The following is a 57,671-nucleotide window of genomic DNA, read 5'->3' on the forward strand; positions in this document are numbered from 1 at the left end:
CACCGCCGCGGTCACCCGATCGCCGAAGACCCGGTCGGCGACCCTGGCCAGCCGCACCAGGATCACCACGAGCCGCAGCAGCCGGAATCCGCGGAACAACGGGTTCGCCACCGGGATCATGCCGATGACCTCGTACCAGTAGACGAACGGGAACGTCCACGGCCAGCCCGCCCTGCGCCAGCGCCACAGGAACTCCACGGCGAACACCGCGCAGATCGCGTAGTCGACGATCACGATGGTCCGATAGGTGCGGTCGGACACCGTGAAGAAGGTGATCCACACGACCAGCCCCACCGAGATCACCGCGAGCGCGAGCATCACGAAATCGGTCCACAGCGCGGGCGGTTTACGCGGGTACTCGTTCGCGTACGGTGCCTGCGCGAAGTCCGATGTTGTGGTGGGGACTGTCACGGAAAGAATCCCTTCGACGCCGACGTCCCCGCCCAGCGTAATCGGCCCGCCGCCCGAAAACGGCCGACCGGACATGGTTCTCGGCGAATCCTCAGCGGCCGGAGCGGATGATCTCCTCGATGTTGCGCTCGGCCAACGCGGTGATCGTCAGCGAGGGATTCACCGCGCCCGCGCTGCCCGGCATCGCCGCGCCGTCCATCACGTACAGACCCGGATGCCCGTGCACCCGGCCGTAGCCGTCGGTGGCCGAGCCGAGCACCGCGCCGCCCAGCGGGTGCGCGGTGAACAGGGCGTTCGCGTCGTAGCCGAGCGCGCCGTATTCCACGAGCGCGTCGGCGCGTTCGGCGATGCGGCGATCGACGGCGCGCGCGGCGGCGACCACCTCGTCGCGATTGCGCGTCGACCAGGACAGCCCCACCGAGTCGCTGGCCCGGTCGTAGCCGAACCGGCTGCGCGTCGGGTCGAGCACCATGCCGAGCGAGGCGAGCGCGCCCGTCTCGAACGGGATGCCGGGGATGTACCAGTTCTCCAGCGTGACCGGCACGGTCGACTCGTCGAGGATGCGGCTCGCGCTCGGCACGCCCTGGCCGAATCCGGCCACCGAGCTGGCGCCGCGCGCGAGCACCACGTCGCCGTTGGTGCCCCAGCCCTCGCCGATGTGCTCGTTGAGATCCGGCAGCGCTCCGGTGGCCCTGGCGCGCACGAGCAGTTCGGAGGTGCCGATCGAACCCGCGCCGAGGAAAAGCCGGTCGCAGGTGAGTGTCCGGGTGCCCAGCACCTCGCCGGTCGGCGCGAGCTTGCTGATGCGCACCGCGTAGCGACCGCCGGACTCCTTGCCGATGGCGTCGACGCGGTGCCCGGGGAACACCGCCGACTTGCCGGTCTGCTGGGCGTAGCGCAGGTAGTTCTGGTTGAGGTCGAACTTCGCGCCGTTCGAGTTGCCGAGATTGCTGCGCGCCACCGTCGCCGACGGCCGCGTGGTGCCCGCCAGCTCGCCGCGCAGGATGTCCCAGGTGAAGATCGAATCGTTGGGCAGCGGGTGGTATCCGGCCTTGCGCACCTGGTCGTCCCAGGCGCGGGAGTGCGCGAACGGGGCCGAGGCGTAGATGTCGGCCGGAATCGGGTCCAGCCGCAACATCTGGCGCACCCGCGGGTAGTAGACGCGCTCGAGCTCGTCGTAGGCCACCGAACCGCGGAAGACCTCGTCGAAGAAGCGGCGCTCCGGCGCGATCATCGCGCCCGAGAAGATCACCGAGCCGCCGCCGACCGCCGCCGCCCGCCACACATCGATGCCGGCGTATTCGGTGCAGTCGAGCACGCCGCCGAACTTGGCGAAATGCATCGGAACCTTGGTGACGCCGGTGAAATCGGTGCGGTGCCAGAAGCCGCGGCCGTCGGGGAGGTCGTCGCCGGTGAAGATCTCCCGCCACGGGTCGTTGGGCCAGCGCGATCCACGCTCCAGCACGGTGTTCGCGACGCCCGCCTCGGCGAGCCGCAGCGCGGTAACGGCGGCGCCGAAACCGGAGCCGATGACGATAGCGGGCGAATGCTCGGGCGGATCGGGAAGTGGCGCAAAGATTTCCGGCACCCAGTTCTGGAACATCGTGTGCCAGACGGGGTCGGCCGCGGCGGGCCGCGACTCGAGCGTCGAACCAACAGCGCCGAAAAGCGCTGCCAAACCCGCCGCCTTGAAAAAGGCGCGTCTGTGCACCAGGCCACCTCCCTCATCACGCATGGCCGAGCGCAGAATAGCGTGCCTGAGCGGGAGTGGGCTATCTACTGTGAAACGTCACGGCCCGACCGGAGGCAGCGTGGGTCAGGACGCGAACGGCTGCCGATCGGCGGCGCAGGTGGCGCCGGGCGCGGGCAATCGCAGGTCGACGAGGTAGCGCTCGCGCAGTCGCCGCACGCAGTCGCCGTCCGGGTTGTGGCCGTAGCCGTCGGCCACCACCACCAGCCTGGCGTTGACCAGCTCCTGCTGCGCGCGCTTGGCGAAGGTCAGCGGCGTCACCGGGTCGAAGCGGTTGTTCAGCAGCAGCGCGGGTTTGTCGGAGCCGAGCGTCCACGGGCCGGTGTGGCGCTGCGGGTAGCCGTCCTCCGGTGCGGGCCACGTCGCGCACGGCTGGTGCATGGCGAGCCAGAACGGGCCGAAAAGCGGTTCGGCGGAAGCGGTCTCGCGGGCGAGAACGGGCCAGTCGGCGGCCCGCCAACCCGCGCTCTGGTCGGCGCAGGTGATCGCGGTGAAGGCGTCCAGGAAGTCGTATCCGGGCGCGCCCGCCGCCAGGATCTCGCGCACCTTCGCCGGATCGCCCGTTGGTCCGCGTTCCAGTTCGATGAGCAGTTCGGCGAGGGCGGGCCAGCCGCGCTCCGGGCTGTAGAGCAGCAGCGCGTGCGCCTGCACGACCTCGCTGTAGCGCACCGGCAACGCGTGCTCGCCCGCGCCGACCGTGATCGGGCCTTGGCGCAGCCGCTCGAGCAGGGCGTTGTCCCTGGCGCGCAACCGATCCGCCCCGGCGTCGGCGGGCTCGAGGGTGGTGGTCTCGACGCGCTCGGGCGCGGCGCTGCCCGCCTTCTCGGCCCGCTCCGGCGGTGTGGCGGGACCGGTGAGGTCGGACCGCTCGGGGCCACCGGCGAAGGCGCACTTCGTCTTTTCCGCCTCGGCGCACAGCCGCAGAAACTCCGCGTGGATCTCCGTGGTGCCGGCGGCGGTATCGATGACCGAGGCGCGGACGTCGTCGGTGTAGACCTTCGGGTCGATCATCGAGGACAGCTGAAGGGCGCGCACGCGCTTGCCGAACAACGCGCCGTACACCTGCCCGAGATAGCTGGCGTAGGACCCGCCGGTGTAGGTCAGTCGCTCCTCGCCGACCGCGCGCCGCAGCAGGTCCATGTCCCTGGCCGCGTCGACCGTGGTGAGGTGCCCGAGCAATTCGCCGCTGTGCTTCGCGCACCCCTCCGCGAGCGTGCGCGCGGCCTGCTCGGCGGCGCGCTCCTGCTCGGCGTTCGCGGGCGGCAGCAGCGTGGCGTCCCAGAACCGGCGCTGTTGCTCGTCGCTGTCGAAACAACGCACCGCGGCGCTGCGGCCGATCCCGCGCTGGTCGAAAGTGATCACGTCGAAGCGCTCGCGGAGCTCACCCTCGGCCAGCTCGCCCTGCCGCGCCCAGTCGAGGCCGGAGCCGCCGGGCCCGCCGACGGCGGTGAACAGGGTGCCGATACGGCGCTCGGGATCGGTGGCGAGCTGCCGGACCACCGCGATTTCGATGGTCTTGCCCTCGGGCTCGGCGTAGTTCAGCGGTACCGCGGCGGTCGCGCACTCGAGGCCGCTGAGATCGGCGTCGGCGCAGGGCCGCCAGTCGAGGCGCGGCGTCGGCGCCGCGTCGGCCTGCCGGACCAGCTCCGAGACGGCCGACGCCTGCTGAACCGCGGTGCACGCGGTCAGCACCGGCGCCGCCGCCGCGACCAGGATCAGCACGAACTTCCACCTACGCACGGTGACCATCCTGTGCCGTCGGCACCGCGCGCGTCGTCATCCTTTGTGACGAATTCGTCCCTGAGATCGCCGAGATCGCTTCCGGTCCTTGCCGTCTCATCGCGCGGTCCGCCGCGGCCGCGCCACCAGCTCGCCCGAACAGTTCGGGCACACGCCGCCCATGGCGCGCCCGCACGCCGCGCAGAACGTGCACTCGTAGCTACAGATCACCGCGGGACCGTCCGCGACGAGCGCCGCACCGCAGCGCTCGCACGCCGTACGCATCTCCAGCGCCATGGTTCTCCTCTCGCGGCACGGATCAGGACGTCAGCAGCCGCACGACCGCGATACTGCCCACCACCACGATGACCGCGCGCAGCATGGTGGGCGACAACCGCCTGCCGTAGTGGGCGCCGAGCTGGCCGCCGATGATCGAGCCGATCGCGATCATCGCCACCGCCTGCCAGTCCACCTCGGCGACCACGATGAAGATCACCGCCGAGACCGCGTTGACGATGAGCGCGAGCACGTTCTTCACGCCGTTGAGCCGCTGGAGCTCGTCGTGCACGAAGATGCCGAGAAGGCCGATCAGCAGCACGCCTTGGGCCGCGCCGAAGTAGCCGCCGTAGATACCGGTCCCGTACACCGCCGCGAGCAGGATAGGCCCGCCGTGCTCCGGAACGGTCCCGTTGTCGTTCTCGCGCCGCCGCTTGACCCAGGCCGCGAGCCGCGGCTGCACCACCACCAGGATCAGCGCCACGATGATCAGCGCGGGCACGATCGCCTTGAACGCCGCGGCGGGCAGCACCAGCAGCAGCACCGCGCCGGTGATGCCGCCGAGCAGCGAGGCCGTGCCGAGCTGGAGCAGCCGGGAACGTTGACCGGCGAGTTCGCGCCGGTAGCCGATGACGCCGCTGATCGAACCGGGCACCAGGCCGATGGTGTTCGACACATTCGCGGTGACCGGCGGCAGCCCGAAGGCCAGCAGCACCGGGAAGGTGATCAAGGTGCCGGAGCCGACGATCGTGTTGATTCCGCCCGCGGCGATGCCCGCCCCGAAGACGGCGAGTAGTTCGAGCCAAGTCATCCGATACGTTCCTTAGACGTCCCGTCGGACCCGCGGCCCGTACAAGCGTTCAGTTCTTCCAGGCACGCTATCGGCAGCCCCGCATACCACGCGCAATCGGACCGGGCTTCCAGCGCCGCGCCGCGACACGCTAAACTCGGGAGAATCATGCAGCGGGCACTTCTTCTCGGCCGCCGCGACGGGGTCTGATCGGACCGGCTCCCGTCGCGGGGTTTCGCCTGCCGGTCGCCCCATAATCGGGAAACCCCCACACCATGGAGAACACGCATGTCCCCTGCTGACGCCTACGTTTCCGGCTCGCGCACCATCACCGCTCCGAGCAAGGCCGCGCCAGCCGACCAGCCCAGATGGAACAAGCAGAAGAACTCCTCGATGCCGACATTCCGGTATCGGCCGTTCGCCGAGGAGGTCGAGCCGATCACCCTGCCCGACCGCACCTGGCCGGACAAGATCATCGACCGCGCCCCCGGCTGGTGCGCCGTGGATTTGCGCGACGGCAACCAAGCACTGATCGATCCGATGAGCCCCGCGCGTAAGCGCCGCATGTTCGACCTGCTGGTGCGGATGGGCTACAAGGAGATCGAGGTCGGCTTCCCGTCGGCCAGCCAGACCGACTTCGACTTCGTCCGCGAGATCATCGAGGACGGCGCCATCCCGGACGACGTCACCATCCAGGTGCTGACGCAGTGCCGCCCCGAGCTGATCGAACGCACCTTCGAGGCCTGCGCGGGCGCGGGCAGCGTCATCGTGCACTTCTACAACTCCACCTCCATCCTGCAGCGGCGCGTGGTCTTCCGCGCCGAGCGCGACGCGGTCAAGAAGATCGCCACCGACGCCGCGAAGCTGTGCCTGGAGGTCGAGCAGCGCTACCCCGACACCAACTGGCGCTACGAGTACAGCCCGGAGTCCTACACCGGCACCGAGCTGGAGTACGCGCGCGAGGTGTGCGACGCGGTCTCCGAGATCATCGCGCCGACCCCTGAGAAGCCGCTGATCATCAACCTGCCCGCCACCGTCGAGATGGCGACGCCCAACGTCTACGCCGACTCCATCGAGTGGATGAGCCGCAACCTGGCCCGCCGCGACTCGATCGTGCTGTCCCTGCACCCGCACAACGACCGCGGCACCGCGGTCGCCGCGGCCGAGCTGGGCTACCAGGCCGGCGCCGACCGCATCGAGGGCTGCCTGTTCGGCAACGGTGAGCGCACCGGCAACGTCTGCCTGGTGACGCTGGGCATGAACATGTTCTCGCGGGGCGTCGACCCGCAGATCAACTTCTCCGACATCGACGAGATCCGCCGCACCGTGGAGTACTGCAACCAGCTGCCGGTGCACGAGCGCCACCCGTACGGCGGCGACCTGGTCTACACCGCGTTCTCCGGCAGCCACCAGGACGCCATCAACAAGGGCCTGGACGCGATGAAGGCCGCGGCCGACGCGCAGGACGCCGACGTGTCCGACATCGTGTGGGAGGTGCCCTACCTGCCGATCGACCCGAAGGACGTCGGCCGCACCTACGAGGCGGTCATCCGGGTCAACTCGCAGTCCGGCAAGGGCGGCGTCGCCTACATCATGAAGACCGATCACGGCCTGGTGCTGCCGCGCCGCCTGCAGATCGAGTTCTCCCAGGCGATCCAGCGGATCACCGACGGCGAGGGCGGCGAGGTCACGCCGAAGGAGATGTGGGACGTCTTCCACGAGGAGTACCTGGCGCCGGTCCGGCCGCTGGAGCGGATCCGGCAGAAGGTCACCGCGTCCGAGACCGACGGCGGGGTGGACTCCATCACCGCCGTGGTGAAGGTGGACGGCGTCGAGCAGGAGGTCAGCGGCAACGGCAACGGACCGCTCGCCGCGTTCGTCGACGCCATCGCGACCGTAGGCTACGACGTGCGGGTGCTGGACTACTCCGAGCACGCCATGTCGGCGGGCGACGACGCGCAGGCCGCCGCCTACGTGGAGGTCGCCATCGGCGACAAGGTGGTCTGGGGCGTCGGCATCGCCACCTCGATCACCACCGCTTCGCTGCGCGCGGTCGTCTCCGCGGTCAACCGCGCAAGCTGACACGTCCGACGTGGCCGGGGCCTTCGTGCTCCGGCCACGTCATCAGCGCGTCGCCGCGTGACTGTAGGTCGCCGAATCGCCGCACGCGCCGGTTCGATCGACGCGCACCGGACTGCGTCGTCACCAGCGCCACTGGATGTAGCCGTCCAGGAAATCCAGCGAATACGTCTGGTGCTCAGTCCCGTCCGCGGTGACGATCGTCCATACCGCCGATTCGCAGTGCCGCACATCGGCATCCGACAGCCCGAGACGCGCCTGCTCGCGCGCGTATCCCGCGTCGTATTCGTCGTCCGTCAGCAACTCGGCGTGCTCGCGCGACCATCGCTCCAGCGCACCCGCGCTATCGAATCTCTCGTAGTCGTCCGGGTTGTCCGCGTGCAGCTCGCCGGTGGCCCACGGCGTCTCGTAGCCGTAGCGGACGATCGTGGCGAAAGGTTTGCCGTCACAGCGCAGTAGCATTGGCGGCTCGAAGATCATCGCGCCAGGCTATGGCCGCTGCCCAGCCGGGCACAGCCTGCGCGCGGGTTTGCTCACCTGCTAGCGTTGGTTTGCACTCAAGCGCCGAGCTCTCTGCTCGAATCCCGAGCAGATGGGGGAACTGTGACAAACAACGACCACAATCCGACCTCTCCGCCCTGGTTGCAGAGTCCTTCGGTGGATACGGCCGCGGTCACCGCCGAACCCTCCGGATCGCAAGCGGCGCAGGACGAGACGAAGGAGCCACCCGCCGAGGCGCCCGAAAAGGACGCCGTAGCAGCGGCCGAACCCGCCGAAGGCCAAGAGGCCGCACCGGGTGCTCGCGAACCGGCGCAGGCCGACGCCGCGCCGGAACCGGGACAGTTCACCGGTTATCCGCCCGCCGCGGGCCCGAGCGATCCGATCGGTTATCCGCCCGCGATGGGTCCCGGCGATCCGACCGGCGTGTATCCGCAGCCCGTCGCCCCGCCCGGCTACGGTCCCGCCGAGGGTTTCGCGCCGAACGGAGCCGCGGAGCCGTACGGTCCGTACAGCACCGGCCAGTTCATGCAGCAGCCCGGTCCCTACCAGGGCGGGCCGTATCAGCCGGGCCCCGAACAGCTTCCGCCGCCGCCCGGTCCCGAGCAGCAGGGCGCGCCCTACGGCGAGTACCGCCAGGAGATCGGACCGGACGGTCTGGTCCGTCGAGTTCCGCAGGAGAGCGGGCCGGAAGCCGGTGCGGCACAGGATCAACAGAGCGGCCCGATCTACAGCTGGGCGCCGCCGCCTCCGCCGGTCCAGCCGATGGCTCCGCCGCAGCCGATGTACCAGGAGCCGCCCGCGCCGATCGGCCAGCCGCCGCTCGGACTCACCGGTCCCGGCCAGACGCCGCCCGGGCTCACGGGTCCCGGGCAGACGCCGCCCGGGCTCACCGGTCCCGGCCAGCAGTGGCAGGGCGGACCGCCGCCGCAGCCGCAGCACCAGCCGTTCCAGCCGCAGCACGTGCCGCAGCCCGGTCAACCCGGCCACTCGGTCAACGACCTCAACCTGCTGAAGCGGGCCCGCCGGGCGCCGCGCAGCGGGTGGCGCCGCGCCGTCCACAAGGCTTCCGGCGGCATGATCAACCCGGGCGAATCCGCGGCCGACGTCGTCTACCGCGATCTCGTCGACCGGGTGAACCAGCCGGTGCGCGGTGACTACCGGATCGCGATCCTCTCGCTCAAGGGCGGCGTCGGCAAGACGACGACGACGGTCGGCCTCGGCTCCACCTTCTCCTCGCTGCGCGGCGACCGGGTCATCGCGATCGACGCCAACCCGGACCTCGGCACGCTGGCGCACCGGGTGCCGCGGCAGACCCGCTCCACCGTGCGAAACCTGCTGGAGGATCAGCAGATCTCCAGGTACTCGGATGTCCGCGCGCACACCTCGCAGGCCCCGAGCCGCCTGGAAGTGCTTGCCTCCGAACAGGATCCGGCCGTTTCCGAGGCGTTCAGCGAAGCCGATTACCGCAAGGCCATCGGCATCCTGCAGTCGTTCTACAACATCATCCTCACCGACTGCGGTACCGGCCTGATGCACTCGGCGATGTCCGGCGTGCTCGACATGGCAAGCTCGCTGGTGCTGGTCACCTCGCCCGCGATCGACGGCGCGCGCAGCGCCTCGGCCACGCTGGACTGGCTCGACCACCACGGCTACGGAAAGCTCGTCGAGCGCACCGTGGTGGTGGTCAACGCCTCGCGGCGCGGCGCCTCCACGGTCGACCTGGACCAGCTGCGCAAGCTGTTCCTGGACCGCACCCGCGCGGTGCAGGTGGTGCCCTTCGACGATCACCTCGCCGAGGGCGCCGAAATCGACCTGGAGCTCGTCAGCAAGCCGACCCGGCGGGCACTGCTGGAACTGGCCGCGATGGTCGCCGACGATTTCGGCTACATCGGCGCCCAGCAGTACCACCACCCTGGGCCGATGGGTCTGCGTTAGACGCACTGCGCGGCGCTGCTTCGGAAGCTCGGCGCGCGTCGGCGTCTGATCGAAGGCGCCGACCGCGGATCCCGAGGACGAGCTGCGGTAGTCGAAAGTCGCGGCCCGGCAGTCGAACTGCCGGGCCGCGTTCGTTTCCGGCGACTTCCCGCTGCGATGTACCCAGCGCGGCCACAAGCACGGCGGCGAGAGCACGCGACCCTACGCGCGGACCGGCTACTCCCCGGTGGCCTGCTCCGCCGCGGCACTCCGCGGTGACCTGCTCCGCCGCGGCACTCCTCGGTGACCTGCTTCGCCGCGGCCCGGAACGCTGCCAGCACCCTGGGCGACCGCAGATCGAACCCCGCAGCGCCTGGCGTCCGTAGCCGCTACTTCGACCCGGTCGGCCACAGACCAGAAGCCGCCGGTGGCGATCGCCGACCGCTACTCCGGTGCGGACCATGCGGGCAGAGCGGCGACTTCGCGGCCTCTACTCCGCAGTGACTTGCTCCGCCGCGACGCGAAAGGCCGCCAGCACCGTGGCGATCGCGGGCCGCTTCTCCGCGTGCGCGCGGGTGACCAGGTCGTAGTTGCGGGCGGCGCGTACGCCGGAGAGTCGTAGCACCGCGAGGTCGGGGTGGGCGACGGCGAAGCGCGGCATCAGCGCGACGCCGTAGCCGGACGCGACGAGCGTCTCGATGACGCGGAAATCATTGAGCCGCTGCGCTATTCGCGGCTGCACTCCGGTCACGGTGGCGATCGATTCGAGCACGTCGTCGACCGGGAAGCCGCCGCGCACGCTGAGCCAGGTCTCCTCGGCGAGTTCGGCGGGGGCGACCGAGCGCTGCCCGGCCAGCCGGTGCGTGGGGGCGACGACCACGTCGATGGGTTCGCGCATGAGGAACCGCGAGGTGATGCGCGGTCCGGCCACCGAGCCGGAGCGCTCGTCGCGGTGGGTGAGGACGATGTCGTAGTCGGCGAGCAGGCGCGGCACACCGCTGGGCGGCACGTCTTCGTCGCGGGCGACCACATCGACATCGCTGCCCGCCAGCGCTGGCAGCACCAGCGGCAGCAGCAGCGCCGCGCCCGACGGGAACAGCGCCACCCGCACCTGCCCGCGCGGCGAGCCGCGATAGTGCGCCATCTCCGCGACCGCCCGATCCATGGCGGCGAGCACCTCGTCGGCGCGAACGACCAGCGCCTGCCCCGCGTCGGTGAGCCGGATGCGACGGCCGTCGGGTTCGAGCAATGCGACACCGGCCTCCTTGGCCAGCGTCTTGAGTTGCTGGGAGACCGCCGACGGCGTCATGGACAGCGCGTCGGCCACCGCGGAAATGGTTCCCCGGTCGGCGAATTCGCGCAGCACCCGCAGCCGATCCAGGGACATCGGCGGTCCCTGCGACTCGACCGGCACCGGCACGTCCTCTCGTAGATAGTGAAGCTCGACTACAATATCAGTACAGATTTATTCGATTGTGCTGATGGTTTCCGAGCTCGACCATGGTGAGCGTGACCAACCGCGACCGCCTGCTCGGCCTCACCGTCGTCCTGCTCTGGGGCCTGAACTTCATCGCCATCCGGGTCGGCCTCGACCACTTCCCGCCGCTGTTCTTCGCGGCCCTGCGTTTCGCGGTGCTCGCGGTGCCGGTGCTGCTGTTCGTGCCACGTCCGAACGTGCCGCTGCGCTGGCTCTTGTTGTACGGCACGGGTTTCGGGGTGCTGCAATTCGCATTCCTGTTCACCGCGATGCGCGCGGGCATGCCGACCGGGCTCGCCTCGCTGGTGCTGCAATCCTCCGCGCCGTTCACGGTGGTGCTCGGCGCGCTGCTGCTGGGCGAGCGGCTGCGCCCGGTCCAGCTGGGCGGGTTGTTCGTCGCGGTGGCCGGGATCGTGGTGATCGGCGCCGACCGCGTGCACGTCGCGCCGCTGCTGCCGCTGCTGCTCACCCTGGCGGGCGGGCTCGGCTGGGCCTTCGGCAATATCGGCTCGCGGCTGGCCGCGGCTTCAGGAGCGGTCAACCCACTGCACCTGACCCTGTGGATGACGGTGGTGCCGCCGCTTCCACTGTTCGCCCTCTCCGCGCTCACCGAGGGCCCGGCGATCGGTTGGCACGCACTGGCCGACCTCGCGTCGCCGACCGGATGGCCCGCGCTGATCGGCCTCGCCTACATCGTCGCGCTGGGCACGGTCGCGGGCTCGGGGCTCTGGACGTTCCTGATGAGCCGCTATCCCGCGGGCGCGGTCGCGCCGCTCTCGCTGCTGGTCCCGGTCGTCGGCATCGCCGCGGCCTGGGCTTTCCTCGACGAGACGCCCACCGCGTGGCAGTTGCTCGGCGGCCTGATCGTGATCACGGGTGCGTTCGTCGCGACCACCGGTGGTCGGCGGCCGAGGGTTGTGAAGACCGCGGAATCAGCAGCGGCCGCCGAACCCGCGCTGCGCTGAGTAGCCGCCTGGAGTGCACGGTGCGAGGGCCGCGAAACCCGCCGAACCCGCACCGGCCACCGAACCCACGCTGAGCGCCCGGCGAGTGCGAGTTCCGTGGGCCGGGAAGGCCGCCGAACCAGAACGGGTCTGCGATCCCGGCTGCGATGCAGACCCGCCTGTAGTGCGAGTTTGCGAATTGCGAGTTTCGGGAAGTAGCTCGCGCCGCGCGAGGTCGGCGGTACTCTCGGGGCGCTGTACTCGCCGCGGCCGAGGTTCGTCACCGGCCGCGAGCCAGCGGCGGCAGGGGTGGGTGGGATGGCCCCGAGCAGGCGCTTTACAGTGGGTGCGGCGGTGAAGGTAGGGAACCGAAGGCTAGGCAGCAGAGTCGCGCATGGCAGAACAGCGGTGGGCCGTCTCGCGAAGATCGATGATTCGCGGCACGGTGGCAATGGGGGTCGCGTCGGCGGGGGTTCACACGGCCGGTGCGCTGAGACCGGGGCGCGCGTCGGGCGCCCCCGACGGCAGACGGGTGGCGGTGCTCGGCGGCGGGGTCGCGGGACTCACCGCGGCGCACGAACTTGCCGAACGCGGATTCCAGGTCACCGTCTACGAGAGGCGGGCGCTCGGCGGCAAGGCGCGCAGCATTCCGGTGCCGGGCAGCGGATCCGGCGGACGTCCCGATCTGCCGGGTGAACACGGCTTCCGTTTCTTTCCCGGCTTCTACCAGCACATTCCGGACACGATGCGGCGAATCCCGTTCGCGGGCAACGCCGAAGGAGTCTGGAACAACCTGATCGCGATACCCGAGGCGCGCATGTCCCGCCGCGACGGCGACGACTTCCAGATCCCGCTCGGCTTCCGCGCCCGACCGAATCCGCGGCCGGAGGACTTCCGCGAGACCGTCGGCGCCGCCATCGCGACGGCACTGAAAATGCCCGCCGCGGAAGGACTTTTCTTCGCCAACCGGCTGCTCGTGTTCAACACCAGTTGCGACGCCCGCCGCTACGGCCAGTGGGAGCACATGGCCTGGCGCGATTTCGTCGGCGCGCACCACCGTTCGCACGAATTCCGCGCGCTGATCTCGCGCACGCTGACCAGCATCATGGTCGCCGCCAAGGACAACCTCGCCAGCGTGCGCACCATCGGCAACATGGGCGAGCAGTTCCTCGGCAACCCGTTCGAGGTCGGCAACGACGGTGCGCTGGACCGGGTGCTGAACGGCCCGACCAACGCGGCGTGGATCGATCCGTGGACGGCGCGGCTGCGTGAGCTCGGCGTCGAGTTCGCGCTGGGCGCGGAGGTGCGCGGTTTGGAGGTGCGGAACCGGCGCATCAGCGGCGCTCGCATCGTCGACGGCAACGGCAGCCGCACGGTCGAGGCCGATTACTTCGTGGTGGCGCTGGCCGCCGAACAGGCCCGCGCGCTGTGGTCGCCCGACGTGCTCGAGGTGCGCCCCGAGCTGGCCGCGATGGACCGGCTGTTCGTGGACTGGATGACCGGCATCCAGTTCTACCTGCGCAGACCGGCCGAGATCTCCAGGGGCCACACCGCCTACATCGACGCGCCGTGGTCGCTCACCTCGATCAGCCAGAACCAGCTGTGGACGCGCAAGCTCGCCGAATTCGGTGACGGCACTGTGCAGGACTGCCTTTCGGTCGACATCTCCGACTGGAACACCCCGGGCATCCTGTACGGCAAGACCGCCAAGGAGTGCACGCACCAGGAGATCGCGCGCGAGGTGTGGGCGCAGTTGCAGGCCCACCTCAACGATCGTGGCGAGGAACTGCGCGACGCCGACCTGCATTCCTGGTTCCTCGATCCCGCGATCGTCTGGCAGTCCGAACAGCGCCGCAACACCAACGCCGACCCGCTGCTGATCAACACCGCCGGGTCGTGGGAGCTCCGCCCCGAACCGCACGGCGATCTCGAAAACCTGTTCCTCGCGGGCGATTACGTGCGCACCAACGTCGACCTGGCCACCATGGAGGGCGCCAACGAGTCGGCGCGGGCCGCGGTGAACGCGCTGCTCGACGTCGCGGGTTCGGACGCGCCGCGCTGCCGGATGTACACGCTGTACCGCGCGACCGAGCTGGAACCGTTGCGGCGCATGGACGCCGATCGGTACGCGGCGGGTCAGCCGAATCTCTTCGACTGAAGCGGGTGTACCTGCCCAGCAGTGGTTCTCCGGGTCAATGCCTGACAACGGGAGAACACACGCCAGCTGCGCGCCGTCTCCGCACAAGTACACCTGTCGGCGGGTGTACCTGCCCGACAGTGGTTCTCCGGGTCAATGCCTGACAACGGGAAAACACACACCTGCTGTGCGCCGTCTCCGCACAGGCACACCTGCCAAGGCGGGGGCAGGTGTACCTGCCCAACAGTGGTTCTCCGTATCAACGCCTGACAACGGGAAAAAACGACCCGCTGCGCGCCGTCGCCACACAAGTACACCTGCCAAGGCGGGGGCAGGTGTACCTGCCCAGCAATGGTTCTCCGTATCAACGCCTGACAACGGGAAAAAACGACCCGCTGCGCGCCGTCGCCACACAAGTACACCTGCCAAGGCGGGGCGTGTGTACTGCCCAAGGGGGCGCTTGTGCGGAGACGGCGCACAAGCAGACCCTGTCTTCCGTTGCCAGGCACTCACATTGAGACCCACCGTCTGTGCAGGTACCCCCGGTATTCGATCGCGCGGGCCGTCGCCGCGGTGCTTCAATCGAAGTATGGGCGAGACCACGAAGATCACCGACCCCGACGACCTGCGTGCGCTGCTCGGTGCGGTGATGCCGCGCGCGGCGACCAAGGAGCGCGTCGCACTGCACCAGCGCGATCGTGAGTGGATCGCCAGCTCCCCGTTCCTGGTGATGAGCACCTGCGACGCCGACGGCAACTGCGACGCCTCGCCCAAGGGCGACCCGGCGGGTTTCGTGAAAGTGCTCGATGATCGCACCATCGCCATCCCCGAGCGCCCGGGCAACCGCAGGGCCGACGGCTACCTCAACATCCTCGCCAACCCGCACGTGGGCCTGCTCTTCCTGATCCCAGGCCGGCGCGACACCCTCCGCGTCAACGGCCGGGCCCGCCTGGTCAGCGACGCCGCCTACTTCGACGACATGGTGGTCAAGGGCCACCGCCCGATCCTCGCCGTCGAGGTCGCCGTCGAACAGATCTTCTTCCACTGCGCCAAGGCGTTCCTCCGCAGCCACCTGTGGGAGCCGGAGCAGTGGCCCGCCGACACCCTCCCCAGCACCGCCTGCCTGGTCAAGGACGTAGACCCGAACATCAAGGAAACGGTAGACGACCTAGAGCACTACTACTCCCCAGAAAACTACGCCGCAAAACTGTACCGCGACTAACTCCCGTCGCAGCCGCTCCCACACGCCCCGTGTACGCGTCACATAGCCACCGCCTATGTGAGGAGTGCACAGACTGTGTGGCCACCACCCCCAACCTCGGTGCGACAGCCGCAACTGGCCCGGCGCGCCGTGACCCCGACCTCACCGACCACGCTGTCGCGGCGCACCCCGAACCCCGCACATAGACTCTCGGCGTGGCGAAGATATCGATGCGTGGGCGGATCGCCCTGCGGGCCGCGGCGGCAGCGTCGTGGGCCTCGCAGAAGGCGGGACGCGGCAAGGGTTCGATGATCGGCGGCCTGATCGCGCTGAAGATCGACCCGACGATCATGGACCAGCTCGGACGTGGCAGGCGGACGGTGCTGGTCACCGGCACCAACGGCAAGTCGACGACGACGCGGATGACCACCGCCGCGCTGAGCACCCTCGGTCAGGTCGCCACGCAGGCCGACGGCGCCAATATGGACGCGGGCATCGTCGCCGCGCTGAGCACGCACCAGGGTGTGCCGCTGGCCGCCATCGAGGTGGACGAACTGCATCTGCCGCACGTCAGCGACTCGCTGAACCCGGCCGCCGTGGTGCTGCTGAACCTCAGCCGCGACCAGCTGGACCGGGTCGGCGAGATCAACATGATCGAGCGCAAGCTGCGCGCCGGTCTCGCCCGTCACCCCGACACCGTGGTGATCGCCAACTGCGACGACGTGCTGGTCACCTCGATCGCCTACGACCACCCGAACGTGGTGTGGGTCGCCGCGGGCGGCGGCTGGGCGATGGACGCGACGAGCTGTCCGCGCTCCGGCGAGCCGATCGTCTGGGAGGGCGAGCACTGGCGCAGCACCGGTACGGATTTCCAACGGCCGCAACCGGATTGGCACCTGGAGGGGAACGACCTCGTCGGCCCCGACGGCGAACGCCACCTGCTCGAGCTGGCGCTGCCCGGCCGGGCCAACCGGGGTAACGCCGCGCAGGCGGTAGCCGCCGCGGTCGCGCTGGGCGCCGAAACGGCCAAGGCCGTCGTCGCCGCGGGTACGGTGCGCGAGATCGCGGGCCGCTACCGGACCGTGCAGGTCGGCGAGCACGCCGCGCGGCTGCTGCTCGCGAAGAACCCGGCGGGCTGGCAGGAAGCCCTGTCGATGATCGAGCCGAGCGCGGCCGGGCTGGTGATCGCGGTGAACGGGCAGGTGCCCGACGGCGAGGACCTCTCCTGGCTGTGGGACGTGCGCTTCGAGCACTTCGAGGGCGTGCAGGTCGTCGCCTCCGGCGAGCGCGCCACCGATCTCGCGGTCCGCCTCACGTACGCGGGCGTCGAGCACACCACCGTCCCGGATCCCTTGCGCGCCATCGCTTCCTGCCCGCCCGGGCAGGTCGAGGTGCTCGCCAACTACACCGCGTTCCGCGACCTCAACCGCGACTTGGAGAATCATGGGTGACTCGACGGTACGGATCGGCCTCGTACTGCCCGATGTGATGGGCACCTACGGCGACGGCGGCAACGCGCTCGTGCTGCGCCAGCGGCTGCGCATGCGCGGCTACGACGCCGAGATCGTGGAAATCACGCTGCCCGAACCGGTTCCGAACTCGCTGGACATCTACACCCTCGGCGGCGCGGAGGACTCCGCGCAGCGACTGGCCACCCGGCACCTGCAGCGCTACCCCGGCCTGCAGGAGGCGGCCGCGAAAGGCGCTCCGGTGCTTGCCATCTGCGCGGCGATCCAGGTGCTCGGCAACTGGTATGAGACCTCCTCGGGCGAGCGCGTGGACGGCGTCGGGCTCATCGACGTCACCACCTCGCCCCAGGCCAAGCGCGCCATCGGCGAAGTGACCACCAGTCCCATGCTCGACGGCCTCACCGCCCCGCTCACCGGCTTCGAGAACCACCGCGGTGGAACGAAACTCGGCCTCGAAGCGACCGGCCTCGCGCGCGTCACCCGCGGCGTCGGCAACGGCGTCGGCGACGGACTCGAGGGCGTCGTCCAGGGCTCGGTCATCGGCACCTACATGCACGGCCCGGCCCTCGCCCGCAACCCCGAACTCGCCGACCTCCTCCTCACCCGAGCCCTCGGCGTCGACACCCTCGAACCACTGAACCTGCCCGAGGTCGACCAACTACGCCGCGAACGCCTCCGCGCCTGAGAGCAGCCTTTTCGCGCGGAGTCGCTGGTGACCTCGAGAAGGGGCCGAGCCGAAGGTTGTCGCGAATTGGGTATTCACACTTCGAGCGGAGCGACGTCGACCGAGACGGTGATCGAGCTCTCCTTGGCCTCGGTGTAGATGATGCCGCGCAGTGGCGGCACATCGGCGTAGTCGCGTCCCCACGCCGCGACCACGTAGCGCTCGTCGGCGAGCTGGTCGTTGGTGGGGTCGAAGCCGATCCAGCGGCCCGCGCGTTCGGACGGGTTCCGGCCGGGGACCCACACCGCCGCCCAGGCGTGGGTGGCGTCGGCGCCGACCATGCGCTCCTTGCCCGGCGGCGGGTCCGTGGCGAGGTAACCGGAGACGTATCGCGCGGCGAGCCCGTGCGACCGCAGGCAGGCCGCGGCGATCCTGGCGAAATCCTGACAGACGCCCGCGCGCGCGAAGAACACGTCGGAGACCCTGGTCGAGACGTTCGTCGAACCCGACCAGTAGGTGAAATCGGTGTAGATGCGGGTCGTCAGATCGGTCACCGCGGCGAGCAGTGGCCGCCCCGGAGTGAGCGAGCGCGCCGCGTAAGCGGTGATCTCCTCGGTGATCTCCGGCGGGTGCAGGTCGAGGGTGAACTCCACGGCCAGCGGGCCGTTCGCATGACTGGGCCGCGCGGACTCCCACGGCAGCCGGGCCGGATCGTCCGTCAGCTCGGCGGGCGGGTCGACCTCGACCGTCGACTCCGCGCTGACGACCAGCTCCCAGTGTTCGGCCGTGACGTGGAAGTAGTGCGTGGTGTTGCCGTACACATCGGTGCCGATGGACCGGTCCGACGGCGCCGGGTCGACGTGCACCTCGTGCGCGAGCACCCGCTGACCGGGGAACTCGCGCGGGGTCAGATAGGCGCGCCCGTAGGAGCTGGTGACCTCCTCGGAGTAGGAATAGGTGGTGCGATGGGCTACCCGATACCGCCGCGTCGCGCCGTCGCCGCCGATCATCCGACCACCCGCGTGCTGCCCCACAGCGGCTGAATGCCCACCGGCAGCGAGAGTTTCGTCGTCTCGAAGGATTCCGCCACCTTGCGCAGCCGCAGGTGCACACCGTCGAGCAGTTCGGCCAACTCGGTGCGCCTTCCGTTCTCGTCGGTGACGTTCAGGTCGTCCGGATCCACGCGGCGCAGCATGCGCTGGGCGTCGGCCAGCAACCGTTGCGGCCGTGAGGATCCCGAGGCGCCGGGTAGCGCGGCGAAGTTCGCGTCGAGTCGTTCGAGCTGGTAGGCCAGCGATCGCGGATTGCCCCTGTCGAAGAGCAGCAATCCGGCGACCGCCGAGACCCGCACCGAATCCCGGTGTCGCCGACGGTAACTCACCGACGATTCGGCCGCCTGCAACACCGCTTCGGTGACCACCAGCTCGGCTTCCGCCGGATAGGTCTCGGTCAGCGCCGACGAGAGCAGCGCCGTCACAGCCAGCCCGCGCTCGATGCGCTTACCGATATCCATGACGCACCAACCGATGTCGCGCACCAATGACTCGGCCTCGATGCCGGACAGCGAGAGCAGGGCGGCCAGCGTCAGGGAATGCACCGCCGAGAGCGCCGTCTCGTCGCCGTCGCTCTCGCGATACTCGGCCAGCGCCCGGTCCACCGAGCCGAGGATCATCCAGGTGTCGTGCGAAAGCTGGTCGCGCACGGCGCGCGCCGAGGAGCCGTACCGGTCGATCGCGTAGGCCAGCGATCCGGGCAGCTCCCTATCGATGGTCAACGCTTCGAGATAGTCGTGCCCCTCGCGGGACGCACCCGCCACCGCGGCCACCCCACCGTTGCCCTCCGATGCGCTCGCGGCTGTGAATCCGTCTGCCGCGCCGCCCAACTCGGACTCCGCACCGCCCGACCCCATCTCGCCACTCGACGCGGGCTCGGCGCCACCCGCCTCCGGCTGCTTCCCACCGCCCGACTCGACCTGCGGATCACCCGGCCCCAGTCCGCCGCCGAAGGCTCGGGATTCCCCTCCGCGAGGCTCGGGCTTCGCACCGCCCCGCCCCAGCTTCCCGCCACCGAGCCCAGGCTTCCCGCCGCCGAGCCCGGGCTTCCCGCCGCCCGATCCGAGATCTCCGCGGCCCGACTCGGCCTCCGCGCCACCCAACCCCGGTCCACCACCGAGGGCTTCGATTTCCCCGCCACCTGACCCCGGCTCACCACTACCAGGCCTGAGCTTGCGATCGTCCGAGCCCTGATCCTCGCGGCCCGACTCGGCCCCCCTGCCACCCAACCCCCGTCCACCACCGAGGGCTTCGGGTTCCCCGCCACCTGACCCCGACTCACCACTACCAGGCCCGAGCTTGCGACCGTCCGAGCCCTGATCCTCGCGGCCCGACTCGGACTCCCTGCCACCCAACCCCCTTCCACCACCGAGGGCTTGAGGTTCTCCTCCACCCGACTCCGGCTCCCCACCAGCCGACGCGGCCTCCGGCGCACCGCCACCCGACCCCGGCTCCCCGCCGCGCGACTCCAGCTTCGGGCCGCCGTCCCCGATCACCGCGTCCGGCGCGGCCGTGCAGGTCGTCGCGGCCAGCGCCGCCATCAGGACCGGCAGCGCCTCCGCGCCCTCCAACCACGGTCGGTAGCGATAGTCCTGGTAGCGGTCGTGCGTGGCGATCAGCAGGCGGACCGCCGCCTCCGCGCGCTCGCAGTATCGGCCCATCCAGAACATGTCGGTGAGCACGCGCGGCGAGCTGATCTCCTCGACGATCGGCGCGACCCGCCGCTCACGCTCCTCGCGCGGCGCTTCGGCGCCGACCGCGGTCGTCGTGGCGGGCGCGGCCCGCACCCAGACGTCCTTGGCCGCGATCTTGATCACCGCCCGGTCCGGCTGGGTGCGCTGACGCAGCTGACCGAGGCCGCCCGCCATCGCCGTGTAACCGCCGCGGCGGGCCAGCGAGAACAGCCGCATGCCCACCGGCGCCGCGGCCAGACCGCCGTACCCGTGCACGGCCGGGGCCACCGAGAACTGGGCCGGTTCCTGGCCGACCCACTTCCAGCCGTCCGCCTCGATGCGCCGCCGCAGCTCCTCGCGCATCGTCGCCGACAGATCCGGCCCGAACAGCGTGGCCCCGTCCACCGTCGAACGGATGATCAGTTGGTCCAACTCGGCGAGCAGATGCGAACGCTCGCTCGCGTCGCCGCCCCAGTACGCGGGCGCGCTGTCCAGCAGCAGTTCCTCGCCGAGCAGCGCGCGGGAGATCCGCGGCAGGAAGCCCGCGAGCGCCGGATTCTCCAGCAACCCGCTGCCCAGCGTGTTCACCACGGTGACCGCGCCGCGGCGCAACACCTCGACCAGCCCCACCACCCCGAGATGCGAATCCGGCCGCAGATCGAGCGGATCGGAGAACTCCGCGTCCACCCGGCGCAGCACGACGTCCACCCGCTTGAGAGTGCCGAGCGAGCGCATCCACAGCGCGCCGTCGCGCACCACCAGGTCGGCGCTCTCCACCAGCGGGAAGCCCAGCGTCGAGGCGAGATACGCCTGATCGAAGGCGGTTTCGGAATGCACGCCCGGGCTCAGCACCACCACGACGGGATTGTCCTCGGCCACCGGCGCCGCCTCGATCAGCAAGAGCCGCATCGCCCTGGCGAACGGGGTGAGCGGGCGCGGGCTGGAGTGCTCGAAGGCCTCCGGGATCGCGGTCGAGACGACGCGGCGGTCGGCCAGCGCGTAGCCGGCCCCCGAGGGGGCCTGTGCCCAGTCGGCGATGGCGCGGAACTCGCCGTCGCTCCAGCGGCTGATGTCGCAGGCGTGCAGGAACAGCTGGTGGCGTCCGGGGATCGTGATGCCGTGCGCGGCACGCACGTAACCCACGTTGCCGAACACCAGCTCGGGCGGCAGCAGCCCGGACGTGATCGTGCGGCGCGAGCCGTAGATGTCGGTGAGCACCTCGTCCAGCACCCGCGAGCGCTGCACGAGGCCCGCCTCCAGCCGGGTCCAGTCGTCGGCGGAGACCAGCAGCGGGATCGGATCGAGTCGCCACGGCGTCGGGATCGCGGCCTCGCCCGCGCGCATCACCTCGGTGTAGGTGATGCCGTCGTCATCGATCAGCCTGCGCACCCTGGTGTCCAGCCTGCCGAGCCCGGCCGGGCCGATCTCGACGAAGTCGGCCGAGAGTTCCGACCACATCTGCCGCACGACGCCGTCGGTGTCCACCAGCTCGTCGTAGTAGCCGCCGGTCGGCCTGCCGACCTCGTCGTAGGCGCCGGTGTGGCCGCCCTCGGCCCGGTAGCGGGCGAGCTGCTCGGCGATCTGCGCGCGCACGTCGGCGGCCGTCGCCGCCGGGGGCACCGCATCGGCGACCATGCCGACCTCACCTCCGCTGTCAGACGTTTCGCCATGACGAACGTGCGTCCGGCCCGTGCCGCACCGGTCGCCGGTCGGGTCCGTAGGGGACGCGGTCCGGCGTAGCTCCAGCTTGCCGGGTGCGCCGACGTCGGTCGACCGTGCTGCCATCTTCGCACGCGAATCCGCGGGATCGCCCCGAGTCGCGGTAGGTCCACCCGCCCTGACACGGCGATCGTGACCCGGTCGCACCGCACCCGCCATGACGTCCGGGCCTGGCGCGCAACATCTTCGGCGGCGATCCCACCCCGCGCAGGTCGCCGACACGCCCACCCGGCCTCCCACCGTCGTCCGGACTCGAGTGCTAAGACCGAATCACCAACCGATCTCGTCAGGAGGTCCCATGCGCGCGACCTGCCCAGCCTGCGAATCCGCGGTAGACCACTGCCACGGCACCCTCATCGTCCACGCCACCCGCGTCCTCGAATGCACCGACGACGACTGCGTAGCCTTCGACCACGCCCGCCACACCTTCATCGTCGACTGCGCCGACGTAGCGGGCGGCTGCGCCTGCACAACGGACTCGACCCCCACCCGCCGCCGAGCCTGACCGCCCCTGGATCAATCGATTCCGTCGTCCAGGTCCTGCCAGGTGGCATAGGTATCGAAAGGCACTACGGTCTCGATGGCCACGGAGCTGCTCCCAGACACGGCTCGGCCGATCCACGTTTGGCTCGGCCCTCCAGCAGCGCGCGTTCGATGTTGCGCGCGATCGCGTTGTGATCGCGTGAGGCCGACTCGCAGTGAACGATCATCCCGTCCTTGATCTCGACGTCGCGCGACATCTCCTCGGGCATGGCCAGGTAGTCGTCCATGTCTACCGGCAGGATGTAGGTCTTCGGCGAAGACCAGTCGAACAGTTCCGACATGTGACCGTCCTTCAGGCTGGTAGTCGCAGGAATCGTAGGTCAGTCCGCACGTCCCGGCCCGTGGCGGGCGGAGAGCCGGTAGGTAGCTCCCCGTACGCTGGCCGGGTGAACTACGACCACGTGTTGTTGCCGTCCGGTGTCGCTGCGAACCTCGCCGAGGTGGAGGCGTATCTGGTCGGGCAGCAGGGGGTGAACGAGGCCGAGGTGGTCGCCGAGATGGCGGCCGAGATCAACGAGGCGAATCTGGAGCTGCCGGAGGAGGACAGCTTTCTCAGCGGTGAGTCGGTGGGTGGGGCGGCGAACGGGTCGGTGCTGCACGTGGCGTGCCCGTACGACGCGATCGGCTACGTGCGGCAGCTGCTGTTCGATATCGCGACGCCGCGCGACTACGCGATCTACGATCCGCAGCTGGCCTGGCTGATCGACCCTGCGGGGCACGTGCCGGTCACCGTCACCCACGGCGGCGCGGGCGCGTTCCCGTACCTGACCAAAACCCTTGTGGACCAGTGGATTCCTGAGCTCGCGCCGCCGAACCCCTACCTGATCGTGGAGCGGGGCGACCACGACTACATCCAGACCTACCGGGGCAAGCCCGGCGAGTACACCGTCGAATACCGCGACGGCGGTCCGGAACGACACTACGGCGCCACCCTCGCGGACCCCGCCGCGGTCGCCAACCTGATCTGGGCCTGGACAACCGGCGAACGGGAGGAGCTGGCGCGGATCCCGTGGACCCGCGTGGAGTTCTGACTCCTACTGGTTCTGCACGGCGAGCCGCCCGGCGAGCGCCACGAACGAGGCGCCGAACACCCGCCGCATCCACGTCACCACGACCGGCCGCGCGATGACGTACGTGCGCACCGCCGCCGCGCACGCGCCGTATCCCGCGAACACCACGAAGGTGGCCAGCATGAAGATCCCGCTCAGCTCGAGCATGCGGGCCAGCGCGTTCGGCGCGCCCGCGGGCACGAACTGGGGCAGGAACGCGAAGAAGAAGATGGTCAGCTTCGGGTTCAGGATGTTGAGCAGCACCGCCGAGGTGATCACCTGGCGAGCTCGCGGCGCGGCCCGTTCCGTTCCGGCGTCCGGGATGGCGAGAGCGCCCTTGTCCCGCAAGGTGTTCCACGCCATGTAGAGCAGGTAGGCGACGCCGAGGTACTTCAGCGTCTGGAAGGCGACGGCGCTGGTGTTCAACAGCGCGGCGAGACCGGTCACCGCCGCGATCATGTGCGGGATGATGCCGAGGGTGCAGCCGAAGGCCGCGACGACGCTGGCGCGCACGCCGCGCGAGAGTCCGGCCGCGAGGGTGAACAGGACGCCGGTACCGGGCGTGGCGACGATGACGAGCGTCGTCAGCAGAAACTCGATGCTCATCCCCCGCACAGTAATCAGAGTGCGCGGCCGGGCGAAAGCCTTTCGCGGACCACGCACCGCCGGAGCCGAATGCGGAGGTACGCCCAAAGGGCGCAGCCGGACCGCACACAAGCCTTACTCTTACAACGCGCGCCTGCCGGAAAGCGCTCGCCCGAGGGTCAATTCGTCGGCGAACTCCAGATCGCCGCCCATCGGCAGGCCGGAGGCCAACCGCGTCACCGCGAGCCCCGGGAAATCGCGCAGCATCCGCACCAGGTAGGTGGCCGTCGCCTCACCCTCGGTGTTCGGGTCGGTCGCGATGATCACCTCGCTGACGTCGACGCCGTCCTCTTGATTGCCGATGCGCGTCAACAGTTCCCGTATCCGCAGCTGATCCGGCCCGATGCCGCTGAGCGGATCGAGGGCACCGCCGAGCACGTGGTAACGGCCACGGAACTCACGGGTGCGCTCGATCGCCTGGACGTCCTTGGGCTCCTCGACCACGCAGATCATGCTGCGGTCGCGGCGCGGGTCGGCGCAGATCCGGCACAGCTCGCCGTCGGAGACGGTGCCGCACACCACGCAGAACTGCACGCCGTCGCGCACCTTCTGCAGCGCGGCCTGCAACCGGTCGATCTCCGGCGGCTCCACCTGGAGCAGGTGAAACGCGATGCGCTGCGCGCTCTTCGGACCGACGCCGGGCAGCTTGCCCAGCTCGTCGATCAGATCCTGTACCGGACCCTCGTACAACCGTCCCGTCCTCGATCAGAAATCCGGCAGCCCGGGCAGCGAACCGCCGCCGAGTCCGCCGGAAAGCGGGCCGAGGCGCTCGGCCGCCAGCCGCTGCGCGTTGCTCATCGCGTCGTTGACCGCACCGATCACCAGATCCTGCAGGCTCTCGACGTCCTCGGGGTCGACCACCTTCGGGTCGATGGTCAGCGAGACCACCTCGCCCGTCGCCTTGATCCGCACCTGGACGAGACCGCCGCCGGCCTGTCCGTCCACCTCGGAGGCCGCGATCTCGGCCTGTGCTTCCATCACCGCCTGCTGCATCTGCTGTGCCTGGGCGAGTAACTGCTGCATGTCGAACTGACCACCGGGCTGCACTGCTCGTCCTCTCTCAGGGGAGATTGTCACGGTTCAGACTAGTCCTCCCGGATATACCCAGACAGTCAACCCCGACCCACCTAACCTGGACCTGGGTCGGTTACCGGTTCGGTGAATTCTGGAGACAGTAATGAACACAAGCCGAGTACTCCTCGTGGGCGCCCTGGCACTTTCGGTGCTCTGCGCTCCGGCGGCCACCGCGGATTCCGATGTGCAGCCTGCGGATTCCGACGTCGTCCCCGCGGCGTCCGACTACGGCGGCGGGTGCGTGCTGTATCCCGACGACAAGGCGGCCACCCTGGATTCGCTGCGGCTGCGCTGCTCGCCCGAGCAGCAGGACGCGATCTTCCACGACGCGCCGCAAGGCGCGGTCCCGATGGGCGTCAAGGACGGCTGGGTGATCCGGCCGAACTACGCCCAGGGCATCACAACCGGTCTGTGGCTCGGCAAGAACTTCTACACCGGTCCCGACGGCGGCTGGCTGCTGAATCGCCTGACCAGATGGGACATGGAGGGCTGGAAGGCCGACGTGTACCGCGCGCCCGCGTTGCTGGACGGCCGCCCGGCTTGGGCGCTGGACTACGCCCCGTCGCCGACGCCGCCCGTCTACGACGAGATCCGCGAGGTGACCCCCGGCGTGTGGTTCGGCTACTCGTGGTGGCGCGGCGCGGTGCAGAACACCCTGCTGTTGACCTTCGCATTGGCGTGAGCGAACGGAGTGAGCGAACCATGTGCCAGCCTGCCTCCGGCATCCGCAGCCGAGCGTCAGCGAGGCGGGGGCGTGACAGGGTCGCTTGACTCTCCAGTCGCTGGAGGGTGTTCGCTGAACGCATGACCGCGACCGTCTCGATCGGTGAGTTCGCCAGGCTGACCTACCTCAGCGTCAAAACGCTGCGGTACTACCACGACATCGAACTGCTCGAGCCGGTCGAGGTGGACCCGGCCTCGGGTTATCGGCGCTACTCGACCGAGCAGGTGGCGCAGGCCCATCTGATCCGGCGGCTGCGCCGCCTCGACATGCCGCTGCCCGAGATCAAGTCCGTACTCGCCGCGCCGGACATCACCTCCAGGGACAGCGCGCTGCGTGCGCATCTGGAACGCATGGAGGCGGAATTGCAGCGGACCCGGGCGGTGGTGGCGTCGCTGCGTTCGCTGCTGACCGAGCCCGCGCCGATCGCGGTGAGTTACCGCTCGATCCCGGCGTTTCCGGCGCTGGCCCTCATCGACTTCGTCGAGCGCGACGGTATCGATTCCTGGTGCGGCCGTGCGTTCACGCTGCTCTACGAGACCTTGGCCGCGGCGGGCGTCGAGCCCGCGGGAGTCAGCGGCGCCACCTACTCGCCGGAGTTCTTCGAGAACGACGCGGGCGAGGTGGTGGCCTTCGTGCCGATCCCGTCCCGCGAGGCCATCGAACCTCCCGCGGGACTCGTGGTCGTCGAACTGCCCGCACGTCGCTTCGCCATCGCCGTCCACAGCGGCGCCTTCGAGGACTTCGACCGCACCTACGGCGCGCTGGGCAGCCACGTCGCCGAACACGACACCGCGCTGACGGAGCCGGTGCGTGAGCTCTACCTGGTGGCCCCGAACGACACCGACGACCCGAACGAATACCGGACCGAAGTCTGCTGGCCCATCGGCGGGCTCCGAGAAAAGGAGTGAACGACCATGACGTTGTCCATCGCCCACGTCACCTTCGACTGCGAGAACGCCGCGGCGCTCGCCGGATTCTGGGCGGAGCTGCTCGATCAGCGCGTCGACGAAGGAGCCAGTGAGTTCTTCGCGACGGTGGGACGGGAGTCCGGGCTCGCGCCGGTGCTGATGTTCATCAAAGTGCCCGACAAGACGCCGGGCAAGAACGTAGCGCACCTGGACCTGCACGCGGCCGATTGGCGCGAGCACATCGAGCGCGCCATCACCTTGGGCGCCAAGCACATCGGCGATTTCGAGGAGTACGGCGGGCAGTGGACCACACTGGCCGACCCGGAGGGCAACCTCTTCGACATCGGCAAGGCTTGATCGTCGGCCAAGTCCGCACACGACAGCGCGGCCGGACCCCTTCGGGTTTCCGGCCGCGCCGCTACTCGATTCGCTTCGCGCTCAGGCCAGTTCGCGCTTCAAGTTCTCCAGCACCTCGGCCTGGATCTTCTTCAGGCCCAGCGGCGCGAAGATGCCCTCGAAGATGCCGGAGATGCCGCCCGCGCCCTTCCACGTGGTGCGCAGCGTGACCTGGGCGCCAGCGCCCTCCGGCGTCACGGTCCAGGTGTTCACCATGGTGGAGTTCGAATCACGCTCGGTGACAATCGAATCCGCCACCGAGACGACGGCGTGCACGTTGCGCGTGCGCTTCTCGGTGGCCTGCAGGGTCCACTCGGCGACGGTGCCCGCGCCCTTGCCGCCCTCGACCACCTTGTAGTCGCGGTAGTGCGGCGAGAGAATGCGCGGACGCACCGTCTCGTAGTCGGCGATGGCCTCGAGCGCGCGCTTCGGATCCGCGTCGACGGTGATCGAACTGCTGGCGCTGACCTGTCCCACAATGAGCTCCTTGTCCGGATGCGGTGTCTCGACCGCCCCCTATCCTGCCCTGCGCCCGCGCGTGCGTGGCGTCCAGGCTCACGTTGTCCCACCGCGTGTTCGGCCGGGCCCCTGCCACGTCGAACACCGAGTATTCCCGATGCAACATTCCCGTGACATTTCTCCCGGCTCGAGCATTTCTCGGTGGTCGAAGATCACGGTGCGTACTAGCGTCGAGGGGTGGCAGTGAGTCTGTTGGGGAAGGCCGGTCACAGTCCGGCCGCACGCGAATCAGGGTTTGCCGCGCACCGAGCGGGTGTGGATCGCCTTCTGGCGAGTTACCGCGCCATACCCGCGGACGCCAACGTGCGGCTGGCGAAGAAGACGTCCAATCTGTTCCGGGCCAGGGCAAAGAACACCGCACCCGGCCTGGACGTTTCGGGTCTCACCAAGGTCGTCGCGGTGGATGCCGACGCGCGGACCGCCGACGTGGCGGGCATGACCACCTACGAGGACCTGGTGGCCGCGACCCTGCCGTACGGGCTGGCGCCGCTGGTGGTTCCGCAGCTCAAGACGATCACCCTCGGCGGCGCGGTGACCGGCCTCGGCATCGAGTCCACCTCGTTCCGCAACGGCCTCCCGCACGAGTCGGTGCTGGAGATGGACGTGCTGACCGGGGCGGGCGAACTGATCACCGCCCGGCCGGAGGGCGAGCACGCGGAGCTGTTCCGCGGGTTTCCCAATTCCTACGGCACGCTGGGATACACCGTCCGGCTGAAGATCGAGCTCGAGCCCGTTCCGCCCTACGTCGCGCTGCGCCACGTGCGGTTCCGCGACCTGCGGGAACTGGAGGCCGCGATCACCCGGATCGTGAACGAGAAGTCCTACGACGGCGAGCGGGTCGACTACCTCGACGGCGTCGTGTTCACCGCCGAGGAGAGCTACCTGACCCTCGGCAGGCAGACCGACGAGCCCGGTCCGGTCAGCGATTACACCGGGATGGACATCTACTACCGCTCCATCCAGCACGACGGCGCGCGGCCCAAGCGCGATCGCCTGACCATCCACGACTACCTGTGGCGCTGGGACACCGACTGGTTCTGGTGCTCGCGCGCCTTCGGCACGCAGAACCCGAGGATCCGCCGGTTCTGGCCGAAGCGCTATCGGCGCAGCAGCTTCTATTGGAAGCTGGTCGCCCTCGACCACAAATACGACATCGGCGACAAATTGGAAGCCCGCAAAGGCAACCCGCCGCGCGAGCGGGTGGTACAGGACATCGAGGTCCCGGTGGAGCGCACCGCGGATTTCGTCGAATGGTTCCTGCGCGAGATTCCCATCGAGCCGATCTGGCTGTGCCCGCTGCGCTTGCGGGAGACGGGCGCGCCTGCCGCGACCGGACGTCCCTGGCCGCTGTACCCGATCGAGCCGAACCGCACCTATGTCAACGTGGGGTTCTGGTCGGCCGTGCCCACCGTTCCCGGGCAGCCGAAGGGCGCGGCCAACCGCGCCATCGAGCGCACCGTGACCGAGTTCGACGGGCACAAATCGCTGTACTCGGACGCCTTCTACGACGAGGACGAGTTCGCGGCGCTGTACGGCGGCGAGACCTACACCGAACTGAAGAAACGCTACGACCCGGACCAGCGCTTGCTGGATTTGTATTCGAAGGCGGTGCAACGGAAATGACGACATTCAAGGACCGTTCCGACGTGTTCGCGGACCTGGGAACCAAGCTGAGCATTGCCGAGATCTTCGAGACCCTCGTCGACGGCGAGGTCCCGATTCGCCTGACCGCCTACGACGGCAGCGCGACCGGGCCGGAGGATTCGGACTACACCCTCGACATCAAGACGCCACGCGGCATCAACTACCTGGCCACCGCGCCCGGCGATCTCGGCATGGCGCGCGCCTACATCGCGGGCGACATGACCGCCACCGGCGTGCACCCCGGCGACCCGTACGACGTCCTGAAGGCGATGCAGGACTTGAAATTCCGCCGTCCGTCGGCGCTCGCGCTGGTCACCATCGCGCGCTCGCTGGGCTGGGAACGGCTCAAGCCGGTCGCGCCGCCGCCGCAGGAGACGCTGCCGCGCTGGCGCCGGATCGCGTTCGAGGGTCTGCGCCACTCCAAGACCCGCGACGCGGAAGCCATCCACCACCACTACGACGTCTCGAACACCTTCTACGAGTACGTCCTGGGTCCCTCGATGACCTACACCTGCGCGACCTACGGCGACGAGAACTGGACGCTGGAGCAGGCACAGGAGAACAAGTACCGCCTCGTCTTCGACAAGCTGCGCCTGAAGGAAGGCGACCGGCTGCTCGACATCGGCTGTGGCTGGGGCGGCATGGTGCGCTACGCGGCGAGGCGCGGCGTCGAGGTCATCGGCGCCACCCTCTCGGCGGAGCAGGCCGAGTGGGCACAGCGGAAGATCGCCGAGGAAGGTCTCTCGGATCTGGCCGAGGTGCGGCATTCCGACTACCGCGACGTGCCCGAAGGCGAGTTCGACGCCGTGTCCTCGATCGGTCTCACCGAGCACATCGGCGTGCACAACTACCCGTTCTACTTCGAGTTCATCAAGAGCAAGCTGCGCGACGGCGGCCTGTTCCTGAACCACTGCATCACCCGCCCGGACAACACCCGCACCACGAAGGCGGGCGATTTCATCGACCGGTACGTGTTCCCGGACGGCGAGCTGATCGGCTCCGGTCGCATCATCTCCGAGATCCAGAACATCGGGCTCGAGGTGCTGCACGAGGAGAACCTGCGCGAGCACTACGCGCTGACCCTGCACGAATGGTGCAAGAACCTGGTCACCAACTGGGACGCCTGCGTCGCGGAGGTCGGCGAGGGCACCGCCAAGGTCTGGGGCCTCTACATGGCGGGCTGCCGACTCGGGTTCCAGCGCAACGTGGTTCAGCTGCACCAGGTGCTCGGCGTCAAGCTACCCCCCAACGGCGCGTGGACGGTCCCGCTTCGCCCCTGGTGGGAGGCCTGAGCTGACGCTGCCCGCCCTTCAGTCCAGGAGCTGCTCCAGGAAAAGGGCGGGTAGCGCCGCATCCTCGAGCTGCTCGGGGGCGGTGTGCATTTCGGAGCGCAGCACGCGCAGGATGGCGACCACGCCGGGGCCCGCGTCCAGGAGCGGGCGGGTCCAGCCCAGTTCGGCGCAGGTGGCGGCGGCGGGGAGCAGCAGGCCGGTGGCCTCGCCGACCCAGCCGGACGCGGCGAGGCATTCGGCGAGCAGCAGCGCGGTGTCCAATTCCGCTCGGGGACGGTCCTGTTCGAGCATCCGGCCGTGCAGGGCGCGGGCGCGGCGCACCGCCGTGTCGTCCGAGCGCAGCGGCTTATGCGCGAGCAGGCCGCGAATGCCCGCGATCTCCTCGGCCTCGGCGGTGAGCGCGGCGGAACCGACCAACCGGTGATGGACAACGCCGAGCGCTTCGGCATGCCCGTCGCCGTGCGCCAGGTACTCCACGGGTAGACCGAGCCGCAGCCGTTCGGCGCGGATGTGCGCGGCGAGCCGGACCAGGCGCTGTTCGGCGGCCACCCGGTCGCCCTCGTCCAGCCGGGCCGCGGCGGTCGCCAGATCGCCGAGCACCGCTTTGACCCGCGCGCCGGTGACGTACGTCGAGATCAGGAAGTCGACCGTCCCGATCCGGGTGACCAGCTGGTGACTCTCGTCGAACAGCCGGTCGGCGACATCGAGATCGCCTCGGCGGTAGTTCAATTCGCCGAGCAGCGCCGAGGCCACCCGCACCGCGTGCGATCGCGGACCCGAGCGGAGCCGCGCCGTCTCCCACGCCTGCTGGAAGCACTGCATCGCCGTAGCGATGTCGAGCTGCTCGTAAGCCGCCGCGCCCTGGCCGCAGAGCCCGAACACCACGCCGAGCGGGTCCTTCGAGCTGGCGTGGTACGGGGTCGCCCACTCCTGGATGCTGCGGGCGCCGTCGAAATCGAATTGGCACAGCCGCACGAACGAGGTCAGGTTCGCCGCGGTGGAGACCGTCCACGCGGGCAGCTCGTCGGGGCGCTCGAGGCAGTCCGCGACGCGGTCGAGCACGCCCTCGGTGTGATCGCGCGCGATCTGGTCGGCGGCGGCGAGCACTGCGGCTTCGCACCGCTGCTGGATCACGTCGGCGTCACCGGACGAGCCGCGCGCGAGCATGTTCGACAGCCTGCCGAGCGCGCTGCGCGCCGCGCTGGACTGTTGCAGGTTCACGTTGGCCCGCGCCACCGCCATCAGCAGTTTGGACCGCGAAGCCACTTGTTGCACCGGCAGTTTCGACACCGTGCCGAGCAGGGTGGCCAGCCGGGCGGTGTCGATCAGATCCATGCCGCCGCCCTCGACCAGATCCAGCGCCATCTTCAAATCCGTCGCGGCCAGCGCGTGGTCGACCGACTTACGCAACAGCTGGTGTTCGGCATACCAGCGGGAAGCCTTGCGGTGCAACGCCTTCAGCCTCCCTGGCTGAGTGCGTTCCAGCCGAGCGCGCAGATGCTCGGCGAACAGCGGCTGTATCCGGTACCACTCCGGGTCGTGCTCGATGCGCCGCAGGAACAGCTCGCGCTGCTCGGCTTGGGCGAGCAGTAGCTCGGCCTCGCTGTCGTCGGACAGGGCGGCGGCCAGCGACGCCGACACGCGCTCGGTCACCGAGATCGAGCTGAGGAAGTCGAGCATCCGCGGTTCGAGCGCGTCGAGCACGTTCTCGGCGAGGTATTCCCGAATGCCGTGACTACCTTCGGAAAGCGTCGCGATCAGCTGTTCCGGGTCGATGTTGCCGCGCAGTGAGAGGCTGATCAACTGGATGGCGGCGGGCCAGCCGTCGGTCGCCTCGTGGATCTGCTCCACCTGAGCCTCGGTGAGCTCGAAACCGTTGCGATCCACCAAGATCTGCTTGGTCTCGGCCACGGTGAGCCGCAGCGCCGCGGACCCGATCTCGACCAGTTCGTCGTGCACCCGCATCCGGCTGGTCGGCAAGCCGGACTGCTCCCTGCTGGTCACCACGAAGCGCAGGTGGTGGCAGCCGTTGTCGAGCAACGCCTCCATCGCGCGGTGCGTGCCGGGATCGGTGATGCGGTGCCAGTCCTCGACCACCACCACGATGGTCTCCCCGCCCTCGTGGATCTCGTTGATCAGAGTGGTGAGGGCGTAGGGCACCGCGTCGCCCGCGCGTTCCTCCAGCGTCTGGTCGAGTCCGGCGCCGATGTCGGGCCGCACCCGGTGGATGGCCTGGATGAGGTGGGCGAGAAACCAGATCTCGTTGTCGTCGTCGCGGTCGATGCCGATCCACGCGACTGGTACCCCGCCGCCGCTCAACTCCGCGCGCCACTGCGCGGCGACCGTGCTCTTGCCGAATCCCGCGGGCGCGTGCAGCACCGCGAGCCTGCGTCGCCCGCCCGCACGCAGGATGTCCAGCAGGCGGGGTCGAGGCACCGGATCGCGAGCCGGGGTCGGTGGGTGGAATTTCGTGGCCGCGGTGGGCGGCAGGGTGGTCGAGCCGCCCGGGTGCTGCGAGACGGCGGGGCGCAACGTCAGCGGCCAGCTGCGCCGGGTCACCGCCGGACGGGTGCGCGTGGACGGGTGCGCTTCCACCACCGGACGCGTGCTGTCGAATTCCTCGAGCAACACGGTGGGCTCGAGCAGCGCCATCTCGTCGGGCAGCTGGCCGTGTTCCACCTGCACCGAGCGCAGCAGTGTGCCGAACTCGTACGCCGACTCCGGTCGATCGGCCGGATCGGGCGCCATGGCCCGTTCGATCGCGTCGGCCACATCGGGCGGGATGTCCTGCTCGCGCAGATCCGGCACCGGCTGGCTGGTGATCCGCAGGAACTGCGCCACCACCCGCTCCCCCGCCTGCCGCTCGAAGGCGGCGTGACCGGTGAGCAGGGCGAACAGCGTGGCCCCGAGCCCGTAGATGTCGGAGCGGACGGTCGGCTCCTCGCCCTTGAGCACCTCCGGCGCGGTGAACGCGGGCGAACCGGTGATCAGGCTGCTGGAGGTGCGAAAGCCGCCGGGAATCCTGGCGATGCCGAAATCGGTGAGCTGCGGTTCGCCGTAGCCGCTGAGCAGCACGTTGGCCGGTTTGACGTCGCGGTGCAGGATCCTGGCGCGGTGCGCGCTCTCGATCGCGCCCGCCAGTTTGACGCCTGCCCGCAGTGAATCCGCCCAGGTGAGCGGGCCTTGCTCGCGGATGAGCTGCTCGAGCGAGCCGTGTGTGCAGTACGGCATCACGATGATCGGCATCCCGCTGGCGGTGACGTCGACCTGCAGGATGTCGACGATATTGGGGTGGCCGGAGAGCCTGCCCATGGCCTGCTCCTCGCGCAGGAAGCGTTCGCGGCTCTCGATGTCGATCTCGGAGGAGAGCACCTTGACCGCGACGACCCGTTCCAGCGCGACTTGCAGGCAGCGGTACACCACGCCGAAGCCACCCCTGCCGATCTCGACAGCGCCGGAAAGCCCCATCGCCTCGAGCTCGTCGGCGATGCCGGCCAGCTCGGGGCGTGGTGTATCGCGCTGGGTATCGACGCCGCGCTGCGTATCCATGCCGCGCGTATTCGAATCGGCCGGGGCCGGTTCGGGACTCATCTTGCCCGAACCCCTCTGTGGATTCACGTGACCACCTCGAATGCACATCGAATCGGCGTCACCGGCGATCGTGGGACACACCGACATCGGGCACCGGGGCCGACCTGGTGTCCGAATTGTCTGCGCATACTCCAACGTAGCGCGGTGCGGGGCCGGTTGGGTGGAGATTGCCGCAGTGTCGTCCCGACCTGTGATGGGCCCGTCGGCAGCATTCGGCGATGGATCGGGCGCCGGGCTTGTAGGCTCTTTCTTCGTCGAAGACTTCTCTTCACTGGAGAAGTGATCGAGCCGGAGGTGCCGATGGAGCAATCGGAGACGAGCACGGTCTATCGCCGCTATCTGAGCGCGCTGATGGCGCACGGACAGGCCGGAGCGCGGGCCGTGGATCTCGGCGCCACCGATCTCTACGCACTCAACATCCTGGAACTCGGCGGCCCGATGACGCCAGGGGAACTCGGCGCGCGCGCCGGACTCACCACCGGGCCGACAACCCGGCTGGTCGACCGTTTGGAAGAGGCCGGGTACGTGCGGCGGGTCCCGGTTCCGGGCGACCGGCGCAAGATCACCGTCAAACTGGTCGAAACGCCCGCGGAACTGGATCGCGTGCTGGCCCCCGCCCGGCGGCGCGTCGGCGAGATCATCGCCGGATACGCGCCCGAGCAGCGCGAGCTGCTGTTCGACTATTTCTGCAAAGCCGCCGACGCGTATTTCGAAGCGACAGAAGAACTCCGCGCCGACTGAGCTCGGTTTTTCGAAAGCTCAGCGCACCGCGAGCGCGACGATCTGGGTGACCTGGTTCTCGGCGAAGTTGTCGTCGCTGACCAGCACCAGCGTCCGCTCGCCGGACGGCAGCCGCGGTCCCCAGGTCATGCCCTCGATGTTGTCGATGTCCGGAAGGCCGACGTCGTCCAGGTCGACGAGCAGTCGTTTGGCGACCGGGCGCGCGTCGCCCAGCGCAGCGTCGAGCACGTTGGTCGCGCCCGCGATGTCGGCCTCGTACACGCGGATCTTGTTGCCGACGCCGTCCACGAACGCGCGCTCGAGCACCAGGAACTTCGTCGGATCGAGCGGGTCGGCGGCCAAGATCGAGGCGACGCCGTTGCCGCCGCGCCCCGGCTCGGGCCGCGACTCGGCGAACACCGGCTCCATCGGGTACGCGTACTGCGCGAGCAGCGGCCCGGACCGTGCCCGCACGGTGATGCGCGAGATCGCGCCGGAGGTCACTGTCGCCTCGGGTCCGTCTTGGAGCAGCGGCCCCTCGACGGCCGTGACGAACAGCGCGCCGCCCGCGGCGAAGGTGGCGGCCTCCAGCACCGCGTTGCGGCGCGGCCCGGAATCCGGCCGCATCCGCTCGTTGTCCGGGATCGGCAGTTCGGCCACGAACGTCCCGTCCGGCCGCGCGACGCGCACGGCGGGGTCGGCGAGCACGTCGCCCGCGCGCTCACCCTCCTGAGTCCAGAAGTAGTCACCGGTCCACGGATCGACCCGGATCTCCTCGGGATCAACGGATTTCGGCGGATAGAAGCCGCCGTCCGCAGTGCGCAGCGGCCGGGTCCCGGTGAATGTCACCGGTCCGACCCCGTTCGCGTCGACCGGGAAGCGGGCGGTGTAACTACGGGCCGGTGCGCGTTCCGAGCGGTCGTCGCTGATCAGCAGGTACTCGCCCGTGGCGGGCAGATAGTCGATGCCGGAAAGCCCGCCGACGACAGTGCCGTGAAAGTCCATGCCGTGCGGCAGGATTCGCTGACCCAGCAGCCGCACGTTCGGCTCGGCCTGCGCTACGGGCAGCGCGACGGCGGAGGCCGCGAGGACGAGAAGGAATCCGATCATGCTGCGCACGAGCCACACGGTATCGGCACTCGCGAACTGCGCGGTGAACTCCATCGGAAATCCGGCCCGGAGACGGCGAAAGCCCGCCACCGCGAAAAGCGATGGCGGGCTTCGCCGTTGCGTGACTACCTACGCGGCGTCGTTACTTCCGCAGCGAGGCGGGAACCTCGAAGCGGTCGCCGTACTTGGCCTTCAGCTCGTCGGCGCGAGCCACGAAGGCCTCCTGGCCGCCCGGGTAACCGACGATGAACTGGTGCACACCACCGGTCCAGGCCGGGTAGCCGATGCCGAAGATCGAGCCGATGTTGGCGTCGGCGGTGGTCTCGAGCACACCCTCGTCGAAGCACTTCTGGGTCTCGATCGCCTCGATGAACAGCATGCGGTCGATGAGGTCCTGGAGCGGCACGTTGAAGTCGGTGACCGACTTGAAGTGCTCACGCAGGCCGCCCCACAGGCCGGTCCGCTTGCCGTTCTCGTCGTACTCGTAGAAGCCGGCCTTCTCCAGGCGACCCGGACGACCCTCGTTCACCATGTACTCGATGACGTCGATGGCCGGGTGCCGCTTCTTGCCCATGGTGGCGTCACCGCGGGCGATGGCCTCTTCGGTCTCTTTGGCGATCTTCAGCATGAGCTTCATGTTCAGCTCGTCCGACAGCTGCAGCGGCGCGGCCGGGTAGCCCGCCTGCGAGCCGGCCTGCTCGATGGTCGAGGGGTCGATGCCCTCGCCCAGCATGGCGATCGCCTCGTTGACGAAGGTGCCGATCACGCGCGAGGTGAAGAAGCCGCGGCTGTCGTTGACGACGATCGGGGTCTTCTTGATCGCGAGGGTGTAGTCGAACACCCGGGCCAGCGCCTCGTCCGAGGTCTTCTCACCCTTGATGATCTCCACCAGCGGCATCTTGTCGACCGGCGAGAAGAAGTGGATGCCGATGAAGTCCTCCTGGCGCTTCACGCCGGTCGCGAGACCGGTGATCGGCAGGGTGGAGGTGTTCGAGCCGAGCAGCGCGTCCGCGTCGACGATGTCCTCGATCTCCTGGAACACCTTGTGCTTGAGCTCGGTGTTCTCGAAGACGGCCTCGATCACGAAGTCGACGCCGGCGAAGTCGGCCGCGTCGGCGGACGGCTTGATCCGGTCGAGCAGCGCCTTGGACTTCTCCTCGGTGGTCTTGCCACGGGAGAGGGCCTTGGCCTCGATCTTCTCGGAGTAGTTCTTGCCGCGCTCGGCCGCCTCGATGGTGACGTCCTTCAGCACGACCTCGTAGCCGGCCTTGGCGGAGACGTACGCGATGCCCGCGCCCATCATGCCCGCGCCGAGCACGCCGATCTTCTTGATGTCCTTCTTCGGCACGTCATTCGGACGCGAACCGCCGTTGTTGATCGACTGCAGGTCGAAGAAGAACGCCTGGATCATGTTCTTCGCGACGGGGCCGGTCAGCAGGTGGACGAAGTAACGCGACTCGATCAGCGAGGCGTTGTCGATGTCGACCTGCGCGCCCTCGACCGCGGCGGCCATGATGGCGCGCGGGGCGGGCATGTTGGTGCCCTTGAGCTGCTTACGCAGGTTGGCCGGGAACGCGGGCAGGTTCGCCGCGAAGGCCGGGGTGGACGGGGTGCCACCGGGGATCTTGTAGCCCTTCTTGTCCCAGGGCTGCACGCCGCCCTCGGGGTTGGCCTTGATCCACGCCTTGGCGGCCGGGACCAGCTCCTCGATCGAGCCGACGACCTCGTTGATCAGGCCGATTTCCTTGGCCTTGCCCGGGCGGTACTTCTGGCCCTGCAGCAGCACCTGCATGAGCGCGCCCTGGAGGCCGAGCATGCGCACGGTGCGGGTGACACCGCCACCGGCGGGCAGCAGGCCCAGGCTGACCTCGGGCAGGCCCAGCTGCACACCCGGCACGTCGGCCGCGATGCGGTAGTGGGTCGCGAGGGTGATCTCCAGGCCGCCGCCGAGCGCGGCGCCGTTGATCGCGGACACGACCGGCTTGCCGAGCAGCTCGAGGCGACGCAGCGCGCCCTTGATGGTGCCCAGCTCGTCCATGAGGGCCTGGCCGTCTTCCGGGCCGACCTTCATCATGTTCTTCAGGTCGCCGCCGGCGAAGAAGGTCTTCTTCGCGGAGGTCAGCACCACGCCGGTGATGCTGTCCTTCTCGGCCTCGAGCCGGTCGACGGTCGCGGTCATCGACGTCTTGTACAGCTCGTTCATCGTGTTGGCGCCCTGGTTCGGGTCGTCCATCGTCAGCACGACGATGCCGTCCGAATCCTGCTCCCAACCGATCATGTTGGTCTCGCTCACAGCTCTGTGTCTCCTTGGTAAATGCTGTCGGTTGGGGTCAGACCCGCTCGATGATGGTCGCGACGCCCATGCCGCCGCCGATGCACAGGGTGATCAGCGCGTAGCGGCCGTTGCGGCGCTCCAGCTCGTCGACCATGGTGCCGGTGATCATCGCGCCGGTGGCGCCCAGCGGGTGGCCCATCGCGATGGCGCCGCCGTTGACGTTCAGCTTCTCGTCCGGGATGTTCAGGTCCTTCTGGAACTTCAGCACCACGGAGGCGAACGCCTCGTTGATCTCGACCAGGTCGATGTCGTCCAGGGTCAGACCCGCCTTGGCCAGCGCCTTGTTGGCGGCCGGGGTGGGACCGGTCAGCATGATGGTGGAGTCGGCGCCACTGGTGGCGGTCGCGACGACGCGCGCACGCGGGGTCAGGCCCGAAGCCTTGCCGGCCTCCTCGGAGCCGATCAGCACCAGCGCGGCGCCGTCGACGATGCCCGAGCTGTTGCCGCCGTGGTGCACGTGGTTGATCTTCTCCACGAAGTGGAACTTCTGCAGCGCCACCGCGTCGAAGCCACCCATCTCGCCGATCACGGCGAAGGAGGGGTTCAGCTTGGCGAGGTCCTCGGCGGTGGTGCCGGGGCGCATGTGCTCGTCGCGGTCCAGCACGACGAGGCCGTTCTGGTCCTTGACCGGAACGATGGACTTGGCGAAGTAGCCGCCGGTGGTGGCCTTGGCGGCCAGGTCCTGCGAGCGCACGGCGTAGGCGTCGACGTCGTCGCGGCTGAAGCCCTCGATGGTGGCGATCAGGTCGGCGGAGACGCCCTGCGGGACGAAGTAGGAGTCGTAGTTGGTGGCCGGGTCGAGGGCCCAGGCGCCACCGTCGGAGCCCATGGCGACGCGCGACATCGACTCGACGCCACCGGCGATGACCAGGTCGTCGAAGCCGGAGCGCACCTTCTGGGCGGCGATGTTGACGGCCTCGAGGCCGGAGGCACAGAAGCGGTTCAGCTGGACGCCGCCGACGGTGTCGGGCAGGCCGGCCACGGTCACCGCGGTGCGCGCGATGTCCATGCCCTGGTCGCCGACCGGGCTGACGACACCCAGGACGACGTCGGAGATCCGGTCCTCGTCGAGGTTCGGGAAGCGGTTGCGCAGCTCCTGGATCAGACCAACAGTCAGGTCGATCGGCTTGACCGAGTGCAGCGAACCGTTCTTCTTGCCGCGGCCGCGCGGAGTGCGGATGGCCTCGTAAATGTAGGCCTCTGTGGTCATATCGGAGTGTTCCTTCCTTGGGGTGCGCCTGCACCGCGTTGTGCGGCACGGCCGCGGGTAACCTCGCCGACCGGCCATGAGACCGACCGTCCGTATTCAGTTTGCCGTGCTCCCGAGGCCCAGCGTGGTGACGCGAGGTTCCGTCTCCGGGCCCGTCGCTCGCACCGCATAACGCTGTACAAAACTTGGCAAGCACCTGCGGACGCACGTTCCGGACACGCCCGTACGCCTGGGCATACCATAGAACGCCGCCACACCGGAGCTCACGGCCACCCGTTCATACTACCGTCGTGTGCGAACTCCGGTTAACTTAACGTGCTCGAGGCGGTGGTTGTCAACCATCCAGCCGTGTGGCACCCAGCTCACTCCTGAGCAATTCCAGGGCGACCTCGTCGGGGTCGTGGCGAGCCTCGGGAGCCACCGGTTCGGCGGCCTGGGCCAGCATTTCCTGCTCCTCTTCCGGAGTCGACGGGCCGGGCACTCCGCCCGAGCCGTAACCCGTGCCGCCGGAGGTCGATTCGTAGTCGCCGGGATCCGGCGGCGGGTAGTCGCCGGGACCGGGATCGTCCGGTAGGTCGGGATAGTCGGGCGGCGGGATATCGTCGTCGCCGGACCGCGGTGCCGCGGCGGGCCGCTGCTGCCGGGCGGGCGCGTCACCCGCGGCGTTCGCCCTGGTCTGGCTGGGTCGGGAGAACCGAGGCGGGCCGCCCTCACCGCGTCCCGCCGGATTGCCCGAACCGCGTCCGGCCGCCTGCCCGCCTCCCCGTGCGCGACTCGCCTGCTGCGCAGCGGCACGCGGCGCCGCGCCGCCCGCCTCCCACCGGATCTCGTGGTCGCCGCCGAGCACGGCGCGCACCGCCGACCGCACGGCCTCGACATTGCGCGGATCCGACAGTCGCTGCGCCAGCGGCGCGTGCTGATGGGCGAACACGATGACCGCGCCGTCGACCCGCGCCACCGAGGCACCGGACAGCAACGCCTGCACCGTCGGCCCGAACTCCCGAACCTTGGCCCGGATCTCCGTCCATGCCCCTTCCACGGCCCTCAGCAGCTCGTCCCCCTGCGCGCCCGCGGGTTCGTCCGGCAACGCCGCGACCATCGATTCGGCGCTCGCGGCGGTGTGCGCACCCGCCGCGTCGTCGGCGCGACGGCCCGCCACCGATTCCCCGGACACTTGACCATAATCGGACGTAGCATCCGTAATCGCTTGCGGCGCTTCATATCCCGCGCGATCGGCGGGACCCGTCGCGGCGCCACGCGGAGTCGCGGGCCGGTCGGCCGAACGGCCCGCCTCGGCCGCGGCGTCACCGGGCGCGACCGCCGCGCCCGCATGGTTCGCGGACCGCCCCGTCGGCGCCTCCACGTAGCCCTCGGCATCCCGAGGAGCGGCGGGCCGCCCCGGCCGAGGTTCCGCGCCGCCCGGCCTCGCATGACCCGCGCTTCGGCCGTCGGCGGGGCCATCACTCGGCGCAGGCTGGCGTGTTGGTGCGTCGTCGGCCTCGACGACCCGAGAAACCGACTGGGCTGCCTGGGCATCGGTGTCGCCCGGGATGGTGCTGGGCGCGACCGAAGCGCCTACGTCGCCGCGCACAAGCGGCCCGGATTCGGCGGAAGCACCGGCAGCGGCGGCGTCCGCACCGACGACGTCCCGTTGAGCGAGGGACGCATCCGCCGAGCCCTCGGCTTGCCCGGCCGGGCGATCGTCGGACCGCCGCGCCGGACGATCCGCATCGCTGAGCCCGGACCGATCCACCGCCGCGCCGCGCTCCTCGACCGGTCCGCCGCCTGAGGTGGGCGCATTCGTGTAGCCCTCGACGGGTACGGAACCGCCGGGGTGTCCTGACCGAGCACCGGCATCGTCATCGGCCGAGCCCGGCGCGGAGTGAACCGTCGTCTGCTGGGCGATGGGCGCACTCACGCCACTTTCGCCGCCGCCCGGTCCGGAGTCGGCTCCGCGCGTCTTGTTCTCGCGCAGCGCGGCGAGCGCCTCCGCACCACGACGACGCGGGGGTTCGCCCGGTGCGCGGGCAGGCGCGGGAGCGGAAACGGGCCCTGCGTCGGCGGCGGAGGCAGCGGTCGAGGCAGCGGGCGGGAGTGGCGCGACGACTCCGCCCGCGAAACCGCGCTCGAGTCGTTCCAGGCGCTGGAGGGTGGCGGATTCGGTGTCGGAGACCGAGGGCAGCAGCATGCGGGCGCAGACGACCTCGAGCAGCAGCCGCGGCGCTGTCGCTCCGCGCATCTCGCCGAGACCCTCGTGCAGCAGTTCGGCGTAGCGGGTGAGGGTGCCGGGGCCGATGCGCTGGGCTTGGTCGCGCATGCGGTCGAGCACGTCACCGGGGCCGGAGACCAGGCCGCGGTCGGCGGCGTCGGGCACCGCGCGCAACAGGATCAGGTCACGGAAGCGCTCGAGCAGGTCGACGGCGAAACGGCGCGGATCGTGCCCGGCCTCCATGACGCTGTCCACGGTGCCGAACAGCGCGGCGCCATCGCCCGCGGCGAGCGCCTCCACCGCGTCGTCGATGAGCGCGACATCGGTGACGCCGAGCAGCGCGACCGCGCGGTTGTAGGTGACGCCCTCCGGCCCGGCGCCAGCGAGCAGCTGGTCGAGCACGCTGAGGCTGTCGCGCGGTGAGCCGCCGCCCGCGCGAATCACCAACGGGTACACCGCTTCCTCGACCGGAACGTCTTCCTGCTCGCAGATCCTGCCGAGCAGGCCGCGCATCGTCGCGGGCGGCAGCAGCCGGAACGGGTAGTGGTGGGTGCGCGAGCGAATGGTCGGCAGCACCTTGTCGGGCTCGGTGGTGGCGAAGATGAAGATCAGGTGGGCGGGCGGCTCCTCGACGATCTTGAGCAGCGCGTTGAAGCCCGCGGTGGTGACCATGTGCGCCTCGTCGACGATGAAGACGCGGTACCGGGATTCGGCCGGTGCGTAGAAGGCGCGGTCGCGCAGCTCGCGGGTGTCGTCGACGCCGCCGTGGCTCGCGGCGTCGAGTTCGATGACATCGAGATTGCCGGGCCCGCCCGGTCCGAGCGCGACGCAGGACGGGCAGACGCCGCACGGCCGCGAGGTCGGACCCTCCACGCAGTTCAGCGAGCGCGCCAGGATGCGCGCCGACGAGGTCTTGCCACAGCCCCGGGGACCGGAGAACAGATAGGCATGACTGATCCGTCCGGTGTCGAGCGCGATGCTCAGCGGGTCGGTGACGTGCTCCTGACCCACCACCTCAGCGAACGTTGCCGGTCGGTACTTCCGGTACAGAGCCACGGCCAGAGGTTACCGGCGACCACCGACAAAGCGGGCGGCGACCGGGGGGTCACGACCGACAGCCCGCCACGGACCTTCGCACCCGCACGCGCAGTGTCGCAAAACCCGGCAAATTGTGAGATAGATCACAGAATTCTCCGGGACTTCTTCCGCCGCTTCGTTCCTCTCACGAATTAGCAACTCGACAGCAATCTTGAAACCGCAGACCGTCCACCGAGGTACGTAACCGTCCGTTCAACTTTCAGCCAGCGGAAATACATACTCACGCCCCGGTTTATCGAAATTTTACGGAGGTAACGAATAAGTCAACCCGGGTGACAGTTACCCCTGGCGCTGGCTACGGTGGCTATTGGCAACTTCGGTAGCCAAACCTTCATCAGGTTGGTGACCCCGGCCGGTCCCTCATCCCGACCGGGGCACAACCTGGCAATCTCCCGGCCCCAGGGCGACATCGCCGAACTCCCACCGCGTATATCGGAGGAACGTTCCCCGTGCCGTCGTGTGACGACATCGCCGCCGCCTGGCTCTCGAATACCGACTTCGCGGACGATCGAGCCGCCGTCGGACTGCTCAGCCGTGCGATCAGCCCCCAGGATTTCGCGCTCAAACGCGATTCGCTGCCGGTGGCGGCCGCCGCCGATCCGTGCACCGCCTCGGCCATCCTGGAACTGCTCGAACGCGGCCAAGTGCCGACCATGGCCGCGATCCGCACCCTCACCGCGCAGAACGAGATGCGCCGCGAGGCCGAGCGCATCGAGCGACTCGGCCGCCGCGCCCAGCGCAGCATCGACGACTTCGGTCGCGTGCTCGCCCGCCTCGCGCACGAACACTGGACGACGCACGGCACCGGCCCGACCCGCCGCGACATCCTTTCCTCGGAGCCGGTGACGACGCTGATCAGGGAGCGCATCGGCGTGATCGCGCCCAACGCGGTCAAACATCTGTGGCTGATCGAACGCGCCCAGCGCGCCGGCTGGATCGCGTCCAACGCGAATCCGCAATCCCTGTGCGCGGCAAGGCGTTTCCACGCGGCCAAGTACGGCAACCGGGTCTCGCTGCGGCCGGTCAACGCGATCGGGACGCTGGTCACCGGATATCTCGCCGAGCATCTCGACGAGCACGGCCGCCCGCCGCGCTGGTCCAACCTCGCGCGCGACCTGCGCGACGATCGCGGGCGGCGCGTCTTCCACGACACCGCCGACGCGCGGGCGCAGGAACTGTGGCTCACCACCGCCGAATGGGTCGCCGTCGAGGACGATCTGCCACTCCCCGGCCGCCGCGGCAGGCGTGCGCTGACCCGCAAGAACCGCGGCTGAGAGGCGATTCCCAGCACGCTGGCGAATTGCCACGCGGCGTCGATTCACCGTCTCGGCCCCTCGACATCCGTGAGTTAACAGCGTTACGCTAACCCCGTTAACTCACGGAGGGGAGCCTCGATGCTCTATCGGATCGCACGACTGACCACGCGATACCCGCGTGCCATCCTGATCACCGCGCTGGCGCTGGTGATCGGCTGCGGTCTGTTCGGCGCCACCGCCGCCGCGCACCTGAAGTCCGGCGGATTCACCTCCGACGACGCCGAATCCTCGCAGGTAGCCAAGATGCTCGAGGACAACTTCGGCGGCTCCTCCCCCAACTTCGTACTGCTGGTGAGCGCCGAGGACGGCGTCGACAGTCCAGCCGCGCGCGCCGCGGGCCTCCGGCTGGTCGATGCCCTGCGCGCGCACGAGGACGTGCGGGCCGTCCAGTCCTACTGGACCACGCCGCCGCCCTTCTCGACCGCGCTGCGCAGCACCGACAACGGATCGAGCGCACTGATCGCCGCGTTCCTCACCGGCGACGATACCGCCGTCCAGAAGACCGCGGGCGACCTGACCGAGCAGCTCACCGGCACCGCCGACGGCATCACCGTGCGCCAGGGCGGCATCGCCGCGATCTATCACGATGTCAACGAGCAGACGACCCGTGACCTGGCCGTCGCCGAGGGCATCGCGATACCGCTGTCGATGATCGTGCTCGTTCTGGTGTTCGGCAGCCTGGTCGCGGCGTCCCTTCCGCTGGCCGTCGGCCTGTTCGCGATCGCCGCCACCCTCGCCATCCTGCGGCTGTTCACCCTGGTCACCGACGTGTCCATCTACGCGCTGAACATGACGACCGCGCTCGGGCTCGCGCTGGCGATCGACTACAGCCTGTTCATCGTGAGCCGGTACCGCGAGGAACTGGGCAACGGCCTCGACCCGACGGCGGCGACCATCCGCGCCGTGCAGACCGCGGGACGTACGGTGCTGTTCTCCGCGCTCACCGTCGCGCTGTCGCTGGCCGCGCTGAGCGTGTTCAACCTGTACTTCCTGAAATCCTTCGCCTACGCGGGCGTCGCGGTGGTCGTGACCGCTGCGGCGGCCGCGATCGTGATCCTGCCCGCCGCGCTCGTGCTGCTCGGAGACCGGGTCAACGCGCTCGACCTGCGCGTCCCGCTGCGGCGGCTGTTGCGCCGACCGGCGCCCGCGGGCCCGGTGCCGCCGGAGCAGTCCGGCTGGTACCGGCTGGTCACGGTGGTGATGCGGTACGCGATGCCGGTGGCCGTGGTGATCATCGCGCTGCTGCTCTTCCTCGGCGCGCCGTTCCTCTCGGTGAAGTTCGGCTACCCCGACGACCGGGTGCTGCCCACGTCCTCGACCAGCAGGCAGGTGGGCGACGAGCTGCGCGCGCACTTCCCGCAGGCCGACCCCGGTGCGAGCACCACGATCGTGCTGGACGGCTACACCGGCGACGCCGCGGCGGTGGGCGCCTACGCCGCGCGACTGTCCGAGCTTCCGGACGTGCCCGCCGTGCTGTCCAGCGCGGGCACCTTCGCCAACGGAGCGCGGGTCGGTATCGCGCCGCCCGGCATGGCCAACGACACGGGCACCTACCTCACCGTCGTCAGCTACGTCGATCCCTTCTCGCCGGACGGCGAACGTCAGCTGGACGCGGTCAAGGCGGTGCCCGCGCCCGCGCCCGCGCTGTACGGCGGGGCGGCGGCGGTCAACGCGGATTCGCTTGCCGCGCTGGGCGACCAGCTGCCCTTGGCGGCCGCGCTCATCGTGCTGGCGACCTTCGTCGTGTTGTTCCTGTTCACCGGCAGCGTCGTGCTGCCGATCAAGGCCTTGGCACTCAACACCTTGTCGCTCGCGGCGGCCTTCGGCGCGATGGTGTGGGTTTTCCAGGAGGGGCACCTGTCGAACCTGCTCGGCTTCACCGCGGTGGGCTACATGGTGCCGACCATGCCGATCCTGATGTTCTGCTTGGCCTTCGGCTTGTCCATGGACTACGAGGTGTTCCTGCTCTCGCGGATCCGCGAGGAGTGGCTGCGCACGCACGACAACGACCGCGCGGTCGCTATCGGCGTCGCTCGCACCGGACGGATCTTCACGGCCGCGGCGGTGCTGATGGCTATCGTGTTGGGCGCGATGGTTACCTCGAACGTCTCGTTCATGCAGCTGATGGGTCTCGGCCTGACCTTGACCGTGCTGGTCGACGCGACGATCATCCGCGCCCTGCTCGCGCCCGCCCTGATGCGCCTGCTCGGCTCGGCCAACTGGTGGGCGCCGAAGCCGCTCGCCAGGCTGCACGACCGGATCGGCCTCACCGAGGACGTCGACCACCGCACCAGCGCACGGGAACCGGAGCACGCAGGACGTTCATGACCCTTCACCGCCGACCTCGATCACCGCGCGGTTCCGGCGCCCAGTTGCGTACCGAGATCCTCACCGCCACAGTGGAATTGCTCGCACGCACCGGCCGGGCCGACGCGGTGTCGATCCGCGAGGTGAGCAAGCTGGTCGGCGTCAGCGCGCCGTCGATCTACCGGCACTTCGCCGACAAGGACGCGCTGATCGAGGCGGCGGTGGCCAAGGCCTTCGAGGATCTGGCCGAGGCTCTGCGCGCGGCCACCGACCCCACCGTGTCGCCGATGAACCGGCTGCGCGACCAGGGCCTGGCCTATGTGCGCTTCGCGCTGGAGCACCCGGAGCAGTACCGGGTGGCGACCGGGCCCACCGAGAGCGGCAGCGCGGTGGACCAGGTGCTCACCAGCGGCGCGTTCCAGCATTTCGCGACGACCGTGCGCGACTGCATGGCGGAGGGCTCGATCGCCCCCGGCGATCCGCTGCCGATCGTGCTGGACATGTGGACCGTCGCGCACGGCCTCGCCTCGCTGCTGATCGCCAAACCCCATCTGCCGTGGGGCGATCACGAGCAGCTCGCCGATCGCATCATGAGCGCGGCCTGCCTCGGGCACACGGTGCTGAACATGATCGGCGGCACGCCGAGCCCGGACGAGATCGATACCTGGCTGGACCAAAACCTCCCACAGTGGCGGAAGACATCGTGAGCGTTCGGTAACTTCTTCGCGACGCACGCCCGCGTAGAAGGAGTTACCGCCATGCCACCCACCATCGACCCCGCGGCCACCGCCTGGCTGCTCGGCAGCACCGCGCTGGTGCTGCTGATGACGCCGGGACTGGCCATTTTCTACGGCGGCATGGTGCGCTCCACCGGCGTGCTCAACATGCTGATGATGAGCTTCATCGCCATCCCGCTCGTCACGGTGACCTGGCTGTTGTTCGGCTACAGCCTGGCCTTCGGTCCCGACGCGGGCGGCGGGCTGATCGGCACCCTCGACCACGTCGGCCTGGCGGGCATCGACCCGACCACGGTGCGCGGCACGGTGCCGGAACTGCTCTACGCCACCTTCCAGCTCACCTTCGCCATCCTGACCGCGGCGCTGGTCAGCGGCGCCATCGCCGACCGGGCCAAGTTCTCCGGATGGATGGCCTTCGTGCCACTGTGGACGCTCGCGGTCTACGTGCCGATCGCGCACTGGGTGTGGGGGCCGGACGGCTGGCTGGCGAAGTTCGGCGCGCTGGACTACGCGGGCGGCTTGGTCGTCGAGATCGCCTCCGGCGCCTCCGCGCTGGCGCTCGCGCTGGTGCTCGGGCCGCGCATCGGCTTCAAGGTCGACGCCATGCGCCCGCACAACCTCCCGTTCGTGCTGCTCGGCGCGGGTTTGCTGTGGTTCGGCTGGTTCGGCTTCAACGCGGGTTCGGCGCTGAACGCCAACGGCCTGGCCGCGGCGGTGTTCCTGAACACACTCGTCGCGGGTTGCCTCGGCATGCTCGGCTGGCTCGCGGTGGAGCGGGTGCGCGACGGGCACCCGACCACGTTCGGCGCCGCCTCCGGCGTCGTCGCCGGTCTGGTCGCGATCACCCCGTCCTGCGGATACGTCGACACCCTCGGCGCGGTCGTCGTCGGACTCGCGGCGGGCACGATCTGCTCCTTCGCGGTCGGCTGGAAGTTCAAGGCCAATTACGACGACTCGCTCGACGTGGTCGGCGTGCACTTCGTCGGCGGCGTGGTCGGCACCGTGCTGATCGGCCTGCTCGCCAGCCAGGTGATGACCGGCGGCGTGGAAGGTCTGCTGTACGGCGGCGGGCTCACCCAGCTCGGCAAGCAGCTGCTCGGCGCGATCGTCGTCGCGGCCTACGCCTTCGGCGTCTCGTTCGCGCTCGGCAAGGGCATCGACAAGGTCATCGGCTTCCGGGTCAGCAAGGAGGACGAGACCTCGGGCATCGACTTCGCGCTGCACGCGGAGACCGCGTACGCCGAAGGGGTGCACGGGCATTCGCCGCGCGGGCACTTCGGTATCGGCGGCGGGCACACGCCGCACGATCGGGACGAGAGCTAGGCCGACGACCGGATGTCGCCGTCACCCACGCGGACCGACCGAATGCCCCCCGCGGTCGATCCTCGCGCACGGGCGCGAAGGCGATAGTCGGTCTGTCTCGAGGACGTCCCGGGGCGAAAGACGGCTACCAGCACGGCGGCTCAGGACACCGCGTCGGCCGAGGCCGCCCAGGCATTGCACTTCTGGACTCGGTTGTTCCGGTAGCCGTACTCGTACCAGAGACCGTAGTTCTGCTTCGATCCGTGGTCGCGGGCGTCACCGGGATCGTCACCGCGTTTGTAGTTGTCCCGCACTGCGTACTCGGCCTGGGTTCCGGTGACCGAGCCGACGTAGGCGGACGAGCCGATGAACATTCCGCCGAAGCACTGCGCGCCCAGCTCCAGGCGACGCGACAACTCCAGGCCCCGTGCGCTGCGCGGCCCAGCGTTGTACCGCTCCTCGTGCGTGCGCTTCGAAATACCGGTGATCGCCTCCACGTGGTGACCGTATTCGTGCGCGAACACCGTCAGGTAGATGATCCAGTTGTCCCCATACACGTTGGTCTGGATCTTGTCCAGCGGCATGTAGATGGTGTTGTTCATCGAGCAGTAGAACGCCGCGTAGTCGCCGCCCGAGCTGGTGCACGGCGAGACCGCGTCGACGCCACGCGCGGGGACGCTGATGTTCGGCGGCGAGAACGGCAGATTCTCGTAATCGAGCAGGTCCTTCCACATCTGCCCGAGGCACGTCGAGGCGGACTGGTAGAACGCCTGGGCCGCCGCCACGTTCGGGGCCCAGCGGGAGAACGTGCAGTGGATGTTGTTCAGTCCCGTGTCCGCGTGAGCGAACAGCGGATGGTCACCGAGCTTCGCGACCGGTTGCGGCCCCGCGGGTCTGGTCGGCGTCGCGGAAGTGGTGCGGACCGAACTGCTCGCCCTGGTGGTCGGCCGTGCCGCCGACGTGGTCGTGGCCGCCGCGGAGGTGGGCGGAATGGTCGGGGTATAGGTGTAGCTGGGCGTGTACGCCGTTGTCCTGCGGTCGTTCTCGCTCTCGCTGCTCGCCACCGCGATCGCCGCGGCGACCAGTGAGCCGACCATCAGGAAGATGCCAAGCACCCCCAGCACCGCACCGAATCCACCGCCCCCGCGTCGCGGCGGCGGGTAGGGACGCCCGTATCCCGGCGGGCCATACGGCGGAACGGCATAGCCGGGCGGGCCGTAGGGCGCCGGAGCGTGCCCGGGGTACGGGTAGCCCGGCGGCGGATATCCGGGCGGCGGCGCGTACCCGGGTGGGCCGTACGGCGGTGGATAGTGCGGCTGGCGGCCGTAACCATATGGGGGCGTGGTCATCTCAGCTCACCCGGTTGGCGGGCGCGGTGAAGGTGTTGCACTGGTTGGTGCGGTTCTTGTCGACGCCCTCTTCGAACCAGTCACCGCTGTTCGCCGAGGATCCGTGGTCGCGCGCGTCGGTCGGGCCGTCGCCGCGGCCCTGCGCGTCGCGCTTGGCGACGCCGATCTGCGCGGAGGTGAGCGCGCCGCCGTCCTCGGAGGAGCCGAGGTACATGCCGTTGAAGCACTGCGCCTGCAACTCGATTCGCCGCGAGAGCTCCAGTCCGCGCTGGCTGCGCGTGCCCGCGTCCACCCGCTCGCTGTTGGCTTTGCGCAGGATGCCGGACACGGCCTGCACGTGGTGGCCGTACTCGTGCGCGAACACCGACAGGTAGACCACCCAGTTGTCCTTGAACAGATCGGTCTGCAACTGGCTGATCGGCATGTAGATGGTCTTGTTCGCCGGGCAGTAGAACGCGGCGAAGTTGGTGGTGGTGCCGGTGCACGGCGTGGAGATACCCGCGGTGGACGCGCTGACATTCAGCGTCGGCGGCGTGAACGGCAGATTCGCCTTCTGCAACACCGGTTTCCACGCCGCTTCCAGGCAGCCCGCCGCGGTCTCGAAGAACTTGCGCGCGGTCTCGACCTGCGTGCTCCACGGGGAGTAATCGCAGTCGGCCGGGATCAGCGTCGCGTTCGGATCGGTGAGCAGCGGGTTGTTGCCCGTCTCGGCGGGGCCCTGGGAGCCGTCCGGAGTGTAGGTGAAGCTGGGCGAGGGTCCGGAGGCGCGGTCGTTGCGGTCGCTGCGAATCGCGGTGCGCACCAACGCGCCCGCCACCAGGAACACCACCACGAGCAGCAGCGAGACGATCCTGCTTCCGCCGCCCTTGCGCGGCGGCCGCGGCGGACGTCCCGGCGGGCCGTACGGCATCGGGGGCGGCATCGGCGGGCGATACCCGGGCGGCTGGCCGTAGCCGTGTGGCTGTCCGTAGCCGGGCGCCGCCGAATAGCCAGGTGGCGGACCATATCCCGGGCGCTGACCGTACCCGGGCGGCGGGCCGTAACCGGGCGGGGGCGGCGAGTAACCGGGCGGCGGGCCATAACCCGGACGCGGCCCGTAGCCGGGCGGCGGAACCTGGTGTCCACCAGGTGGAACCGGTCCATATCCGTACGGTGGTTGGGTCACTCCCCCGTACCCCCTCGCCTCAGATGATCGTCGACAGCCGCTGACGAAGAATAGCAACCTGTCTAGAGTAGGCACCCATGCTGACATTTCGGGGGGCCGCCGCGGGCGCGCTGATTCTCGCCGCCGCGGGATTGGTGGCGACCGCGCCGGGTGCCCAGAGCGAACCGACGCCCGAGGGCGTGACCATCGTCGCGGATCTGAAACTCAGCCGCGAGGGCGTGCTCGAGGTCGACGAGACGGTGACCGTGCCGCCCGGCGAATCGTTCAAGATGTCACTGCCACTTCGCCTTCAGCTGAAGGACGACGTGGAACGGCGGTTCGAGGTCACGGGTATCGACGCGCAGGGCGCGGGCACCGCGACGGTCGCCAACGATCAGTTCACCATCGACGCCAAGCCCGGCGAGTCCAGCTACAAGTACTCGATCCACAACACCGTCAGTGACGCGCCCGGCACCCAGGTCTTCCACTGGCTCGGCGTGATGAACACCGACATCGCGTCCATCAGCGCCTCCCTGATCAGCCCGAGCTACGAAATGGCCATCGTGGACTGCAAACTCGGGCCGCCCGGCAACACCAGGCCGTGCGCCGATGTGCGCATCGAGGCCGACGGCGTGCTCTGGCTGGAGCAGACCGACCTGAACAAGGGCGACGCGATCGACCTGACCCTGCAACTGCCGCCCGGCACCGTCCCCGCGAACGCCGACATCGAGGACAAAAGCGCGCCAGGTCCGTTCTCGGTGACCGGTCCGGTGCTCGCCGCCTTCGGCGTGCTGCTGCTCGCGCTGGCCGGTCTGGCGGCGTTCGTACTGCGCGCCCGTCGCGAGAACGCCGCGGCGGGAAGCGGTTCCGAAACCGTCGACCCGCTGCTGCGCGATGGCAACCAGGTGCAATTCACCTCACCGGAGGGCATCCTGCCCGGTGAGGCGGGCGTGCTGCTCGACGAGCACGCCGACGCGATCGATATCGCCGCCACCGTCGTGGATCTCGCGGTGCGGCGCTACATCTGGATCACGCCCATCGGCGAAAAGGACTGGCGCATCACCAGGGTGAACGCCGCCGACGACCAGCTGCGCGATTACGAGAAGGCGGTGTACGCGGCGCTGCTGCCGGAGGGCGCCGACGCGGTCACCGTCGCCGAATTGCGCGCTCCGGGGCGAGTGCAGGCCGAGCCGATCCGCAAGGCCATGATCGACGACGCGGTGCGCCGCGGCGCCTTCGCCGACCGGTCCCGCATCGGGCTTCCGGTCTGGGTCGGCGGTGCGTTGATCGTCGCGGGCATCGCCGCCACGGTCGGGTTGGCCGTCACCTCGGGCTCCGCGCTGGTCGGCGTCGCGATCCTGCTCGCGGGCGTGGCGACCGTGCTGATGCCGAAGTACCTACCGGTGCGCACCCAGGACGGTCGCAGGTTGGCCGGCCAGGTGCGCGCCCTGCAACGCGGTCTGGACGCCACTCGGCGCGAACAGATTCCGCCGACCGACCAGGAGACGGTGTTCTCCCGCGCGCTGCCGTTCACCGTGGTCGGCGGCCGCGCCGACAACTGGATTCGCGCGTTCCGCGACCTCAACCCGGCCGCCGACGCGCAACCCGGGCTCTACTGGTTCGGCAGCTTCGAACGCGACCAGAACCTGCACCGGTTTGCCGCCCACTTCCCGTTCTTCATCACGGCGCTCGAGGGACTGTTCACCGGATCGCCGGCCCGCTGACGCACGCCGAAGGCCGGGTTCTCCGAAGAGGACCCGGCCTTCGGCGTTTTCGACGCAATGCCACCGGCGAACGGGGCGCCGGTGTCGGTCGGCGAACGCGATCCGCTGTCGGTCGGCGATCGCCAATGGCGCTGATCGGCGAACGCGAACCGCTGCCGATCAGCGAACGCCAACAGGCGCCAACCGGCGAACGCGATCCGCTGTCAGTCGGCGAACGCGGTTCGTCGCATGGCGGCGAGCGGGTCGGCGTAGAGCGTGCTGAGCGAGGTCACCACGGCGGCGAATTCCTGGACCTTGCCGCCGAATCCGCTGATGCGGATGTCGGTGGGCGGGAGGGTGGAACTCCGCCGGAACGCCTCGGCGACGTGCGCGATGCCGGGACGGTAGCCGGTGAACGCCTGCCCGCCCAGGATGACGCGGTCCGGGTTGAGCATGTCCCGCACCAGCGCGACGGTGCTGCCGAGCATGGCGGCCCGCTCCGCGAGCAGCTCGCGCGCCGGGACCGAACCGCCCGCGGCCGCTCGGTACAGGTCCGCGATGGTCGAGCCCGCGGTTCCGTTGTACGCCGGGATGATTCCGCGCCCGACCGCCCGCGCGTGCAGGGCACGGTCACCGACGGTGACCTCCAAGCAGCCGCGCCTTCCGCAGGTGCACTCGACGTCGGAGCCGGTGGGCAGGTGCGCGATCGAACCCGGGCCGTTGCTCGGGGTGTGCACGCGGCCGTCGAGAGTGACCGCGATGCCAGCGGTTTCGCGCACGTAGAAGAACAGGCTGCTGCCGCGCTGCTGACCCTCGCGCGGTTCCGGGGTCGGCAACAGCAGTTCCGAGCCCGCCATCGCCTCGACGTGCGGCGCCACCGAGACCGGCAGCTCGAGCACGTCGCCGAGCACCGCGCCGACCTGGGCGCCCTTCCATTCCAGTTTGGGGTGGTCGACCACGCCGGTCAGCGGGTCGACGCGGCCACCGATCGCGACGCCGGCCCACAGCGGTTTTCGCCGATGCCAGCGCTGCAGAAAGGCTTTCGCGCTGCGCGCGACGGTCGTGGTCGCGAATTCCTGGCCGGTCTGCGGGGTGGCGATCGCCAGACCGCCGAGGATCCGGCCACGCAGGTCGGCGGCGACAATCTTGGTCGCGGCGGCGCCGATGTGCACGCCGAGGGTCAGATAGGTGTCGTGATCGACCTCGAACGGCACCCGGGGACGGCCGACCGCACCCGAGGTGGTCAGGTCCGGACGCTCACGCAGCAGTCCGGCGTTCAGCAGCGCCGACACCTGACGGTTGACCGTCGCGATGCTCGAACCCGTTGCGCGCGCGGCATTGTCGCGCGAGATGGGTCCGCCGGTCGCGGCGCGCAGCACGGCGGCCGCCGGGTTGTCGGAGATGCGGAGTTCCGGAGCGACGACGGGGCGCTGCACACGGACACGACCGGTGGCGACCCGCGAAGCGGATCGTTCCAGGGTAGGGATCGACATATGAAGAGTCCTTGCTGAAGTCCCGTCCGAGAAACGGGACGTGCCTACACGAGCGGCGACGAGGCAGCGCGCGCGCCGAAAAGGCGGCTCAGCTGCGACGACGGGAGCGACACAGCTCCCGCGTCAGCGGCAGCCGCAGGCCGAGCGCGGCGGTCACGTAGGTGACCCGCAAGGCGGAGGGGCTGCTGTTGGACATGCAAAAAAAGGTAACACCGAATTCACCAGCGCACCAAGCTTCCGCGATTCTCGGTGTTCGAGGACACAGCGTTTCGCCTGGTCAGCGGCGGGCACGTCGAAGCCCCGCCCACGCGAAAGGCGTTGGGCGGGGCAGTTTTCCACGGCGGTGACGACCGAGGAAGCGCGAACGGACCTACTTCGCGGGAGCGGGCGGGTTGAACGGGGCGTTGACCGTCGTGAAGTACTGGATGAGCGCCCCGATGGCGACCGGCGCCGTCACGAAGATCTGGCCAGCGATGGTGCCGAGCGCGCCGACCGCGGCCGCACCGGCGACGCAGCCGACAGCGGCGGCGGGCAGGAAGGGCCCGAACAGGCCGACGATGGTGCCGCCGACCGCCGCGCCGCCCAGGATGCCGCCGACAACGCAGCCGACCGCCGCGCCGCCGAGGCCGCCGACCAGCGTGCCGATCGTGGCGCCCATGCTGATGGTGCTGGTCAACCGGGTCCAGGCCGCGACCTCACGGTCGTACTCGGACTTCCACGGCGCCTTGTCCTCGAACGGGAGCGCGACCGGCTTGTAGGTCGCGTGGTCGAGATCGAGCTGCGGCGTCAGCGTCGCGGTGCGATCCGAGATCCGCGCCGCGATCGGGAACTCGAACTCGTCGAGCCGGAACTTCAGCGGCGTGCCCGCGACCACGGTGCCGTCCGCGGCCTTGATCTTCAGCGCGTCGTCCTCTGCGACGATCGAGCCGGCGTCGGTGCTGATGATCGCCGCGGTCTCGGTCTGCGTGGCAACGTAGTTGATGACGTCCCCGGCGGGGGTCTCCGGACCGGCGACCGCGGTTCCCGCGGTCACGCCGGTCGCCATGGTCACGAGTGCCGCGACCACGGCGAGCTTCCTGATTCTCATACGTACTGCTATCCCTCATCCGATGGAGCTGGTTCGAGGGGAAAGCATCGAGCACCGGCGCATCCGGGACGAGGGAAAAAAGCAGCGAGATTCGAATGGGCAACCGCCGAGCGAAAACCTATTTCGCCGCGGACTCCTTCGCCTCCGCCTTGATCCGCTTCTTGAACGCACGCACCTCTAGCAGGGACTGGGCGTCGGTGATGTCGGCCGCCGAGCGTCGCGAATCCTTCTCCGAATAGGCCCCGGCCGCCTTTTCCCAGCCCTTCGGGCGCACCCCGAGTTGCTTGCCGAGCAGGGCGAGGAAAATGCGCGCTTTCTGGTCGCCGTAACCGGGCAGCGCCTTCAGCCTGCGCAGCACTTCCTTGCCGTCCGGATCGCCGTTCGTCCAAATCGCGGCCGTGTCGCCGTCGTAGTGCTCGACGACGTAGCGCGCCAGTTCCTGGGTACGCCGCGCCATGGAGCGTCCGTAACGGTGGATGGCGGGCGGCGTCGCGGCCAGTTCCTCGAACGCCTCCTGATCGGCCTCGGCGATCTTGTGGATGTCGAACCCGTCCATCCGGTCGGCGATCTTCTTCGGACCGCGGAAGGCGTGTTCGAGTGGGAACTGCTGATCGAGGAGCATGCCCGTCAGCAGAGCGAACGGGTCCTCCGACAGGAGCTTGTCGGCCTCCGGTTCCTGCGCGAGACACAGTGTGACGGTCACCGTCGTTCCTTTCGGCTTGTCGGCGCGTTCCGTCCGACGATCATCTCACCCGCGTCCAACTGTGCGGTACGCCACAGCCGCGCGTAGGCTCTGGCCATGCCTCAGACGACGGCAATACCTAGGGACGGACACGCGCCCATGGACACCTATTCACTACGCCCGGATCGCTTCGACAGCGCGGGTCAGGATCAATTGGTAGACGTGCGCGACCTGCAGGCCGCGCTGCCCGGTATCCGGCGGCTGCGCACCTGGGCGCACGACGCGCTCGCGCTGCGACCCGGCGAACACGCCGTCGACGTCGGCTCCGGCACCGGCACGGAAACTCTCGCCTTCGCCGACGCGGTCGGACCGACCGGCGAGGCGGTCGGCGTCGAGCCCGATCCGCACCTGCTCGCCTCCGCCGAGCGCCGCGCGAACCAGCTGGGCTCGCGCGCGAAATTCCACTCCGGCGACGCCTACGGCATTCCCTTCGGCGCGAACACCTTCGACGCGGTGCTGTGCGAGCGCGTCTTCCAGCACCTCACCGCCCCGGGTCGCGCGGCGAACGAGATCGCCAGGGTGCTGCGTCCCGGCGGGCGCGCGGTGGTGGTCGACGTCGACTGGGACACCGCGATCGTGCACCCCGGTGACCGGCAGGTGGTCCGAGCGGTGCTGGACACACTGGTCTCGGCGACCACGAACCCGCTCTCCGGCCGCAGGCTGCCCGGCCTGCTGACCCAGGCGGGTCTGGTCATCGACGAGATCGGCTCGCACGCGCTGGTGCAGGACCGCAGCGTGGGTCCCGGCTCGCTGGTCACCCGTATCTCGGCCATGGCGGTGGCGCGGGGCGCCATCACCGAGGCGCAGCGCGACCAGCTGCTCGCCGATCTCGAGCGCGGCGCGGACAGTGGCGACATCCATCTGTCGGTGACGATGTTCGCGGTGCTGGCGCACAAGCCGCACTGAGTTCTCTCGCCAGACGTCACAGACGTTCGTTCGCCAGGGCGTCCACACACGCCGACGGCCCTCCGCACCGGGTGCGGAGGGCCGTCTTCGGTTCCGGTGGCGACTACTTGCCGAGCAGCTTCTCGGTGGCCGCCAGCAGCACGCAGGTGGCCAGGCCGTCCATCGCCTTCTCCAGTTCCGGGAGCTTCGGGAAGCTGGGGGCGATGCGAATGTTCTTGTCTTCCGGGTCGTTTCGGTAGGGGAAGGCCGAACCCGCCGCGGTCAGCGCGATGCCCGCGTCCTTGGCCAGCGCGATCACCCGGGCCGCGGTGCCCTCCAGCACGTCCAGGCTGATGAAGTAGCCGCCCTTGGGCTCGGTCCAGGAGGCCACCTTCGACGCGCCGAGCCGGTCCTCCAGGATCTTCAGCACCAGGGCGAACTTCGGCTCCAGGATCTCGCGGTGCTTCTGCATGTGCGCGCGCACGCCGTCGGCGTCCTTGAAGAAGCGCAGGTGGCGCAGCTGGTTGATCTTGTCGGGGCCGATGCTCTTCTTCGCGGCGTGCGAGAGGTACCAGTCCAGGTTCGCGGTGGAGGCGCCGAGGAAGCTGACGCCCGCGCCGGCGAAGGTGATCTTCGAGGTGGAGGCGAACACGATGGGCCGGTTCGGGTTTCCCGCGGCGGCGGCCATGCCGAGCACGTCGAACACGGGCGCGGCGGTGTCGGTCAGCGGGTGCACCGCGTAGGCGTTGTCCCAGAACAGGCG

General features: G+C 69.5%; 46 protein-coding genes and 1 pseudogene (2 of these 47 running past the window's edge). 21 read left to right on the forward strand and 26 right to left on the reverse strand.

Annotation, left to right across the window (positions count from 1 at the left end; genetic code table 11):
* The 5 genes from ABZV58_RS00290 to ABZV58_RS00310 form a co-directional block, all read right to left on the reverse strand.
* Window positions 1-411, reverse strand: the 5' end (the start) of a protein-coding gene (locus ABZV58_RS00290; protein WP_354998018.1) for an ion transporter. Its footprint begins 438 nt before the window's first position; 411 of the gene's 849 nt are visible here — the first part of the coding sequence; it begins with the start codon at window positions 409-411; the stop codon falls past the left edge of the window.
* Between the two features lie 91 nt (window positions 412-502).
* The gene (locus ABZV58_RS00295; protein ID WP_354998019.1) at window positions 503-2,122 is read right to left on the reverse strand and encodes a GMC oxidoreductase; all 1,620 of its coding nucleotides are present in this window, start codon (window positions 2,120-2,122) and stop codon (window positions 503-505) included.
* 105 nt (window positions 2,123-2,227) lie between these two features.
* A complete protein-coding gene (locus tag ABZV58_RS00300; protein WP_354998020.1) occupies window positions 2,228-3,901 on the reverse strand; it encodes an alpha/beta hydrolase in 1,674 nt (557 codons plus the stop codon).
* Window positions 3,902-3,997: 96 nt separating this feature from the next.
* Window positions 3,998-4,177, reverse strand: coding sequence for a DUF1272 domain-containing protein (locus ABZV58_RS00305; protein ID WP_354998021.1), 180 nt, complete (start codon window positions 4,175-4,177; stop codon window positions 3,998-4,000).
* Between the two features lie 22 nt (window positions 4,178-4,199).
* Window positions 4,200-4,967, reverse strand: a complete 768-nt coding sequence (locus tag ABZV58_RS00310; protein ID WP_354998022.1) for a sulfite exporter TauE/SafE family protein — start codon at window positions 4,965-4,967, stop codon at window positions 4,200-4,202.
* 267 nt (window positions 4,968-5,234) lie between these two features.
* Here ABZV58_RS00310 and leuA point away from each other — a divergent pair, with 267 nt between their 5' ends.
* A complete protein-coding gene (leuA, locus tag ABZV58_RS00315; protein WP_354998023.1) occupies window positions 5,235-7,028 on the forward strand; it encodes a 2-isopropylmalate synthase in 1,794 nt (597 codons plus the stop codon).
* Window positions 7,029-7,148: 120 nt separating this feature from the next.
* Here the strand turns inward: leuA and ABZV58_RS00320 are convergent, their stop codons facing one another.
* Window positions 7,149-7,505 (reverse strand): hypothetical protein, encoded by a 357-nt coding sequence (locus ABZV58_RS00320; protein WP_354998024.1) that lies wholly within the window; start codon window positions 7,503-7,505, stop codon window positions 7,149-7,151.
* 546 nt (window positions 7,506-8,051) lie between these two features.
* On the opposite strand from ABZV58_RS00320, the gene ABZV58_RS00325 reads away from it, so the two are divergent.
* Window positions 8,052-9,461 carry a MinD/ParA family protein gene (locus tag ABZV58_RS00325; RefSeq protein WP_354998978.1) on the forward strand — a complete coding sequence of 470 codons (1,410 nt, stop codon included), beginning with the start codon at window positions 8,052-8,054 and terminating at the stop codon, window positions 9,459-9,461.
* Window positions 9,462-9,930: 469 nt separating this feature from the next.
* On the opposite strand, the gene ABZV58_RS00330 is transcribed toward ABZV58_RS00325, so the two are convergent.
* On the reverse strand, window positions 9,931-10,827 hold the full coding sequence (locus ABZV58_RS00330) for a LysR family transcriptional regulator (RefSeq protein ID WP_354998979.1): 897 nt from the start codon (window positions 10,825-10,827) through the stop codon (window positions 9,931-9,933).
* Window positions 10,828-10,949: 122 nt separating this feature from the next.
* Between ABZV58_RS00330 and ABZV58_RS00335 the strand changes: the two genes are divergently transcribed.
* From ABZV58_RS00335 to ABZV58_RS00355, 5 genes are all read left to right on the forward strand, one after another.
* Entirely contained in the window at window positions 10,950-11,882 is a 933-nt protein-coding gene (locus ABZV58_RS00335; RefSeq protein WP_354998025.1) for an EamA family transporter, read from the forward strand.
* Between the two features lie 373 nt (window positions 11,883-12,255).
* Complete coding sequence (locus ABZV58_RS00340; protein ID WP_354998026.1) at window positions 12,256-14,019, forward strand: FAD-dependent oxidoreductase; 1,764 nt, start codon at window positions 12,256-12,258, stop codon at window positions 14,017-14,019.
* A 568-nt stretch (window positions 14,020-14,587) separates the two neighbouring features.
* The gene (locus ABZV58_RS00345) at window positions 14,588-15,220 is read left to right on the forward strand and encodes a pyridoxamine 5'-phosphate oxidase family protein (RefSeq protein WP_354998027.1); all 633 of its coding nucleotides are present in this window, start codon (window positions 14,588-14,590) and stop codon (window positions 15,218-15,220) included.
* Window positions 15,221-15,429: 209 nt separating this feature from the next.
* Window positions 15,430-16,650, forward strand: a complete 1,221-nt coding sequence (locus tag ABZV58_RS00350) for a MurT ligase domain-containing protein (protein ID WP_354998980.1) — start codon at window positions 15,430-15,432, stop codon at window positions 16,648-16,650.
* Window positions 16,643-17,353, forward strand: coding sequence for a glutamine amidotransferase (locus tag ABZV58_RS00355; RefSeq protein ID WP_354998028.1), 711 nt, complete (start codon window positions 16,643-16,645; stop codon window positions 17,351-17,353). Before ABZV58_RS00350 ends, ABZV58_RS00355 begins: the two co-directional genes overlap by 8 nt.
* 74 nt (window positions 17,354-17,427) lie before the next feature.
* On the opposite strand, the gene ABZV58_RS00360 is transcribed toward ABZV58_RS00355, so the two are convergent.
* From ABZV58_RS00360 to ABZV58_RS00370, 3 genes and pseudogenes are all read right to left on the reverse strand, one after another.
* Complete coding sequence (locus ABZV58_RS00360; RefSeq protein WP_354998029.1) at window positions 17,428-18,342, reverse strand: transglutaminase family protein; 915 nt, start codon at window positions 18,340-18,342, stop codon at window positions 17,428-17,430.
* Window positions 18,339-19,925, reverse strand: a complete 1,587-nt coding sequence (locus ABZV58_RS00365; RefSeq protein ID WP_354998981.1) for an alpha-E domain-containing protein — start codon at window positions 19,923-19,925, stop codon at window positions 18,339-18,341. Before ABZV58_RS00365 ends, ABZV58_RS00360 begins: the two co-directional genes overlap by 4 nt.
* Window positions 19,914-21,692 (reverse strand): annotated as a pseudogene (locus ABZV58_RS00370) (circularly permuted type 2 ATP-grasp protein); the annotation flags it as partial. The pseudogene ABZV58_RS00370 and the gene ABZV58_RS00365, both read right to left, overlap by 12 nt.
* Window positions 21,693-22,074: 382 nt before the next feature.
* On the opposite strand from ABZV58_RS00370, the gene ABZV58_RS00375 reads away from it, so the two are divergent.
* Window positions 22,075-22,281, forward strand: a complete 207-nt coding sequence (locus ABZV58_RS00375) for a hypothetical protein (protein WP_354998030.1) — start codon at window positions 22,075-22,077, stop codon at window positions 22,279-22,281.
* A gap of 64 nt (window positions 22,282-22,345) precedes the next feature.
* Here ABZV58_RS00375 and ABZV58_RS00380 read toward each other — a convergent pair whose 3' ends face one another.
* On the reverse strand, window positions 22,346-22,600 hold the full coding sequence (locus tag ABZV58_RS00380; RefSeq protein ID WP_354998031.1) for a hypothetical protein: 255 nt from the start codon (window positions 22,598-22,600) through the stop codon (window positions 22,346-22,348).
* A 105-nt stretch (window positions 22,601-22,705) separates the two neighbouring features.
* Here ABZV58_RS00380 and ABZV58_RS00385 point away from each other — a divergent pair, with 105 nt between their 5' ends.
* Window positions 22,706-23,350: a hypothetical protein gene (locus ABZV58_RS00385; protein ID WP_354998032.1), complete on the forward strand. Its 645-nt coding sequence runs from the start codon at window positions 22,706-22,708 to the stop codon at window positions 23,348-23,350.
* A 3-nt stretch (window positions 23,351-23,353) separates the two neighbouring features.
* Here the strand turns inward: ABZV58_RS00385 and ABZV58_RS00390 are convergent, their stop codons facing one another.
* The 3 genes from ABZV58_RS00390 to ABZV58_RS00400 all read right to left on the reverse strand — a co-directional run bounded on the left by ABZV58_RS00390 (window position 23,354) and on the right by ABZV58_RS00400 (window position 25,060).
* Complete coding sequence (locus ABZV58_RS00390; protein WP_354998033.1) at window positions 23,354-23,974, reverse strand: LysE family translocator; 621 nt, start codon at window positions 23,972-23,974, stop codon at window positions 23,354-23,356.
* Window positions 23,975-24,094: 120 nt separating this feature from the next.
* Window positions 24,095-24,703, reverse strand: coding sequence for a recombination mediator RecR (recR, locus tag ABZV58_RS00395; protein WP_354998034.1), 609 nt, complete (start codon window positions 24,701-24,703; stop codon window positions 24,095-24,097).
* 15 nt (window positions 24,704-24,718) lie between these two features.
* The gene (locus ABZV58_RS00400) at window positions 24,719-25,060 is read right to left on the reverse strand and encodes a YbaB/EbfC family nucleoid-associated protein (RefSeq protein ID WP_354998035.1); all 342 of its coding nucleotides are present in this window, start codon (window positions 25,058-25,060) and stop codon (window positions 24,719-24,721) included.
* Between the two features lie 130 nt (window positions 25,061-25,190).
* Between ABZV58_RS00400 and ABZV58_RS00405 the strand changes: the two genes are divergently transcribed.
* The 3 genes from ABZV58_RS00405 to ABZV58_RS00415 all read left to right on the forward strand — a co-directional run bounded on the left by ABZV58_RS00405 (window position 25,191) and on the right by ABZV58_RS00415 (window position 27,076).
* The gene (locus ABZV58_RS00405; RefSeq protein WP_354998036.1) at window positions 25,191-25,769 is read left to right on the forward strand and encodes a hypothetical protein; all 579 of its coding nucleotides are present in this window, start codon (window positions 25,191-25,193) and stop codon (window positions 25,767-25,769) included.
* A 122-nt stretch (window positions 25,770-25,891) separates the two neighbouring features.
* Window positions 25,892-26,719: a MerR family transcriptional regulator gene (locus ABZV58_RS00410; RefSeq protein WP_354998037.1), complete on the forward strand. Its 828-nt coding sequence runs from the start codon at window positions 25,892-25,894 to the stop codon at window positions 26,717-26,719.
* Between the two features lie 6 nt (window positions 26,720-26,725).
* Window positions 26,726-27,076 carry a VOC family protein gene (locus tag ABZV58_RS00415; RefSeq protein WP_354998038.1) on the forward strand — a complete coding sequence of 117 codons (351 nt, stop codon included), beginning with the start codon at window positions 26,726-26,728 and terminating at the stop codon, window positions 27,074-27,076.
* A gap of 81 nt (window positions 27,077-27,157) precedes the next feature.
* Here ABZV58_RS00415 and ABZV58_RS00420 read toward each other — a convergent pair whose 3' ends face one another.
* On the reverse strand, window positions 27,158-27,592 hold the full coding sequence (locus ABZV58_RS00420; protein WP_354998039.1) for an SRPBCC family protein: 435 nt from the start codon (window positions 27,590-27,592) through the stop codon (window positions 27,158-27,160).
* Between the two features lie 225 nt (window positions 27,593-27,817).
* On the opposite strand from ABZV58_RS00420, the gene ABZV58_RS00425 reads away from it, so the two are divergent.
* Window positions 27,818-29,257, forward strand: coding sequence for an FAD-binding oxidoreductase (locus ABZV58_RS00425; protein WP_354998982.1), 1,440 nt, complete (start codon window positions 27,818-27,820; stop codon window positions 29,255-29,257).
* The gene (locus tag ABZV58_RS00430; RefSeq protein WP_354998040.1) at window positions 29,254-30,570 is read left to right on the forward strand and encodes a class I SAM-dependent methyltransferase; all 1,317 of its coding nucleotides are present in this window, start codon (window positions 29,254-29,256) and stop codon (window positions 30,568-30,570) included. Before ABZV58_RS00425 ends, ABZV58_RS00430 begins: the two co-directional genes overlap by 4 nt.
* Window positions 30,571-30,588: 18 nt before the next feature.
* Here ABZV58_RS00430 and ABZV58_RS00435 read toward each other — a convergent pair whose 3' ends face one another.
* Complete coding sequence (locus tag ABZV58_RS00435) at window positions 30,589-34,188, reverse strand: protein kinase (protein WP_354998041.1); 3,600 nt, start codon at window positions 34,186-34,188, stop codon at window positions 30,589-30,591.
* Between the two features lie 252 nt (window positions 34,189-34,440).
* Between ABZV58_RS00435 and ABZV58_RS00440 the strand changes: the two genes are divergently transcribed.
* Window positions 34,441-34,902, forward strand: a complete 462-nt coding sequence (locus ABZV58_RS00440) for a MarR family transcriptional regulator (RefSeq protein WP_354998042.1) — start codon at window positions 34,441-34,443, stop codon at window positions 34,900-34,902.
* Window positions 34,903-34,920: 18 nt separating this feature from the next.
* On the opposite strand, the gene ABZV58_RS00445 is transcribed toward ABZV58_RS00440, so the two are convergent.
* The 4 genes from ABZV58_RS00445 to ABZV58_RS00460 form a co-directional block, all read right to left on the reverse strand.
* On the reverse strand, window positions 34,921-35,991 hold the full coding sequence (locus ABZV58_RS00445; protein WP_354998983.1) for an esterase-like activity of phytase family protein: 1,071 nt from the start codon (window positions 35,989-35,991) through the stop codon (window positions 34,921-34,923).
* A gap of 142 nt (window positions 35,992-36,133) precedes the next feature.
* Window positions 36,134-38,284, reverse strand: a complete 2,151-nt coding sequence (locus tag ABZV58_RS00450) for a 3-hydroxyacyl-CoA dehydrogenase NAD-binding domain-containing protein (protein WP_354998043.1) — start codon at window positions 38,282-38,284, stop codon at window positions 36,134-36,136.
* Between the two features lie 37 nt (window positions 38,285-38,321).
* Window positions 38,322-39,536 carry an acetyl-CoA C-acetyltransferase gene (locus tag ABZV58_RS00455; protein WP_354998044.1) on the reverse strand — a complete coding sequence of 405 codons (1,215 nt, stop codon included), beginning with the start codon at window positions 39,534-39,536 and terminating at the stop codon, window positions 38,322-38,324.
* A gap of 334 nt (window positions 39,537-39,870) precedes the next feature.
* A complete protein-coding gene (locus ABZV58_RS00460; RefSeq protein WP_354998045.1) occupies window positions 39,871-42,801 on the reverse strand; it encodes a DNA polymerase III subunit gamma and tau in 2,931 nt (976 codons plus the stop codon).
* A 491-nt stretch (window positions 42,802-43,292) separates the two neighbouring features.
* On the opposite strand from ABZV58_RS00460, the gene ABZV58_RS00465 reads away from it, so the two are divergent.
* The 4 genes from ABZV58_RS00465 (at window position 43,293) to ABZV58_RS00480 (ending at window position 48,526) form a co-directional block, all read left to right on the forward strand.
* A complete protein-coding gene (locus tag ABZV58_RS00465) occupies window positions 43,293-44,117 on the forward strand; it encodes a hypothetical protein (protein WP_354998046.1) in 825 nt (274 codons plus the stop codon).
* Window positions 44,118-44,237: 120 nt separating this feature from the next.
* Window positions 44,238-46,487, forward strand: a complete 2,250-nt coding sequence (locus tag ABZV58_RS00470) for an MMPL family transporter (RefSeq protein ID WP_354998047.1) — start codon at window positions 44,238-44,240, stop codon at window positions 46,485-46,487.
* Window positions 46,484-47,173: a TetR/AcrR family transcriptional regulator gene (locus ABZV58_RS00475; protein ID WP_354998048.1), complete on the forward strand. Its 690-nt coding sequence runs from the start codon at window positions 46,484-46,486 to the stop codon at window positions 47,171-47,173. Before ABZV58_RS00470 ends, ABZV58_RS00475 begins: the two co-directional genes overlap by 4 nt.
* 51 nt (window positions 47,174-47,224) lie before the next feature.
* Window positions 47,225-48,526 (forward strand): ammonium transporter, encoded by a 1,302-nt coding sequence (locus tag ABZV58_RS00480; RefSeq protein WP_354998049.1) that lies wholly within the window; start codon window positions 47,225-47,227, stop codon window positions 48,524-48,526.
* Between the two features lie 140 nt (window positions 48,527-48,666).
* Here ABZV58_RS00480 and ABZV58_RS00485 read toward each other — a convergent pair whose 3' ends face one another.
* Both ABZV58_RS00485 and ABZV58_RS00490 read right to left on the reverse strand, forming a co-directional pair.
* Window positions 48,667-49,854: a neutral zinc metallopeptidase gene (locus ABZV58_RS00485; protein ID WP_354998050.1), complete on the reverse strand. Its 1,188-nt coding sequence runs from the start codon at window positions 49,852-49,854 to the stop codon at window positions 48,667-48,669.
* A gap of 1 nt (window position 49,855) precedes the next feature.
* Window positions 49,856-50,776, reverse strand: coding sequence for a neutral zinc metallopeptidase (locus tag ABZV58_RS00490; RefSeq protein ID WP_354998051.1), 921 nt, complete (start codon window positions 50,774-50,776; stop codon window positions 49,856-49,858).
* Window positions 50,777-51,096: 320 nt separating this feature from the next.
* Here ABZV58_RS00490 and ABZV58_RS00495 point away from each other — a divergent pair, with 320 nt between their 5' ends.
* On the forward strand, window positions 51,097-52,722 hold the full coding sequence (locus tag ABZV58_RS00495) for a DUF2207 domain-containing protein (RefSeq protein WP_354998052.1): 1,626 nt from the start codon (window positions 51,097-51,099) through the stop codon (window positions 52,720-52,722).
* A gap of 203 nt (window positions 52,723-52,925) precedes the next feature.
* Here ABZV58_RS00495 and ABZV58_RS00500 read toward each other — a convergent pair whose 3' ends face one another.
* The 3 genes from ABZV58_RS00500 to ABZV58_RS00510 all read right to left on the reverse strand — a co-directional run bounded on the left by ABZV58_RS00500 (window position 52,926) and on the right by ABZV58_RS00510 (window position 55,984).
* A complete protein-coding gene (locus tag ABZV58_RS00500) occupies window positions 52,926-54,194 on the reverse strand; it encodes an ROK family protein (RefSeq protein WP_354998053.1) in 1,269 nt (422 codons plus the stop codon).
* A 370-nt stretch (window positions 54,195-54,564) separates the two neighbouring features.
* Window positions 54,565-55,281 (reverse strand): hypothetical protein, encoded by a 717-nt coding sequence (locus ABZV58_RS00505; protein ID WP_354998054.1) that lies wholly within the window; start codon window positions 55,279-55,281, stop codon window positions 54,565-54,567.
* A gap of 118 nt (window positions 55,282-55,399) precedes the next feature.
* Window positions 55,400-55,984, reverse strand: a complete 585-nt coding sequence (locus tag ABZV58_RS00510) for an HhH-GPD-type base excision DNA repair protein (RefSeq protein WP_354998055.1) — start codon at window positions 55,982-55,984, stop codon at window positions 55,400-55,402.
* A gap of 138 nt (window positions 55,985-56,122) precedes the next feature.
* Between ABZV58_RS00510 and ABZV58_RS00515 the strand changes: the two genes are divergently transcribed.
* Window positions 56,123-56,929, forward strand: a complete 807-nt coding sequence (locus ABZV58_RS00515; protein ID WP_354998984.1) for a methyltransferase domain-containing protein — start codon at window positions 56,123-56,125, stop codon at window positions 56,927-56,929.
* 103 nt (window positions 56,930-57,032) lie between these two features.
* On the opposite strand, the gene ABZV58_RS00520 is transcribed toward ABZV58_RS00515, so the two are convergent.
* Window positions 57,033-57,671, reverse strand: the final stretch of a protein-coding gene (locus ABZV58_RS00520) for an aminotransferase class I/II-fold pyridoxal phosphate-dependent enzyme (protein WP_354998056.1). The gene runs 651 nt beyond the window's last position; only the last 639 of its 1,290 coding nucleotides appear in the window; the start codon falls outside the window, past its right edge; the stop codon is at window positions 57,033-57,035.

It is taken from the genome of Nocardia sp. NPDC004654 (genome assembly GCF_040609595.1).
In the GTDB taxonomy this organism is placed as follows: domain Bacteria; phylum Actinomycetota; class Actinomycetes; order Mycobacteriales; family Mycobacteriaceae; genus Nocardia.

Coding starts and splice junctions, on each gene's coding strand:
- ABZV58_RS00445 (WP_354998983.1), bottom strand. CDS start 35,991: ATGATCGGATTCCTTCTCGTCCTCGCGGCCTCCGCCGTCGCGCTGCCC.
- ABZV58_RS00305 (WP_354998021.1), bottom strand. CDS start 4,177: ATGGCGCTGGAGATGCGTACGGCGTGCGAGCGCTGCGGTGCGGCGCTC.
- ABZV58_RS00340 (WP_354998026.1), top strand. CDS start 12,256: ATGGCAGAACAGCGGTGGGCCGTCTCGCGAAGATCGATGATTCGCGGC.
- ABZV58_RS00330 (WP_354998979.1), bottom strand. CDS start 10,827: ATGTCCCTGGATCGGCTGCGGGTGCTGCGCGAATTCGCCGACCGGGGA.
- ABZV58_RS00345 (WP_354998027.1), top strand. CDS start 14,588: ATGGGCGAGACCACGAAGATCACCGACCCCGACGACCTGCGTGCGCTG.
- ABZV58_RS00430 (WP_354998040.1), top strand. CDS start 29,254: ATGACGACATTCAAGGACCGTTCCGACGTGTTCGCGGACCTGGGAACC.
- ABZV58_RS00505 (WP_354998054.1), bottom strand. CDS start 55,281: ATGAGAATCAGGAAGCTCGCCGTGGTCGCGGCACTCGTGACCATGGCG.
- ABZV58_RS00455 (WP_354998044.1), bottom strand. CDS start 39,536: ATGACCACAGAGGCCTACATTTACGAGGCCATCCGCACTCCGCGCGGC.
- ABZV58_RS00375 (WP_354998030.1), top strand. CDS start 22,075: ATGCGCGCGACCTGCCCAGCCTGCGAATCCGCGGTAGACCACTGCCAC.
- ABZV58_RS00410 (WP_354998037.1), top strand. CDS start 25,892: ATGACCGCGACCGTCTCGATCGGTGAGTTCGCCAGGCTGACCTACCTC.
- ABZV58_RS00310 (WP_354998022.1), bottom strand. CDS start 4,967: ATGACTTGGCTCGAACTACTCGCCGTCTTCGGGGCGGGCATCGCCGCG.
- ABZV58_RS00495 (WP_354998052.1), top strand. CDS start 51,097: ATGCTGACATTTCGGGGGGCCGCCGCGGGCGCGCTGATTCTCGCCGCC.
- ABZV58_RS00485 (WP_354998050.1), bottom strand. CDS start 49,854: ATGACCACGCCCCCATATGGTTACGGCCGCCAGCCGCACTATCCACCG.
- ABZV58_RS00405 (WP_354998036.1), top strand. CDS start 25,191: ATGAACACAAGCCGAGTACTCCTCGTGGGCGCCCTGGCACTTTCGGTG.
- ABZV58_RS00480 (WP_354998049.1), top strand. CDS start 47,225: ATGCCACCCACCATCGACCCCGCGGCCACCGCCTGGCTGCTCGGCAGC.
- ABZV58_RS00500 (WP_354998053.1), bottom strand. CDS start 54,194: ATGTCGATCCCTACCCTGGAACGATCCGCTTCGCGGGTCGCCACCGGT.
- ABZV58_RS00325 (WP_354998978.1), top strand. CDS start 8,052: ATGCAGCAGCCCGGTCCCTACCAGGGCGGGCCGTATCAGCCGGGCCCC.
- ABZV58_RS00490 (WP_354998051.1), bottom strand. CDS start 50,776: ATGCCGCCCCCGATGCCGTACGGCCCGCCGGGACGTCCGCCGCGGCCG.
- ABZV58_RS00415 (WP_354998038.1), top strand. CDS start 26,726: ATGACGTTGTCCATCGCCCACGTCACCTTCGACTGCGAGAACGCCGCG.
- leuA (WP_354998023.1), top strand. CDS start 5,235: ATGTCCCCTGCTGACGCCTACGTTTCCGGCTCGCGCACCATCACCGCT.
- ABZV58_RS00380 (WP_354998031.1), bottom strand. CDS start 22,600: ATGTCGGAACTGTTCGACTGGTCTTCGCCGAAGACCTACATCCTGCCG.
- ABZV58_RS00350 (WP_354998980.1), top strand. CDS start 15,430: ATGCGTGGGCGGATCGCCCTGCGGGCCGCGGCGGCAGCGTCGTGGGCC.
- ABZV58_RS00470 (WP_354998047.1), top strand. CDS start 44,238: ATGCTCTATCGGATCGCACGACTGACCACGCGATACCCGCGTGCCATC.
- ABZV58_RS00355 (WP_354998028.1), top strand. CDS start 16,643: ATGGGTGACTCGACGGTACGGATCGGCCTCGTACTGCCCGATGTGATG.
- ABZV58_RS00320 (WP_354998024.1), bottom strand. CDS start 7,505: ATGATCTTCGAGCCGCCAATGCTACTGCGCTGTGACGGCAAACCTTTC.
- ABZV58_RS00515 (WP_354998984.1), top strand. CDS start 56,123: ATGGACACCTATTCACTACGCCCGGATCGCTTCGACAGCGCGGGTCAG.
- ABZV58_RS00360 (WP_354998029.1), bottom strand. CDS start 18,342: ATGATCGGCGGCGACGGCGCGACGCGGCGGTATCGGGTAGCCCATCGC.
- ABZV58_RS00365 (WP_354998981.1), bottom strand. CDS start 19,925: ATGGCGGCGCTGGCCGCGACGACCTGCACGGCCGCGCCGGACGCGGTG.
- ABZV58_RS00390 (WP_354998033.1), bottom strand. CDS start 23,974: ATGAGCATCGAGTTTCTGCTGACGACGCTCGTCATCGTCGCCACGCCC.
- ABZV58_RS00475 (WP_354998048.1), top strand. CDS start 46,484: ATGACCCTTCACCGCCGACCTCGATCACCGCGCGGTTCCGGCGCCCAG.